At 36.5% G+C, this 45338-nt stretch carries 46 protein-coding genes and 1 riboswitch (1 of these 47 cut by a window edge); of the genes, 16 read left to right on the top strand and 30 right to left on the bottom strand.

Translation table 11 applies throughout. The features are described from left to right. The coding region (locus tag ACERJO_RS09950; protein WP_373647375.1) for an isopeptide-forming domain-containing fimbrial protein at positions 1-1217 on the top strand (1217 nt) is incomplete at its 5' end. 152 nt (positions 1218-1369) lie between these two features. Here the strand turns inward: ACERJO_RS09950 and ACERJO_RS09945 are convergent. Next, positions 1370-1690: an iron-sulfur cluster biosynthesis family protein gene (locus ACERJO_RS09945; RefSeq protein WP_373647374.1), complete on the bottom strand. Its 321-nt coding sequence runs from the start codon at positions 1688-1690 to the stop codon at positions 1370-1372. A gap of 120 nt (positions 1691-1810) precedes the next feature. On the opposite strand from ACERJO_RS09945, the gene ACERJO_RS09940 reads away from it, so the two are divergent. Then, a complete protein-coding gene (locus ACERJO_RS09940; RefSeq protein WP_373647373.1) occupies positions 1811-3325 on the top strand; it encodes a carboxypeptidase M32 in 1515 nt (504 codons plus the stop codon). Between the two features lie 81 nt (positions 3326-3406). Then, positions 3407-3874, top strand: coding sequence for a small multi-drug export protein (locus ACERJO_RS09935; protein WP_373647372.1), 468 nt, complete (start codon positions 3407-3409; stop codon positions 3872-3874). A gap of 51 nt (positions 3875-3925) precedes the next feature. Here the strand turns inward: ACERJO_RS09935 and ACERJO_RS09930 are convergent, their stop codons facing one another. Next, entirely contained in the window at positions 3926-5221 is a 1296-nt protein-coding gene (locus ACERJO_RS09930; RefSeq protein ID WP_247107573.1) for a DUF2254 domain-containing protein, read from the bottom strand. Between the two features lie 88 nt (positions 5222-5309). On the opposite strand from ACERJO_RS09930, the gene ACERJO_RS09925 reads away from it, so the two are divergent. The 3 genes from ACERJO_RS09925 to parC all read left to right on the top strand — a co-directional run bounded on the left by ACERJO_RS09925 (position 5310) and on the right by parC (position 10302). Beyond that, positions 5310-5723: a CoA-binding protein gene (locus ACERJO_RS09925; RefSeq protein WP_373647380.1), complete on the top strand. Its 414-nt coding sequence runs from the start codon at positions 5310-5312 to the stop codon at positions 5721-5723. Positions 5724-5884: 161 nt separating this feature from the next. Further along, positions 5885-7873, top strand: coding sequence for a DNA topoisomerase IV subunit B (parE, locus tag ACERJO_RS09920; RefSeq protein WP_373647371.1), 1989 nt, complete (start codon positions 5885-5887; stop codon positions 7871-7873). 2 nt (positions 7874-7875) lie between these two features. Next, positions 7876-10302, top strand: a complete 2427-nt coding sequence (parC, locus tag ACERJO_RS09915) for a DNA topoisomerase IV subunit A (RefSeq protein WP_373647370.1) — start codon at positions 7876-7878, stop codon at positions 10300-10302. 488 nt (positions 10303-10790) lie between these two features. Here the strand turns inward: parC and ACERJO_RS09910 are convergent, their stop codons facing one another. From ACERJO_RS09910 to ACERJO_RS09805, 22 genes are all read right to left on the bottom strand, one after another. Next, positions 10791-11198 carry a hypothetical protein gene (locus ACERJO_RS09910; protein WP_373647369.1) on the bottom strand — a complete coding sequence of 136 codons (408 nt, stop codon included), beginning with the start codon at positions 11196-11198 and terminating at the stop codon, positions 10791-10793. A 243-nt stretch (positions 11199-11441) separates the two neighbouring features. Beyond that, entirely contained in the window at positions 11442-11660 is a 219-nt protein-coding gene (locus tag ACERJO_RS09905; protein WP_373647368.1) for a superinfection immunity protein, read from the bottom strand. 283 nt (positions 11661-11943) lie between these two features. Beyond that, positions 11944-13347, bottom strand: coding sequence for an ABC transporter substrate-binding protein (locus ACERJO_RS09900; RefSeq protein ID WP_373647367.1), 1404 nt, complete (start codon positions 13345-13347; stop codon positions 11944-11946). Positions 13348-13426: 79 nt separating this feature from the next. After that, positions 13427-14239, bottom strand: coding sequence for a carbohydrate ABC transporter permease (locus ACERJO_RS09895; protein WP_373647379.1), 813 nt, complete (start codon positions 14237-14239; stop codon positions 13427-13429). 2 nt (positions 14240-14241) lie between these two features. Next, positions 14242-15183: a carbohydrate ABC transporter permease gene (locus ACERJO_RS09890; protein ID WP_373647366.1), complete on the bottom strand. Its 942-nt coding sequence runs from the start codon at positions 15181-15183 to the stop codon at positions 14242-14244. Continuing rightward, entirely contained in the window at positions 15180-16298 is a 1119-nt protein-coding gene (locus ACERJO_RS09885) for an ABC transporter ATP-binding protein (protein WP_247106661.1), read from the bottom strand. The genes ACERJO_RS09890 and ACERJO_RS09885 overlap by 4 nt, the downstream gene beginning before the upstream one ends. 203 nt (positions 16299-16501) lie before the next feature. Beyond that, complete coding sequence (locus ACERJO_RS09880; protein ID WP_373647365.1) at positions 16502-17068, bottom strand: FAD-dependent oxidoreductase; 567 nt, start codon at positions 17066-17068, stop codon at positions 16502-16504. 74 nt (positions 17069-17142) lie between these two features. Then, positions 17143-17931: an ABC transporter permease gene (locus ACERJO_RS09875; protein ID WP_373647364.1), complete on the bottom strand. Its 789-nt coding sequence runs from the start codon at positions 17929-17931 to the stop codon at positions 17143-17145. After that, the gene (locus tag ACERJO_RS09870; protein WP_247106664.1) at positions 17928-18821 is read right to left on the bottom strand and encodes an ABC transporter ATP-binding protein; all 894 of its coding nucleotides are present in this window, start codon (positions 18819-18821) and stop codon (positions 17928-17930) included. Before ACERJO_RS09870 ends, ACERJO_RS09875 begins: the two co-directional genes overlap by 4 nt. Positions 18822-18832: 11 nt before the next feature. Then, positions 18833-19033 (bottom strand): PLD nuclease N-terminal domain-containing protein, encoded by a 201-nt coding sequence (locus tag ACERJO_RS09865; RefSeq protein WP_247106665.1) that lies wholly within the window; start codon positions 19031-19033, stop codon positions 18833-18835. A gap of 2 nt (positions 19034-19035) precedes the next feature. Beyond that, entirely contained in the window at positions 19036-19254 is a 219-nt protein-coding gene (locus ACERJO_RS09860; RefSeq protein ID WP_247106666.1) for a transcriptional regulator, read from the bottom strand. Next, positions 19251-19571 carry a DUF5345 family protein gene (locus tag ACERJO_RS09855; protein WP_247106667.1) on the bottom strand — a complete coding sequence of 107 codons (321 nt, stop codon included), beginning with the start codon at positions 19569-19571 and terminating at the stop codon, positions 19251-19253. The genes ACERJO_RS09860 and ACERJO_RS09855 overlap by 4 nt, the downstream gene beginning before the upstream one ends. Then, complete coding sequence (gene sigY, locus ACERJO_RS09850) at positions 19564-20100, bottom strand: RNA polymerase sigma factor SigY (protein WP_247106668.1); 537 nt, start codon at positions 20098-20100, stop codon at positions 19564-19566. The genes ACERJO_RS09855 and sigY overlap by 8 nt, the downstream gene beginning before the upstream one ends. A 188-nt stretch (positions 20101-20288) precedes the next feature. Further along, entirely contained in the window at positions 20289-22007 is a 1719-nt protein-coding gene (cysI, locus tag ACERJO_RS09845; protein WP_373647363.1) for an assimilatory sulfite reductase (NADPH) hemoprotein subunit, read from the bottom strand. Between the two features lie 26 nt (positions 22008-22033). After that, complete coding sequence (locus ACERJO_RS09840; protein WP_247106670.1) at positions 22034-23863, bottom strand: assimilatory sulfite reductase (NADPH) flavoprotein subunit; 1830 nt, start codon at positions 23861-23863, stop codon at positions 22034-22036. A gap of 249 nt (positions 23864-24112) precedes the next feature. Beyond that, complete coding sequence (tenA, locus tag ACERJO_RS09835; RefSeq protein WP_247106671.1) at positions 24113-24778, bottom strand: thiaminase II; 666 nt, start codon at positions 24776-24778, stop codon at positions 24113-24115. A gap of 6 nt (positions 24779-24784) precedes the next feature. Beyond that, positions 24785-25540, bottom strand: a complete 756-nt coding sequence (locus ACERJO_RS09830) for an ABC transporter ATP-binding protein (RefSeq protein ID WP_247106672.1) — start codon at positions 25538-25540, stop codon at positions 24785-24787. Between the two features lie 13 nt (positions 25541-25553). Then, the gene (locus ACERJO_RS09825) at positions 25554-26633 is read right to left on the bottom strand and encodes an ABC transporter substrate-binding protein (RefSeq protein WP_247106673.1); all 1080 of its coding nucleotides are present in this window, start codon (positions 26631-26633) and stop codon (positions 25554-25556) included. Next, positions 26630-27418, bottom strand: coding sequence for an ABC transporter permease (locus tag ACERJO_RS09820; protein ID WP_373647362.1), 789 nt, complete (start codon positions 27416-27418; stop codon positions 26630-26632). Before ACERJO_RS09820 ends, ACERJO_RS09825 begins: the two co-directional genes overlap by 4 nt. 137 nt (positions 27419-27555) lie before the next feature. Continuing rightward, a riboswitch (TPP riboswitch) is annotated at positions 27556-27666 on the bottom strand. A 54-nt stretch (positions 27667-27720) separates the two neighbouring features. Further along, a complete protein-coding gene (locus ACERJO_RS09815) occupies positions 27721-27918 on the bottom strand; it encodes a BshB3 potential contributor to bacillithiol synthesis (protein ID WP_247106675.1) in 198 nt (65 codons plus the stop codon). A gap of 140 nt (positions 27919-28058) precedes the next feature. After that, positions 28059-28865 carry a histidinol-phosphatase gene (locus ACERJO_RS09810; RefSeq protein ID WP_247106772.1) on the bottom strand — a complete coding sequence of 269 codons (807 nt, stop codon included), beginning with the start codon at positions 28863-28865 and terminating at the stop codon, positions 28059-28061. 133 nt (positions 28866-28998) lie between these two features. Then, positions 28999-29757, bottom strand: a complete 759-nt coding sequence (locus ACERJO_RS09805; RefSeq protein WP_247106676.1) for a DeoR/GlpR family DNA-binding transcription regulator — start codon at positions 29755-29757, stop codon at positions 28999-29001. 247 nt (positions 29758-30004) lie between these two features. Between ACERJO_RS09805 and ACERJO_RS09800 the strand changes: the two genes are divergently transcribed. The 6 genes from ACERJO_RS09800 to ACERJO_RS09775 all read left to right on the top strand — a co-directional run bounded on the left by ACERJO_RS09800 (position 30005) and on the right by ACERJO_RS09775 (position 35334). Further along, positions 30005-30697 carry a DUF1538 domain-containing protein gene (locus tag ACERJO_RS09800; protein ID WP_373647361.1) on the top strand — a complete coding sequence of 231 codons (693 nt, stop codon included), beginning with the start codon at positions 30005-30007 and terminating at the stop codon, positions 30695-30697. Beyond that, positions 30694-31422: a DUF1538 domain-containing protein gene (locus ACERJO_RS09795; RefSeq protein WP_247106678.1), complete on the top strand. Its 729-nt coding sequence runs from the start codon at positions 30694-30696 to the stop codon at positions 31420-31422. Before ACERJO_RS09800 ends, ACERJO_RS09795 begins: the two co-directional genes overlap by 4 nt. 1 nt (position 31423) lies before the next feature. Beyond that, positions 31424-32119 carry a P-II family nitrogen regulator gene (locus ACERJO_RS09790; protein WP_247106679.1) on the top strand — a complete coding sequence of 232 codons (696 nt, stop codon included), beginning with the start codon at positions 31424-31426 and terminating at the stop codon, positions 32117-32119. 278 nt (positions 32120-32397) lie between these two features. Further along, a complete protein-coding gene (locus tag ACERJO_RS09785) occupies positions 32398-33159 on the top strand; it encodes a TatD family hydrolase (protein WP_373647360.1) in 762 nt (253 codons plus the stop codon). A gap of 97 nt (positions 33160-33256) precedes the next feature. Next, complete coding sequence (locus ACERJO_RS09780) at positions 33257-34030, top strand: glycerophosphodiester phosphodiesterase (RefSeq protein ID WP_247106681.1); 774 nt, start codon at positions 33257-33259, stop codon at positions 34028-34030. Further along, a complete protein-coding gene (locus ACERJO_RS09775) occupies positions 34030-35334 on the top strand; it encodes an MFS transporter (protein ID WP_373647359.1) in 1305 nt (434 codons plus the stop codon). Before ACERJO_RS09780 ends, ACERJO_RS09775 begins: the two co-directional genes overlap by 1 nt. A gap of 46 nt (positions 35335-35380) precedes the next feature. Here the strand turns inward: ACERJO_RS09775 and ACERJO_RS09770 are convergent, their stop codons facing one another. Continuing rightward, positions 35381-36859, bottom strand: coding sequence for a methyl-accepting chemotaxis protein (locus ACERJO_RS09770; RefSeq protein WP_373647358.1), 1479 nt, complete (start codon positions 36857-36859; stop codon positions 35381-35383). 190 nt (positions 36860-37049) lie between these two features. Between ACERJO_RS09770 and ACERJO_RS09765 the strand changes: the two genes are divergently transcribed. After that, a complete protein-coding gene (locus tag ACERJO_RS09765) occupies positions 37050-38006 on the top strand; it encodes an L-lactate dehydrogenase (RefSeq protein WP_373647357.1) in 957 nt (318 codons plus the stop codon). A 40-nt stretch (positions 38007-38046) separates the two neighbouring features. Here the strand turns inward: ACERJO_RS09765 and ACERJO_RS09760 are convergent, their stop codons facing one another. Then, positions 38047-38511, bottom strand: coding sequence for an RrF2 family transcriptional regulator (locus ACERJO_RS09760; RefSeq protein WP_373647356.1), 465 nt, complete (start codon positions 38509-38511; stop codon positions 38047-38049). Positions 38512-38700: 189 nt separating this feature from the next. Here ACERJO_RS09760 and hmpA point away from each other — a divergent pair, with 189 nt between their 5' ends. Next, positions 38701-39921 carry an NO-inducible flavohemoprotein gene (gene hmpA / locus ACERJO_RS09755; RefSeq protein ID WP_373647355.1) on the top strand — a complete coding sequence of 407 codons (1221 nt, stop codon included), beginning with the start codon at positions 38701-38703 and terminating at the stop codon, positions 39919-39921. 113 nt (positions 39922-40034) lie between these two features. On the opposite strand, the gene ACERJO_RS09750 is transcribed toward hmpA, so the two are convergent. Continuing rightward, on the bottom strand, positions 40035-41204 hold the full coding sequence (locus ACERJO_RS09750; protein ID WP_373647354.1) for an LL-diaminopimelate aminotransferase: 1170 nt from the start codon (positions 41202-41204) through the stop codon (positions 40035-40037). 169 nt (positions 41205-41373) lie between these two features. On the opposite strand from ACERJO_RS09750, the gene ACERJO_RS09745 reads away from it, so the two are divergent. Beyond that, entirely contained in the window at positions 41374-42006 is a 633-nt protein-coding gene (locus ACERJO_RS09745) for a trimeric intracellular cation channel family protein (RefSeq protein WP_247106688.1), read from the top strand. Between the two features lie 72 nt (positions 42007-42078). On the opposite strand, the gene ACERJO_RS09740 is transcribed toward ACERJO_RS09745, so the two are convergent. Continuing rightward, positions 42079-42642: an endolytic transglycosylase MltG gene (locus tag ACERJO_RS09740; protein ID WP_247106689.1), complete on the bottom strand. Its 564-nt coding sequence runs from the start codon at positions 42640-42642 to the stop codon at positions 42079-42081. Next, entirely contained in the window at positions 42632-43009 is a 378-nt protein-coding gene (locus ACERJO_RS09735) for a hypothetical protein (protein ID WP_247106690.1), read from the bottom strand. The genes ACERJO_RS09740 and ACERJO_RS09735 overlap by 11 nt, the downstream gene beginning before the upstream one ends. 129 nt (positions 43010-43138) lie before the next feature. On the opposite strand from ACERJO_RS09735, the gene ACERJO_RS09730 reads away from it, so the two are divergent. Then, entirely contained in the window at positions 43139-44245 is a 1107-nt protein-coding gene (locus tag ACERJO_RS09730; RefSeq protein ID WP_247106691.1) for an AbrB family transcriptional regulator, read from the top strand. Positions 44246-44388: 143 nt separating this feature from the next. On the opposite strand, the gene ACERJO_RS09725 is transcribed toward ACERJO_RS09730, so the two are convergent. Further along, positions 44389-45338: the 3' portion of a Glu/Leu/Phe/Val family dehydrogenase gene (locus ACERJO_RS09725; protein ID WP_373647353.1), read on the bottom strand. It continues 430 nt past the right edge of the window; the window shows 950 of its 1380 coding nt (coding positions 431-1380); the start codon falls outside the window, past its right edge; the stop codon is at positions 44389-44391.

Below are 45338 nucleotides of genomic sequence, written 5' to 3'. Positions count from 1 at the left end.
CTGCGAACTTTGGTGATGTGACGGATACCGAGTGGCGGACGGTGACATTCCACGCGACGATCGACTCCGGCTATGCGGAGCAGACGATTGAAAACATCGCCGTTGTCGATGGGGGCAACCTTAATGAACCAGATGAACCATCAACGGACATCGAAGTGGAGCCGAAAGATCCAGTGCTTGAATCGGAGAAAACGGCAATCTTAATAGAAAAAGGCGAAGGAAACACCGATGAAGAGAATGCAGAAGTAGGCGACACATTACTGTATACGATTCAAGCGCGTAATACAGTAGAGGATAGTTTAGTGAAAAATCTGATTATCCGTGATGAACTGCCAGAAGGCCTAGAATATGTGCCTGGCACATTAATGGTCGATGGGGAAGCCGTCACCGATGAAAACGATGAGGATGCAGGCTATTACGTAGATGGCGAAATCGTCGGACAGTTCGGCGATGTCAGGAATACGAACTGGCATACAGTTGCATTCCAAGTGACAGTTGGTGAAGGGCAAGCAAGTCAAGATATTGAAAACATCGCAACAGTGGATGCAGACAATATCGACGAGCCGGAACAGCCACACGAAGTGGTTCTCATCTATCCACGTGAACCAAAATTGGAATCAGAAAAGACAGCGGAGAACCTAGAAGGGAACGCAGACTTCCATGCAGGGGATACGGTTGTTTATACGATTCAAGCGCGTAATACAGTCGGAGATAGCGTCGTTGAAAACCTTGTCCTTTCCGATGTTCTTCCAGACGGACTACGCTTTGTCGAAGGAAGTCTTGAAGTAAGTAACGGAGGAACAGGAGACTACGAAGATGGTGTCATTACGGCAAGCTTTGGTGATGTGTCAGATACAGACTGGCGTATGATCACGTTCCAAGCAACGATTGAAAGCGATCAATCAGGAAACACGATTGAAAACGTGGCAACCGTTGAGGCTGACAATGTGGAAACACCAGGAACTCCATCTGAGTCGATCACGGTGGAAAAGGAATCATCACCTCCACCACAGGAACCAGAGGAGCATCAGCCAGAACCGAATCCAGAGCCAAAACCAGAAAAGCCGGAAGAAAAAGGTGATGAATCAAAGCAACCAGAAGAGACATTACCAAATACAGCAACGAATAACTTCAATATCTTCCTAATGGGCTTCATATTATTAGTAGCTGGAGCTGGCATATGGTATTGGAGAAGGAAGAAAGTACGTGTAGAATAAGACGAAGAGACCTTTCCCTTATAGTTAGGGAAAGGTCTCTTCGTAAATTGGGATACAGTGTATTCAGAGATTTTAAAGAACCGGGCAAGAAAGGTATAAAATCGAGGACATTTGTTCGGTTTCTCATTTATTAAAACACTTTTGTCCCTGCCTCATTTTGTCATTTTTACTTGTTCTGGATGATCCAAATGGTCAAAACTAGTATGTTCAAACTGAACATAATCAAGATCCTCGTTATAATGGATCTCCATCCCATCAAAATACCAATAATCATCTTCTGTTACAAAAAAAGTAATATTTTCTTTTATTACTTTAAAACACCTAGAAGGTGGTTCTTCTTTTGCCACACCTACTGAAAAACCTCCAGACCCAACTCCACCTACACGTACAAATAAACGTAAGGAATCACCAGCTTGAAGGGGAATTTCTTTTTTATATAAATAAGCAGCTTCTTTAGATATTTTTAAATGCAATGGTTTCTTCCTCCTAACCTGTATCCACCTTACCATACAATACGTAACTTTTCTACATAGATAAGAGGGATTTCATTTCTTACATCGAAAGTAATGTTAGGATAAAAAAGGAGTGATACAATGTCAAACATTGAAGCAGTAGAAAGAGAATTTAGGGAGTACGTTAAGAAAATAGAAGATTTTAATGAAGCTCTTTCAGTACTTGCTTGGGACTCTAGAACCGGGGCTCCCAAAAAAGGAGTGCAACAACGTTCAGAAATTATAGGAACATTGTCAACTGAAGTGTTTCAATTATCAACATCTAATCAAATGGCTGATTTCATTGAGAAGCTAACAGAAAAGGATGTTTACAACCAGCTCTCCATTATTACTCAAAAGACAGTAGATGAATGCAAAAAGAAATATGAGCGAAATGTAAAGATACCAAAGGAAGAGTATAAGCAATACGTGATGTTACAGGCTGAATCAGAATCAATTTGGGAAGAAGCAAAGGATCAAGCTGACTTTGACATGTTCCGACCTTACCTGGAGAAGCTTCTTGAATTCAAAAAGAAGTTTATTCGTTATTGGGGATACAACGAACACCCTTACAATACACTATTAGATGATTATGAACCGGGCATTTTCATTGATACAATTGACCACGTTTTTTCCGAGTTGCGTGATGGACTTATTCCGCTAGTAAAAGGAGTGTCGGAATCTCTTAATCAGCCTCAGACAGATTTTATTTATCGAGCATTTTCAAAAGAACAACAAAAGAATTTAAATATGGATATCTTGAATGAAATGGGTTATGACTTCTCCAAAGGACGGTTAGATGAAGCTGTACACCCTTTTGCAATTGGAATAAATCCTAACGATGTTCGTATTACGACAAAATACAAAGAAGACGATTTTAAGCTTGCTTTGTTTGGCACGATTCATGAAGGTGGTCATGCGTTATATGAACAAAACATTTCTGAAGAGTTAATAGGTACACCTTTATGTGATGGAACTTCAATGGGAATACATGAGTCTCAATCATTATTTTGGGAGAAATTTATTGGTAAGCATTATTCTTTTTGGGAGCGAAATTATCAAGTATTAAAGAAGCATTCAAACGGACAGTTCGATCATGTTTCGTTAGAGCAATTTTACTTTGCCATTAATGAGTCAAAGCCATCCCTTATTCGAATTGAAAGTGATGAATTAACCTATTGCTTACATATTATTCTACGATATGAATTAGAGAAATCGTTAATTGAGGGGAGCTTAGAAGTAAAGGACTTGCCTGAAGCTTGGAATGAGAAAATGAAAGAGTATTTGGGTGTAGTGCCTGCTCATGATGGGGAGGGTGTGCTTCAAGATGTTCATTGGTCCTTCGGTGCATTCGGTTACTTCCCATCCTATGCACTTGGCTACATTTATGCTGCACAAATGAAAGAAGCGATTGTTCGTGACCTTCCTCAATTTGATCAATATATTAGCCAAGGAGATTATACATTGATTCATGAATGGTTAAAAAAGCATATTCATCACCATGGAGCAACGAAAAAGCCAGCTGAAATCATTAAAGGCATAACGGGTAACGGCATTAACGCACAGCCGCTTTTATCGTACTTAAACGAAAAATACCGTCGCTTATACCAATTTTAATCTAAAACAGAGCTTTTAGATTGTCTTATTTTCAATTTGTATGTTATATTCATTTCCACGAATATAAGGAAGTGAATGAACATGTTAGAATTAATTTGGATGTATACACTTGTATTTCTATTATCAGCTATTCCATTATTAGAAGCAGTTATAGTCATACCATTTGCCATCTTTGCAGGTATGCCGGCTGTACAAGTGACGATTATCGCATTAATTGGCAATTTACTAACCGTCTATTTTATTATTATCTTTATTGAGCAAATAAAAAAATGGCGAAAAAATAAAAAAGCTTCCCAAAAGTCAACGGAGCGCCGTTCGCAAAGAGCCGAACGTATTTGGAAAAAGTACGGATTACCTGGGCTTGCTATTATTGGCCCCTTAATCGTAGGTAGTCATATTACAGCTTTAATGAGCTTAAGCTTCGGTGGTACAAAAAGAGGGGTCACCTATTGGTTAACGTTTAGCTTAATCGGATGGTGTGTCTTAGCAGCTATTCTTGCCCATTTAGGCTTTGATTTGTTTAATACACGAGACCGTGAGTTATTCTAAAAGTAAAAAGTGACTATCTTAATGGTGTATAGTGAGATAGTCACTTTTTACTTAGAGTGGTTTAAAATGATTAAATTGATTCGTTTGAATCGCAAGCTTTTTTAATTTTGAATTAATAAATGAACGATCTAAATCGAGTAATGTTTCTGAATGGATCGCTAGTTGAATATACTGTGAGAAGTCCCAAATTAATTGCTTAATCTCTTGATTGTTTTGTGATGCAATTAGTGCTAGTGAGTCGATCATCGCAGCAACGACAGAAATATCCTCAATACCGTAATGCTTAATTTGATAATAGCAACGATATAAGTAATCTGAGAAACTCCTTTGCTTATTAATGACTCTTAAGCTTTTGTAATCGTCATTGTAATACGAACGGTGTAAATTTTTACTTGCTAGCGTTGATAATATTCGAGCTAAAGCTTTAATTCCATTAATAGCTGTATTCGGATCATTAATACCTGGGGAGAGTGCTCTCAACGTAATCTCAACAAGCTTTGTTAATCCAAAATCGATATCCTGAATAGTCGCTCTTTCATCAGCAAGGTGAAATGATTTTCTATATTGCTTATGGTCCACCTTATCTCGATTTCCCCAATAGGAAAGTAAAGACATTCCCTTTTCAATGTAATCACCTAAGCTAACTTCTACCTTCACAATACTATCATCAGCGCTTGCTTGAGCGATTAATTCATCAATTTCAATGACAAGTAAATAACCAGAATGATTAGCTTGAATGTACAACGGATCGGTTAATTTAATTTCTTCACTCTCCCAATCTTTCCACGGTTCATCCCGAGTCGTTAGTTCTTCATCCTCATAATATTGATGAACAGCATGAATGGTTTTGGATGTAATATGGTGCATTAAATTACTTACTTGAATCCACTTACCGACATGGTGTATAAAGAAAACAAAGAATCCGACACAAATCATTGCGTAAAATACAGCAAATATCGGAGAAATAAAATAATCTCCTTTATCGTTTTGAAGCAATAATAATAATATTAAGGAGTATAAAAAGCCACCGATAAATACGCCTAAAATACGCTGTGTGTTGATATCTGTTAAGAAGTCTTGCATCGTTCTCGGTGAAAATTGTGATAAATATGTTGTAAGTACAACCATAATTGTCGAAAATGAAATCGTTGTCATCGTTAATAAAGAAGAGGCTATTGTACTTAATAGCGATTGTGCTAAGCTTTTATTAATGAGAAACAGATGAATGTGAAGAAATTGATCTAATAATGCGGTCGCAATGGCTAATACCACGGAAATTGTTCCATATAAAGCAGGTATAAACCAGAAATGATTTCTTAAGAAAAGGATTGGTTTGATCGCCTTCATGTTTCATTTCCTCCATATTTGAGAGACCGTTTTGTTTAGTATTTGGAAAGAACGGTTAAATAATGATTAAAATATTAACTTAGGAGTGATAAAAGTGAAAAACCCAACCGATATACAAATAAAAGAACTATTGGAAGAAAGTAAAAGGATAGCTGTTGTAGGATTGTCAAACAACCCTGAACGAACATCCTATCAAGTAGCAAAATTTATGCAAAATGCAGGATTTGAGATTATCCCTGTTAATCCGACAATTGAAGAAGCACTAGAGGTAAAAGCGGTCGCCTCATTAAAAGAAATAAGTGGTACAATTGATATTGTGAATGTATTTAGAAGAGAGGAATACTTACCAGAAATCGCCAAACAGGCTATTAATGTCAAAGTAAAATCCTTTTGGGCGCAATTAGGTATTGAAAATGAAGAAGCATATTCATTATTAAAAGATCAAGAAATACTCACAATTATGAATCGCTGTATTAAAGTGGAATATGCTAGACACCAATAGTGAACATGTATTCATTTCAAACAATATTAAGATTTCATGAAATATTTATGCAGGAATTTAAAAAGTGTTTGCGAATAATGAAATAACCGCTACAATAGATAAGGCAACGTAGTGACGGTCATGGAAACATTTGTTCGTGTGTGCTACAATATTTTTGTAGCATGGTGAAAGGAGTACACAATTTGGTAAGGAATCAGATGGAATATAATGATGAATCAATTCAAGTATTAGAAGGATTAGAAGCTGTTCGTAAAAGACCCGGTATGTATATCGGTAGTACGGACGCTAGAGGGCTTCATCATCTCGTTTATGAAATTGTTGATAATTCAGTAGATGAGGCCTTAGCGGGGTTTGGTGATTCAATCGAAGTAACGATCCACCGTGATCAGAGTGTCTCTATTTCTGATCACGGCCGAGGCATGCCTACTGGGATACATAAATCAGGAAAGCCTACACCAGAAGTCATCTTGACAGTCCTTCATGCAGGGGGCAAATTTGGACAAGGCGGTTATGCAACAAGTGGAGGACTTCACGGTGTAGGTGCTTCTGTCGTTAATGCATTATCTGAATGGTTAGTTGTTGAAATTAAACGAGACGGTCATATTTACAAGCAGCGCTTTGAGAATGGGGGAAAACCTGTTACCGGTTTAGAGCGGGTTGGAAACACTAGAAAAACAGGAACAACCATTCATTTCAAACCAGACTCATCTATTTTCAGCACGACTACTTATAACAGTGAAACGTTAACAGAACGTTTACGGGAAGCTGCTTTCTTATTGAAGGGATTACTGATTAAATTAACCGATTTACGTGGGGAAGGATCAGTACAAGAATTCCATTTTGAGAACGGAATTGAAGCATTTGTTGAATATTTAAATGAAGATAAAGAAACGTTAAGTCCAGTTGTCTTTTTTTCTGGTGACCAAAATGATATTGATGTCGAATTTGCTTTTCAATTCAACGATGGCTATACAGAAAATGTCCTATCCTTTGTCAACAATGTACGTACGAAGGATGGAGGGACACATGAGCTAGGGGCTAAAGCAGCGATGACTCGTGCCGTCAATGAGTACGCTCGTAAAGTAAAGCTCCTTAAGGAGAAGGACAAAAATCTTGATGGCTCAGATATACGTGAAGGGTTTACAGCAATTGTTTCAGTTCGAGTACCTGAACAAATGCTTCAGTTTGAAGGACAAACAAAAGGTAAATTAGGTACTCCTGAGGCGCGTTCTGCCGTTGATGGAATCGTATCTGAAAAGCTATCTTATTTCTTTGAAGAAAATCCTGACATTAGTACAATGTTGATCCGAAAAGCGATAAAAGCAGCACAAGCACGTGATGCGGCTCGTAAAGCTCGTGAAGATGCACGTAATGGTAAAAAAAGCAAAAGGAAAGATGTATTGCTAAGTGGTAAATTAACTCCCGCTCAATCAAAGAATCCAAAACGAAATGAACTATACTTAGTTGAGGGGGATTCCGCGGGAGGCTCTGCTAAGCAAGGCCGCGACCGAAAATTTCAGGCTGTTTTGCCGTTGCGAGGTAAAGTAATTAACACGGAAAAAGCAAAGCTTGAAGATATTATGAAAAATGAAGAAATCAGAACGATTATTCATACCATTGGAGCTGGAGTCGGTTCTGATTTTGATCTCACTGATGTCAATTATGACAAAGTCGTTATTATGACAGATGCCGATACAGACGGAGCTCATATTCAGGTGCTTCTATTAACGTTCTTTTATCGTTATATGCGACCACTTTTAGATGCTGGCAAAGTGTATATTGCCTTACCCCCACTATATAAAGTTAGTAAAGGTAGTGGAAGAAAAGAAGTAGTGGAGTACGCATGGGACGAGCGAGAATTAGATACGAAAATTAAAAGTGTTGGTCGTGGTTATATGCTACAGCGTTATAAAGGTCTTGGTGAAATGAACGCAACTCAACTATGGGAAACAACGATGGACCCAACAACTAGAACATTAATACGTGTGAAATTAGAAGATGCGGCTCGTGCTGAAAAACGAGTGACTACGTTAATGGGTGATAAAGTGGAGCCACGCCGTAAGTGGATTGAGTCACATGTCGCATTCGGACTTGAAGAAGAGTCAAATATTTTGGAAAACGAAAATTTAGCTATTATTGAGGAGGAGTAAGCTTGGCACAAACAGAGCGTTACTTAGATCTTCCTTTAGAAGAAGTTATCGGCGATCGTTTTGGCCGATATAGTAAATATATTATTCAGGAGCGTGCATTACCTGATGCCCGTGACGGATTGAAGCCTGTACAGCGTCGGATATTATATGCGATGCATAAGGAAGGGAATTCAGCGGATAAACCGTTCCGAAAGTCCGCGAAAACGGTCGGGAATGTAATCGGTAATTACCACCCTCATGGAGATTCATCTGTGTATGATGCAATGGTTCGGATGAGTCAAGAGTGGAAAGTACGAAACATTTTAATTGATATGCATGGAAACAACGGTTCAGTAGATGGTGATCCTGCAGCTGCTATGCGTTATACAGAAGCGAGATTATCGAAAATCGCTTCCCAATTATTACGTGATATTGACCGAAATACAGTTGATTACATTCCAAATTTTGACGATTCTGAGCAAGAGCCTGTTGTTCTTCCTGCAATGTTTCCAAATTTACTTGTCAATGGATCAACAGGAATTTCAGCAGGATACGCAACTGATATTCCACCTCATCACTTAGGTGAAATCATTGATGGGGTTATCATGCAGATGGAAAATCCGAACGTAACTTTAGAAGATTTACTAACCATTATTAAAGGGCCTGATTTCCCTACTGGTGGGATTGTACAAGGATTAGATGGCATAAGACAAGCGTATCAAACAGGTAAAGGAAAAGTAGTCGTTCGTGCTAAAACAGAGGTTGAGCAATTAAAAGGTGGCAAGGAACAAATTACGATTACGGAAATCCCATATGAAGTAAACAAAGCGAATCTAGTGAAGAAAATGGATGAGCTTCGTTTTGATAAAAAAGTAGACGGGATTGCTGAGGTTCGTGACGATACAGATCGAACGGGTATGAGAATCGTTGTTGAATTAAAAAAAGAAGCGGATGCAAATGCTATTTTGCACTATCTGTTTAAAAATACAGATTTACAAATTACATATAACTTCAACATGGTGGCCATTTCAAGAAAAGCACCTAAACTAATGGGACTTCAAGAGCTGATTCAGGCGTATATTGATCACCAGAAAGAAGTCATCCGACGACGTTCACAATATGACCTTGAAAAAGCGAAAGACCGTCAACACATCGTTGAAGGTCTGATGAAAGCTATCTCGATATTAGATGATGTTATCTCAACAATTCGTGCTTCTAACGATAAAAAAGACGCAAAGAATAATTTAATTGCTCAATACGAATTTACTGAGCTACAAGCTGAAGCAATCGTAAATTTACAGCTTTATCGATTAACAAATACTGATATTACAACACTTGAAGAAGAAGCAGCCGATCTTGAAAGACGTATACATGAATTAGAAGCGATCTTAGCAAGTGAGAAAAAGCTTATTCGAGTTATCAAAAAAGATTTAAATAAAATTAAAAAAGACTTCGCTGATGTCAGAAGAACAGAAATTAAAGAAGAAATCGAAGAAATTAAAATAAATATGGATGTCTTAATTGCTTCAGAGGATGTTATGGTAAGTGTTACACAAGATGGTTATGTTAAACGTGCGAGTATTCGCTCCTATTCTGCCTCAAATGGTGAACTGCCGACTTTGAAGGAAGGTGATCATTTAATTGATTACTTTGAAATGAACACAACCGACACATTGCTCTTATTCACTAAACTAGGGAATTATCTTTATATTCCCGTACATGAGCTTCCAGATGTCCGTTGGAAAGAGATGGGGCAGCATGTCGCAAACATCGTTTCGCTTGACCGAGAAGATAAAATTATTGCTGCAATGCCAATAAAAGAGTTTACTGATGAATTTTCGTTGTTATTTATTACACGTAATGGTATGGCTAAACGTTCAATGCTATCACTATACCAAGCACAGCGTTACTCCAAACCACTTATGGCAATCAAATTGAAAGCTGACGATGAGGTCGTTTCCGTGTTTAAAACAAATGGCGAACAAGAGTTGTTCATCGCTACTCATCAAGGTTACGGATTATGGTTTAGTGAGTCGGAAGTAAATGCAGTTGGTCAACGGGCAGCTGGGGTAAAAGGGATTAGCTTAAAAGAAAATGATTATGTCGTTAATACTGAATTATTTACACTCGATGAAAATGTTGAATTTTTAATTGTCACGCATCGTGGAGCAGCTAAGAAAGTAGCAATAAGTGAATTTGATAAATCAAGCAGAGCGAAAAGGGGCTTAACATTATTAAGAGAATTAAAATCAAACCCTCATAGAGTCGTTTCATGTATTAAGATTTGTCAGGATGATACAGTAGCCTATGCTTTGTTAACAGAAAAAGGAACTAGAGAGGAAATAAATCCAAAGCTGCTTCGTAAGAGCGATCGATACAGCAATGGCTCCTTTTTGATAGATGCTAATGTAACAGGCGACGTCATCGATGTGATCAAATACCGAACATGATCCATTGAAATAAACCGAGGTTTAACGATCTCGGTTTATTTTCTGCAAATTAAATTTCATTCTTAAAACAAAGGAGTGAAAAAATGAGATGTATACTATTATTTTTTGTTTTCGTCTCAATATAATACGTATACTTGATTTTTGATACAAAAAAGAATATCACTTCATTGGTTCCGATAATATATATTATGTAAACTAGATAGAAGTAACGTATAATTTAAAATATTCTCCTTCTTTTCATCGTACAAAATGAAAAATTTAAAAACATTTTATTTAGACAGGATAATTAAGAACTAAATAATAAGAACCCATTATTGACCTGCTTTTATCAATGGGTTCGCATTATATTAATTTAGTATAATTCACATAAGTATTTTAGTTATCATCGTATTAATAGTTTCTTTCTCATACTTTTAGTTATTTTCTCTAACTCTTCTGGTCTATTAATCTCCGATGACCAGAGCTTTCACAGGTATTTCAATAGAAAATTATTCTGTATGAATAATAAACTGTTTTGTTCCCTTATCAACCATAAATTCCTCTTCATATATCATTTCTGCGGTTCCCTCACGTAATTTATACTTATCTATATCAGCATTAGGATCTATTTCAAAAACCATCACTTTATACAAAAGGTCATTTTCAATCACTACTTCCACCTTTTGCCCATCTGTAAGATATAAGAACTTATTAGCCTCAAACTCTTCTTGGTCGTCCCTCCAAATTGGGTGTTCTCCAATATATTGACGTTCTTCCAGTGGTCTAATTTCTAAAATGTACTCTTGCACAATACTATCTCGCACTGAAAATTCAACTTCCGAAACATATTCATCATGACTATTATCAGAATAACAAGATATCAAAAGCAAAAATAGTAACATACTACTATATTTCATTATTTCACATCCTTTTATTGTCATTTTGTAAATAGATGCTAATAACAGTTTTCGAGTAGATAAATACACTAATATCGTTGTATTAATATACACACTTTGCATATTATTGACAGTTATGTATACACTTTTACTTCATTTTTCGTTATGTCATCAGAATTATTTCAACGGACACTTTTTCAATCACAAAATCTATGTATAAATAAGACAAGACAGTTTGTTTAATATTTTGAGATTTAGATAACATCATAACTTATACTTTGCCTTATATAAAGCTTGATTATCATCATTCTTCAAAGCCATGTAAAGCGCAAAAAACCAGCCTATTATGATCCATCCTGATAATAAATTTACAACTGCAATCGTTATTCGATTATGTTTTTTCCTTTTATAGGCAATATAAGTCGGGATAAAATGAATAAACACCACTCCCATAAATGCTACAAGCTTGAAAATAGATTCCATCGTTCTCCTCCTCTGTATTTATAAAAATTTCAAATATAAAATTCAATATATCAATAAAAGTGTTTACTTTATATAATCTAAACGTCCTAATTATTTAAAATATAATTTTGGAAATCGGGTACTAATATCTATTAGTGTTAAATCAAGTAATGTAAAGAGAACGGAGAAGCTGTTCGTGACATGTACTCGTAAACAAAATCAACTTCTTCGCAGATAGTCCTCAAAAAATAAGAGTATTTCAAGATTTCCCTTGAAACACTCTTATCCTTTATGTTAAAAACTATTACTCTCCTCGTGCTCTATTCGCTTGTTCGATCGCTGCATTGATTTGATCTACAACTGATTGGTATGCATCATCGACTGCTCCACCGTTATAAACGGTTTCAAGCGCCGTTTCTGTAATCCGACGTGCTTCCGGAATCATATCCATAATAGCTCCTTGAGTAGCATAATTAGACGTTGTCGCTTGTAGCTGATCGACAGTTACTTTTAATTGTGGCATTGTTTCATATGCCTCTAGGACAACCTCTTCGTCATAAGCTGCTGGGTTAATGGCAAAATATCCCGTTCCAACATGCCACTGTGCTTGAACTTCTGGTGTTTGTAGAAATTTCATAAAATCCCAAGCTGCCATTTGCTCAGCTTCTGGTTTACCATCTACCATCCAAAGGCTCGCCCCACCAATAACAACGCCATTTCTTTCTGTATTTTCAGGATGAGGCAAAAATGCAACTCCTACTTCAAATGGAGCATTTTCTACAACATTTTTCACACTTGCCGATGACTGTAAAAACATTGCAACATCACCTGACATAAATCCAGAAACCATATTATCACTATTTGTCCCATAATTAGCAAACGTATCGTCTTCAATCATACGCTCAACCCATTCAAAAACCGATTTTCCTTCTTCATCTGTAAAGCCTACCTCTGTCGGTGTACTACTTCTTCCGTTATCATTGTTCATAAGCAATGCACCTTGATTCGCTAGCAGTTGTTCATATAACCAACCATAGGCCTGCAAAGCAAAGCCCTTCATATCTGGATTGGATTCAACAATTTGACGTGAGGCTTCTTCTATTTCTTCATAGGTTTCAGGTGGTGAATCAGGATCAAGTCCAGCCTCTTCAAAGGCATCCTTGTTATAATACATAACAGGTGTTGAAGAGTTAAATGGCATTGAATAAAATTGATCGTCTATTTTATAGTAATTAATAATATTGTCTTCAAGGCTACTCATATCATAACCATCTGCATCAACTAACTCTTGAATCGGGGTGATATGTCCACTATGTACCATCGACATTGTTCCAATTTCAAAAACCTGAATCATCGTTGGAGCACTGTCTGTTCCTGCAACACTATGAAATTTTGTTAATGCTTCATCATAAGAGCCCTGGTATTCTGCTTCAACAACCACATCATCTTGAGACTCATTATACATATCAACTAATCCATCAAGTGCTTCTTGTAATGCCCCACCCATTGCATGCCAAAACGTTACTGTAACAGGTCCATCAGTGATTTGCCCTTCATCATTAGTTCCCTGATCTTGATCTGCATTTTCTACCTCATCTGTAGAATTATCCGGTTCATTTCCTTCTTCTCCAGTCACTTCATTGTTGTTACACGCGACTGTAACTAGCATGAAAGCAAGCAATACGATAAAAGCTAATCCTTTTTTCATTATTAACTCTCCACTCCTCATCATCATTTCTTTTTTAATTTATCATCAATGAATAACACATTGGTTATTCAAGAATGCCTTATTTAAGTGCTCCTTCTGCCAATCCTCTTTGTAATTTCTTTTGACCTAGAAATAATAAGATTAATGTTGGTAATACAACAATGATCGCTCCAGCCATAATAATGCCCCATTCATTTAATTGCTCTTGAGACTGTAGCTGCTTCAAACCAATTTGTACGGTTCGGACAGAATCATTTGTCGTTGCTAATAATGGCCATAAGTACATATTCCAAGAAGATAAGAAACTATAAACGGATAAGGTTAACAAGCTTGTGCGCGCAACAGGCAGAACGATTTTAATAAAAAATTTAAAATCACCCATACCGACAATTTCACTAGCTTCTTTTAATTCAATTGGAATTTGCTTAAAGTTTTGTCGTAATAGAAACGTTCCAAAGGCCATCGCAAAAAACGGTAGCGTTAGGCCAATATAGGAGTCTATAAAGCCTAGGTCACGAATCGTATGAAAATTAGGAATAATGGAAGCTTCAAAGGGAACCATCATTGTCGCAATGAATATAAAAAATAGCACATCTCTTCCCTTGAAATGGAGAAACGTAAAAGCATATGCAGCCAAGCTAGCCAAAGTAAGCTGGCCGATCATAATCAAAATGGAAACAACAAAGCTATTAATTAAATAATTCATAAGTGGAAACCGTTGAAAAACGTGAATGTAATTATCAAACGTAATCGATGTAGGAATGATTTTACCTGTCATAATATCTTGTCCTGACATAAAGCTCATACTAAAAGCCATTAAAGCAGGTGCAAAAATAAGAAAGGCTGAAATAATTAGTAAAATGTAGAGGATGATTTTTTGAGATGTGGGCATTCTCATTGATAATGAACCTTCCTTTCACCTAGTTTGAATTGAACAAATGTCAGAACTAGAATAATTGCAAATAAAATGAAAGCTTGTGCGCTTGCCATACCATATTGATAATTCATAAACGCATTTTGGTATATGGAATAAACAATTAAATTCGTTTCATTTTGCGGTCCGCCTCGAGTCAATAAATCAATTTGACCGAATGTTTGAAAGGCGTTAATCAATGTAACGGTTACAACGAAAAACAGTGTCGGTGATAGCATTGGCAGCGTAATACGTCGCAGCTTATAAAAATAACTTGCACCATCAATGTTCGCACTTTCATATAAATACGAATCAATTGATTGTAAGCCACCTAGTAAAATTAAAAACGTAAAGCCAACATTCATCCAAATCGTTGAAATCGACACAGACATGAGTGCCCATTGAGGATCGGTTAACCAACCAACAGCTCCAATACCAAATATACTTATCAATTGATTAAGCCAACCAATGGTAGGATGAAAGAGAAACAACCAAAAAACGGATGCTGCTGCAACTGATATACCCATTGTTGACGAAAAAATGGTTCGAAAAATCCCAACACCTTTTAGTTTTTCGTTCGCAATAATGGCTAAAAATAACCCTAAAAGTACCGTACCTGGAACGATATATAAAACAAACAGAAAAGTAGACATTAAGCTCTTTTGAAATATAGGAGAAGTAAAAATAGCTATAAAATTATCAAGACCAACAAATACAGTAGGACTACCACTATTATCTGTTAAAAAAAAACTTAAATAAATGGTTCTCCCTAGTGGGTAAAATAAAAACAAACCAAACAAAACAATAGAGGGAAGTAGAAATAGCGTGCCTTTAAGAAACTGCATACGTTTTCTTTTTCGTTTTGCTTTTTCAATGGCTGCATCACCAATGATTGAATCTTGATTTACGATCACTTCATTCATATTGCTACGACCTCTTTTGTACCACCAACCGTCGCTGCTTTGACGAGCTGACCTGTTTTTTTATCAAAAAAGCATAATGAATCGATTGATAGCTGGATTGGAACCTTATCTCCCATTCCAATTCGCCATTGTCCAAGCCATTTGGCTGTCCATACCTCTTGTCCAATTTCAAAAGAGAGTAAGGTTTCATTCCCTAATTGTTCAACATTTATGACTTCAATTAAATGAGTGATTTGCTCATGATTACTATGAGCAATATGCTCTGCACGAATTCCGATCATGTATTCTCTGTCCCTCGATAAGCTAGTCATATTTATTGAATTAGTAGGAATCTTCAGCTCTCCTTCAACTAGCAAATTGGCACCACTTTCATCAAATAACGCTCTACCCATGTTCATCTTAGGAGAACCAATAAATGAGGCAACGAACGTATTGGCAGGTTCATTGTATAGTGTGATCGGCTCACCTAGCTGCTGAATATGACCATCATTCAATACCATAATTCGATCTCCCATTGTCATCGCTTCTACTTGATCATGAGTGACATATATCATCGTTAACCCTAGTTTTTTTTGTAAACGTCGAATTTCCATTCTCATATGAGATCGTAACTTTGCATCTAGATTAGACAAAGGCTCATCCATTAAACAAAGAGGAGCTTCACTCACAACGGAGCGAGCCAATGCTACCCGTTGTCGTTGACCACCTGACAATTCTTTCGGTTTTCGTTTTAAGAGTTCCGTTAATCCCATCATTTCAGCCGTTTCATGCAGGCGGCGCTTTTGTTCTTGTTTATGTACTTTTTTTGCATGGAGCCCGAACAATATGTTTTGTTCGACCGTTAAATGAGGATATAATGCATAATTTTGAAATACCATTGATAAATGACGATCTTTTGGAGGTAAATGATTGACGACTTTATTGTTTATTAAAAGCTTTCCATCCGTAATGTCTTCCAAACCAGCTATCATTCGAAGTAACGTACTTTTTCCAGAGCCGGATGGGCCAACTAAGACAAAAAACTCACCCTTTTTAATCGATAAATAAATTTCTTTTAAAACATGAGATTGTTTGTCATATGATTTTGAAATATTTATTAACTCAACTTGATTCATGTAATCGCCTCCTCACTTGTATTAAAACATAGAAAATATCACTAAATAATTGAATTAACAGATTCTATACAAAATATATACAAAACATTAATTGATTTACAATTTATACAATCTATATTGTCATCCTGTTTTGTCTTGTTCACCTCTCGTGCAGTGGAATAAAAAAAGAGTAGAATCCATAGTGGACTCTACTCAATATCAATCTATGCTTTTAATACATCATGGTCTACATAACGCTCACCATTTAGTTCACTAATGACATTAATCGCTACCTTCGCACCATCACCAGCTGTAATAATGGTGTGTACACTTTGATCCGCAACAGTTCCAGCAGCCCAAAGACGTTCTTTATTCGTTTTACCTGAAGAATCAACATCGACAACGTTTTTAATACGAGGCTCAGATCCCTCTTTTGTGGTAATTCCACTCTTTTCAGCTAATTGCGCAATAGCTCCCGTTGCTAGAATCACATGCTTTGTTAAGTATGTACCATTTGCCGTTTCAAGCACATATTCATCAGCCTGTTCAGAAATTGATAGAACTTCCTCTTCCTTCAAGTCAGCACCAAATTTTGTTGCTTGCTCCTTTCCTAATTCTAGAAGTTTAGGACCTTCAATACCATCTACTCCATAATGATTCTCCACCCATGCTCTCGCTGTCATACTTTTACCATGATCTAACAATAATGTTTTCTTACCGGCCTTCGCTGCAAACAGAGCCGCGCTTGCACCAGCGGGACCTGCACCAATAATCGCAATCTCATAAGACATCTAATCACTCCTTTTAAAAAGTTATTTCTATTTTATCTAATGTTGGAGAAATAATAAAAATATATGCTTATCTTTTAAAAATCAGCTTGGTGATAGCTTTCTAATCGATTAAATGTGACGATAGCGGCAATCAACAGGATCGCAATCAACATCACACTACTAAGACTAACTAACCATAAACTGGACGAAGACGTTTCATTTATAAGTAACATCGCTTCATTGCTTATATTTCCAGGGCTCCATGTCATATATTTCGGAAGCAATGTAGTTAATATACTAATTGTGCCTAATAGAATAACACTAACACCGGCAATTCCCCCAGCATGTTTCAATACTGTACTCACAAATGTCGTAGCGGCAATCACTAAAAGTATCCATATACTATACATAATCATACTAGAAATCATTGCTTGAAACGTGATGGTTGAAAATAATAGACTCGTATAATACCAACTCAGAGCATAACCGAAAAAGAGAGAAACAATTAGTAGAAACGCATGAGCGGCAAACTTACTCATAATATATTGAATTGAATAAACAGGTCTAGCCATAATCAATGTTAACGCACCACTTCTTCGTTCATGAGCGATCATTCCCATCGACGCTAAAATAAATAGAAGGGTTCCAATCGTGCTATATTGCGATAATACACCGCTTAATACTTCTTCGCCTGTAGGTGTTGGAAGTTCAATAACAGTGCCTTCTGGTAGATTTCCTGCCATTTCAAGAATTTGTGGCATAAAATAAGTCGTGATCGGTTGTGAAATTCCAAGGATAATCAATGTAATAGGTAGCCATATCCATTTTCCGTTTTTCATGCTTTCAACCATTTCTTTTTTAAACAATATCCAAAATGTTCTCATAGTTCCATCACCTTTAAATATGCGTCTTCTAACGATTCCTTCACTAATTCATAGTGCGTAACAACTGCCCCATTTTTCAAAAGAGCTGATAGGATCTGAGTCCCTTCTGTTTGGTGTTGAATATGAATGAAAGCTGTTGTGTCATCTACAATTCGATAATCGTTGATGGTGCTTAAATGATCTAGGTGTTGCGCTACATTCCTTTCTACTGTAAGTTTAAGATTGATTGAATGCTGCTCTTCCTGCAAATCATCTAATTTACCTTGCCACTTTAACTGTCCTTCTTTTAATATGAAAATATCATCACAAACCTGTTCAGCATCATGGAGAATATGTGTAGAAAAAAGAATCGTCATTTTCCCTTTTAATGATTGAATTAACTGTAAAACATCGCGACGGCCTTGTGGATCTAGTGCTGAAACAGGTTCATCTAAAATTAATAATTTTGGTTCATGAATGATTGCTTGAGCTAATCCAAGCCTCTGTCTCATCCCTCCTGAAAACCCTGCAATTTTCTTTTTTTTAGCAGATGTCAAACCAACAAAGTTTAACACTTCATCGATCTTAGCATGAAGTTCATTTTTGCGAATATGCGCTAATTGCCCTGACAATTGTAAAAACTCACTAGCAGTCATCCAGTTAAAGAAAGAAGGATGCTGAGGTAAGAATCCAATTTCTGAACGCATGTCTCCTTTAGATAAATGAGAGAAATTTATCCTACCTGACGTCGGTGTTAATAATCCTGCAAGCATTTGCAATGTCGTCGTTTTACCAGCTCCATTCGGACCGAGCACAGCCACACAAGAGCCTTTATTAATTGAGAAGGTTAATGGATGAACAGCAGTTTGTTCTTTATATTTCTTTGAGAGCTTCTTTACTTCAATAATCATCTACTCACTCCTTAGTTGTTTTTTCGACCGAGAATAAAATACAATATTGCTCCAATAGGATTCATGCATAATATAAGCAAAGCCCACATCCATTTAGGACCGTTGGTACCTTCTTGACGTATTAAACTAATCATTGCAATTATGAATAAAATCCCTTGTAGAACAAAAATCGGCACTAGTAGCATTAACAAATCTGAATCAATCGTATTCATCTTTATACACTCCTCTTATTTTGTTTTCGGTATTGTGGCCATCTAACAAATAGAAAATAAAACAACGTCGGCATAGGAAATTGAAGTAACCCCCAAATACCCCAAAACCATTTGTAGCTCCCTCTTTTTTGAGCATCTCTAAAAAGAAAGATGCTTTGAACGAGTAAAGTGACAGCTAACAACATGATGATCCTTATATCCCATTGAGTGTTCTCAATCATGAAGTCACCTTCTTTTTTCTTTTGTTTAGTAAGAAAAGAATAAGAGGTGCACCTACTAATGTTACACATTGTATGATTACAAATGCATGAAAGGACTGGAGAATAACGGCTATTGTAGCTATCATGATGAATACGGAAGAAACAAGAAATAAATAAAACTCTTTCTTCATTGCACGTTGTTTTTCTTTTTGAGCTTGCTGTATCTGTCGTTCTAAATAGGCTGCATCGACCCATTCATCTCCAATTTGATTAAGCTTCTCCCAATCTGCCTTTAACGACTGTACCAACTGGCGATGATCTTTATCCTGTTCACTCAATTCTATTCATCTCCTTTCGCACGTTTTTAATGCCATAATGGACCCTAGACTTAACAGTACCAGCTTTTACTTTTAACATTTCGCCAATTTCTTCATACGTATAGCCATAATAATAATGCAACAATATTGGCATTTTAATCGATGTTTCTAGTTGGTTGAACTCCGCAAAGTAATCACTCCATTCCATTTGTAGTTGATCACTTTTCCACTTTAATTGCCTCGACAGGATCACCTTCATTTGTTTCATTAAATTGATATCACGCTTTTCCTTCCTCTTTTTGTCAACGTACACACGTGAGGCAATTGAAATAAGCCAAGTCGAAAATTTACTATCTCCACGAAATGTATGTAAACGTAAATACGCTTTTAACATCGTATCCTGACTTATATCAGCACTAATTTGCTCATCTAATGTTAATTTAAGTAAATAATTAAACAAAAATGAATAATAACGTTTATATAACATCGAAAAGGCCTCTTCTTCTCCTTGCATTGCACGTTCAATGAGTATCCAATCATCTTCCTCCATTTAAAGCCTCCTTATTATGTGGACATTATTGTGACGTTTGGAGATATATAATCGTTCATTTAATCTAAAAAAATTAATAAAATTTTTTTAGAGCGTCGTCTTTAGTTGCTACAATTACTATTTTCAACCTGAAAAAGGTGCTTGATAAGGTTAAATGTAACCTTATCAAGCACCTTTATCAAATACAGTTATTCATGGAAATTCGTTCCGTCTGTTGTTGCTTTAATCACACCTGTACGAACAACGAAATCACCAAAATGCTCGCCATCTTCTCTCTCTTTCGCATATCGTGTAAGCAGTTGCTTCAATTCAGATAAAATGTCTTCTTCACCAATATTTTCACGATATAGTTTACTTAAGCGACTCCCGTCATGGGCCGCACCTATATACATATTGTATTTACCTGGTGCTTTTCCGATGAACCCAATTTCAGCAAGTGTTGGCCTGGCACAGCTGTTAGGGCAGCCAGTCATTCTAATCGTAATTTCCTTATCACGTAAACCAGCCTCATCTACAATCACATCCACTTTATCAATAAGTGTTGGTAAATAGCGCTCCGCTTCAGCCATTGCAAGGCCACAGGTTGGTAACGATACACAGGCAAGTGAACTACGGCGTAATGCTGAATAAGGAGAACCATCCGTTAAACGATACTTTTCAATAATTTCAGTAATTTGCTTTTTCTTCTGACTCGTGACATTAGCAATGACAAGATTTTGATTAGCTGTTAACCTGAAATCACCTGTGTGGACCTTCGCAATCTCTCTTAATGCTGTCATAAGCTTATAATCATCCGTATCAACTATACGACCACCTTGTACAAATAAGGTGTAGTGCCATCTACGTTGCACACCTTTTTCCCAACCATAACGATCACCATTATGGTCAAAATGAAAGTCGCGCGCGTCCTCAAGCTTCCAACCGAGACGGTTTTCTAGCTCTTCGACGACATTCTCTAATCCTAAACGATCAACCGTATACTTAAACCGAGCATTTTTACGAACAGAACGGTTACCGTAATCGCGCTGTATCGTAATAATTTTCTCAGCGACATCTACCATTTGCTCTGGCTTACAAAAGCCAATAACCTTTCCAAGCTGAGGATAAGTGGCCGTGTCACCATGTGTCATACCCATACCGCCACCAATGGCTACATTAAATCCAACGAGTTTGTTGTTTTCAATAATCGCAATATAACCAATATCTTGAGAGAAAACATCAATATCATTAGATGGTGGAACGGCGATACCAATTTTAAATTTTCGCGGTAAGTATAATGGACCGTACATGGGTTCAACTTCCTCAACCTCAGGTGTACTTGCTACTTTCTCCTCATCTAACCAAAGCTCATGATAGGCTTTTGTACGTGGCAATAAATCATCACTTAGCTTTTTAGACCATTCGAATACTTCAGCATGAACAGCAGATTGATATGGGTTTGGATTACACATCACATTACGGTTTACATCGCCACAGGCTGCAATCGTATCAAGCATCGAAGCATGAATCTCTTGAATCGTTTTCTTCATGTTCCACTTTAAAATTCCATGCATTTGAAATGCTTGACGAGTCGTTAGCTTTAACGTGCTATTTCCATACTTTTGTGCTAATTCATCCATTACGAGCCATTGTTCAGGTGTCGATACTCCACCAGGTGTACGAACTCTAAGCATAAATTGATAAGCTGGTTCTAGTTTTTGTTTTTGCCTTTCATTACGTAAATCACGGTCATCTTGAAGATAACTTCCATGAAACTTCATAAGACGATTATCATCATCAGGAATTCCTGAAGTGATTTGATCTAGCATCGATTCCTCTAATGATCCACGTAGGTAATTACTTTCTTCTTTTATTCGTTCAACATCACTAGGTGAACCTTCAGGTGCTGTTAACTTTTGATTAGCCATGTTGCATTACTCCTTCCATTCTTAAATCAATAAACATCTCGTTGGTAACGTTTTTGTTGCTGCATTTCTGAAAGGTATTGTTCTGCTTGTTCACGGTTCATCTGTCCTTCATGTTCAATAATAGTGATCAACGTTTCGTGAACATCATGTGCCATATGCTTCTCATCACCACAAATGTAAATAACAGCACCTTCTTGAATCCATGAGTATAGCTCCTTACCTTGTTCACGCATACGATGCTGGACATACACCTTTTCATCAGAATCACGCGAAAAAGCAACATCCATCTTCGTTAAGACTCCATCCTTTAACCATTGTTGCCATTCCGTTTGATATAAGAAATCTGTCATGAAATGTTGATCACCAAAGAAGAGCCAAGACTTCCCTTCAGCTTCTGTTTCTTCACGCTCCTGCATGAATGCTCTAAATGGTGCAATTCCTGTTCCTGGACCAACCATAATAATCGGTGTATCTGAATGATCAGGAAGTTTGAAGTTAGGATTCTTTTGAATATAGACCGGAATCGTATCACCTGATTCTAGACGTTCAGCACAAAGAGTAGAGCAAACACCTTTGCGATTACGACCATGAGACTCGTAACGCACAGTTCCAATTGTTAAATGCACTTCTTCTTCATTTGCCGTATAACTACTTGCGATCGAATACAAGCGACCAGGCATTTTCCGGAGAATTGAAATAAACTCCTGAGCGGATACACCCCAAGGTCCAAAATCTTGAACTAAATCTAATACATCACGTCCGTTTATATACTCCTTTAATTCCGCTTCTTTTCCAGCAGAGAGTAGTTCACGTAAAGCATCATGATTAGATAGCTTTAATGCTTGCTCTAATAAAGGCTTAGTCAAAACAGTAATTTCGAAATGCTTCGTAAGTGCTTCTTTTAATGACAGGACATCACCTTGTTTGTTAACTGTCACTATTTCTTCTGAATCCCAGTTTAACTCGTTCAAAAGTAAATGAACTAACTCTGGATCGTTTTCAGGATAAATCCCTAACGCATCACCCGGTTCATATGTAAGACCTGAACCTTCTAATGATAATTCAAGATGGCGCGTCTCTTTATTTGAACCACGACCATTCAAATTTAAATTTTCTAACACTTCTGCTTGAAACGGATTGGTTCGTGAGAATTCACTTTCAACAGATGAAGCTGTCGCTGTTTCTGCTAACACTTCTGTTGACTGTGTTACTCCTTCATTTAATCCATTAAGAACGCCTTCAATCCATTCTGCCGCAGGCTCATCAAAGTCTAAGTCACAGTCTACACGAGGATGTAAACGTGTACCTCCCAGCTCTTCTAATCGTTGATCGAATTCCTTGCCTGTTTGACAGAAAAATTCATATGAGCTATCGCCAAGTGATAAGACTGAGTAGCGAAGTGAGTCTAATTTAGGTGCGCGCTTCCCATGAAGAAACTCATGAAACGTTAATGCATTATCCGGTGGATCACCCTCACCATGAGTACTCACAAGAATGAGTAGGTTTTCAACCTTTTTTAAATTTTTTGGTTTAAAGTCACTCATAGAAAGAACCGTACAGTTAAAACCTTTTGTATCTAACATCTTTCCTGCTTGTTCAGCAAGACCTTGCGCATTGCCGGTTTGTGATCCAAATAAGATCGTTACATCCTTAGAAATCACTTGTTCCACGACTGGTGTAACATTAGTAGCTGTAGTATTTCCACTAGATTGATTTCCAGTTACTGAAGCAGCTTGTGTAGCTGCTAAATATCCTGTTAACCAAATTTTCTGTGATTCTGTTAATGTTGGTAAGAGCTTATTTAATTGCTCTACCTGTGCTTCATTAAACGGACTGTTCAAAACATGAAGTTGCAACAAATTCCACCTCACAATTAAATATAAACTAATCTTACTTGATTTTATGTAATAGGACTAGTTTTGACATAAAAATCATTCATTATTTCGGGTATAATTAAAAAATGATTACTATAATGATAGCTTCACTATTCCTATAAGTCAAGTTGGTTTTACTGCTAAATGCTTTATTTTTCACGTTTCATCATTTTTAAACAAAGGAGAAGTCCGCCTTATAAAAAGGTGGACTTCAATGCACATGGAATATAATTAAACTGGCCACTCTTCTAATGTATAGGCCATCTCCCAGAACATATATTCATACTTACTACTCGTAACAAAAATGTCCTCCATTCTTTTCTTCTCATCCTCAGAAGCTTTACTCGCCCAATCATCTAAGCGGTTAATTTGCTCTTGAACAAGATCTCCAAACCACTCATCACCATACGTATCAATCCATTTTTGATAAATGGCTACCCCCGGTTTAGCTCCCTTAAATTTCTCACCGATTTCCCAATAAAGCCAATAACACGGTAAAATAGCAGCAATCACATCTCCCAGTGTTCCTTTATAAGCCGATGCAAATAGGTGATTCGTATAGGCAACTGCCGTAGGTGCAGGGTTTTCAACAATTATGTGCCCTTCTTCTGATAACCCCAGCTCCTTCGCAAATCCTTCATGTAGCATATGCTCAGCATCAAAGGTCGACTTGGCATGAAACGCCATTCGACTCGTTGTGTAGAAGTCCATTGCTTTAGCAGCACCAATCGATTGAACCTGTGCAAATTTTGATAAATAATATGAATCTTGTTTCACATAATGCTTGAACGCTTCAAGAGATAAAGAACCATCAGCTACCCCTTTTACAAATGGATGTTCAAAGCTTGCATTCCAAATTGAATCAACCTGCTTTCTTAAATGTTCCGAAAATTTCATTAAAAGTCATCCCTTCCATTCCTCTTTTTGTAAAGATTGCATTAATTGTTTTTTTAACGATAAATACTCTTCTGTTACGATCATTTCTTTCGTTCTTGGTCTTGGTAGCTTTACGCTATATTCAACTAATACGTTTGTAGGTTTTGGAGCCATGACACAGATTCTATCTGATAAAAAAATAGCTTCATCAATACTATGTGTAATAAACAATACTGAACGTCGTAATTTGCTCCAAATTGATAGAAGCCATTCATGCATGTGTTCTCTTGTTAATGCGTCAAGCGCTCCGAAAGGCTCATCTAACAACAAAAGTTCTTTTTGATGGAGAAATGTCCTTAATAGGGCAGCGCGTTGTTTCATTCCACCTGAAAGAACATGCGGATAATAATGCTCATAGCCATCAAGTCCGAATAAAGGTAAGAGTTCAAACGCCTTTTTCTTAGATTCTGCTATATTCTGCTTACTAATTTCTGCTCCTAATAGAGCATTTTCTAATACTGTTTTCCACGGTAAAAGTAAATCTTTTTGCATCATATAACTTGCATGATTCCGTTGACCGACAATCGAATGGCCATTAAGAAGAATTTCACCAGCGCTTGGTATCTCTAAACCAGATATTAAATTGAATAATGTACTTTTTCCACATCCACTAGGTCCAATAAGGGAGACAAATTCCCCTTTTTCAATATAGAGATGCAAATCATTAATGACGTTAGTTTGATCAGAGAATGTATAGTGAATATTCGATAATTGTAAATGCATCATATCTCCTTTTCTAAGGAAGAAACTGATTCGTCATCGCTTCTTCAATTGGTACATCTACTTCAATCAATTCATTATCTAGCATCCATTCGGTATAAGTACTCCAAACATCTGTGCTTTGATACCCCCACTTCTCCGCCTCTCCTTGGTAACGTTCACTTAACCACTCCTGAGAAGCACGTATTAACTCAGCATCTGTTTCGGGAGTTGCCTCGATTAAGATGTCTGCCGCTTCATCGACATGATCAATGGCAAATTCATACCCACGACTGATGGCATGCATAAATTTCTCAACAAGCTCCGGCTGTTCTTCAACAACAGAATCACTACTAATAATAACTGGAGAATAATATGAAAAAACTGGATCGATATCCGTTAAATAAATCATGTTTATATCTTCACCACGTACCTCTGCCTCAACACCTGTCCATCCATAGAAAATCCATTGAAAATCAATTTCCCTTGATGTATTAACGAAGAAGTCAGACGTTCCCACCGTGACATTTTCAACTGTTGAAGAATCAGCATCTACTGTACTCATTACTTCTGATATCATCACATCTTCCTGTGGAGATCCCCAGCCACCATACGTCTTTCCTTCAAAATCAGAAGGAGAAGTGATATCTTTTTCAACTGGTGAAGCAAATCCCGACGTATGCTCTTGAATAATCGCAGCTAATGAGATAACCGGAATATCACTTGAGCGGGCTACCGTTACATTATCCTGTGAACTTATTCCAAAGTGAGCTTGACCAGAAGCGACGATTTGATCCGCTCCTTCTAACGCTGGTTCGATGATTGTAATGTCTAAGCCTTCTTCCTCGAAATACCCATTTGCTTTAGCCACATAAATACCAGTATGGTTCGTGTTAGGAACCCAGTCCAGTACAATTGTCGCTTCTAGTCGTTCATTTTTTTCCTCTATTGTCTCTCCCATTTGTTCATCTTTTTCATCTGTTGATTCTCCCAATTGTTCATTATCTGCTTCATTTAGTTCAGTCGAATCGTCATTGCTCACATCCTCTGAACCACATCCTATTAAAGCAAAGCTAGTCATAACACTCATGATGATGATTGATAAACCTTTTTTCAACTTTGTCCACTTCCTTTTTTCATATGCTTATATTTCCAAGGCATCGTCCATCTACTAATAAGGACGATGATTAAAAATAGGAAACAACTTAATAATGATATAATCACAATCGAAACAAACACTTTATCGGTTGCAAAAGAATTTTGAGCTCGAACTAAATAAATACCTAGACCTTTGCTTGCTCCGACCCACTCAGAGATTACTGCAGCTAACACACTGTAGGTTGCACCAATTTTCAAACCAGTAAATAAGTATGGGAGTGCATGTGGAAATCGAACATAACGCATTGTTTGCCAACGTGAGCTACCCATTGATTGTAATAACCTCATCATATCCCGATCACTCGATTGCAAGCCTTCGATCATGTTCACAACTACAGGAAAAAATGTTACTAAAGCGACGACTAACACCTTTGGTAGAATGCCATATCCAAACCAAATAATGAGTAAAGGTGCAATCGCTATAATCGGAATCGTTTGGGAAAAGAGAAGCAATGGATACACACTCTTTCGTAATATTGCTGATGCATCAAGTGATAAAGCAATGACCAATGCAACGATAATCCCCAAACTAAAACCAAGTAATGCTTCAATAGCAGTAATCCAAATATGTTCTGGCAATAATGTCCACGACTCACCAAATGCCAGAAAAATCTCAGATGGAGCTGGTAGAATATAAGGTTCTATGTCGGTGACCCGAACGATAAGCTCCCATATGAGTACAAACATAGCGACAGTGACAATGGCTGGTAATCCAGCTTTTGTCGCACCCTTCAAATCTTTCATGAATACCCCCTCTTACTATATAAAACTACAACAACACCTTTCCGTAGAATTGATCTTCCTCTTCCCCGATTGGACTTCCAAGCAGCAAAAAACGTCTACATGCATGGAGGCATGTAGACGTTCATTTAATACACGTATACAAATTAGTCATACATCCCTCCGCTGGAATTACCCAGATCAGGTTAAAGGGTCGATGTCTTCAACGGGACATCCTCTCAGCCAACCTCATAGCTCCCCGAGTACTATTCAATTTCTAGTAAATGATACCACACTATCGATTATTAGCCAAATGATTTATTCAACTAACTCATTAACTCCGCAATCCACCATAAAAGTAAAACAACGACTAGAATAATAGGAAACACGAGAAAGTAAATCCATGACATATGTTTCATACTTTTTTTACTATCATATTCTTCATCATTAGCTGCTGTTAATTTTAAAGTGATGACAAGTGCAACGACACAAACGACAAATGAAAGCAAAACAGGAAATAGCATATGTGACTCCTTTAGAAACATTAAGTTCTCCACATTGTAACATGACAGTTTTATAAAAACGAACTTTAATAAAAATTACTATAATAATATTATGTAAACCCATTAAATAGTAGCTCAAAAACAGAGCTATTATTCATCCTTTACAAAGAAACATTCACTGCCTTTTTATTAATAAAATAAGTCCATTCCTTATAACCGATTTCTTTTAACCTTTTCCTGACTAGGTCAAAATCATCCGCTATTCGCTCAGGTGTATGAGCATCTGAACCAAAAGTAACTGGAACACTGTAAAATAATGCTCGTTCTAGAATTTCATTTGCTGGATACCATCCCCCAACATCCTTTGTTTTACCAGATGTATTTATTTCAATTGCGACCTGTTCTTCTCCTATTATTTTTAACGTTTTGTCAACAACCTCCGTTTTTAAGTCTGAAAATGGAGGATAATACCCTTTCATCGCATCAATATGCCCTAATATTTGAAAAAATCCACTTTTAGCTGATAAAGCAATTTGTTCATAATAGCTTTCTTTAACTTGAACTCGTTCTGATTGAGTTAATGAATCAAATCGACCACGTTGAAAAATATTTATGTCGTGAATAAAATGGACAGAGCCAATAATATAATCAAATGGATACAATTCGAATTGCTTATGGTAATGAATCATATGATCAATGAAGAAATCACTTTCAATCCCTAAAAGCACATGGATCCTACTTGCATACTTCTCTTTAAGCTGTAATACTTCCTCCACATAACTTTTAAATTCACTTTTCTTCATCGTAATCCCTGGATAGAGATGATCCTCCTCACTGTAGAAATGCGGAGTATGATCCGAGATACCAATATAATCTAAGTTTAATTGAATCGCTTGTCTAATATAATCTTCAATTGTACCGATTGCATGTCCACAACGTTCGTGATGAGTATGTAAATCAAATTTAATCGTCATCGTTTCACCCTTTACAATAAGTCCTTCAATCAAATCGAACTTATTTTACCATACTTCACTAAGTTATGGTGCTAATCTTTGCTACATACACTAAAAAGGATCGCTCTCTTTTTCGAACAAGCTGAAACTATGATTTTATAATTGACAATGGCAAATCTTTAAATCGTGTAAGCTGGTCATCCGATGTATTGTGATCTGTAATGATCATTTGAACACTTTCTAACGAACCGATGCGTGCAAATGCTTGAACACCAAATTTCGAATAATCAGCGAGCAAAAATGTTTCATCAGAAATTTCCATCATTTTTTTCTTAACAATAGCTTGAAGTTCATTTGAATCACTAATTCCTCTATCATGGTGAATACCTTGACAGGAAAGAAATGCTTTGTTGACATGATAATGTTCAAGAGAATCAGTTGATACTGGACCTACAAATGATAACGAGCGAGGCAGTAACGTACCGCCAAGAGAAATTACCGTTACTTTATCATGTTGTGCTAATTCCATAGTTACCTTAAGAGAATTTGTTACTACCGTTAAAGCCATATTAGGCAAGAGCTTTGCCATATACCAAGCAGTCGTACTTGCATCTAAAATAATTCGATCATGCTCATTGACATATTCAAGTGCAGCCTTGGCAACATTTGTTTTCTCTTTTACATTTCGAATTTCACGCTCAAAATAAGGAGCTTCTATTTGATTTGTCTTCATACTAATTGCTCCACCGTGACTTCTTCTTAGCTTCCCTTCATTTTCTAGCCGTTCCAAGTCACGTCGAATCGTTTCTTCTGTGACATTGAACAGTTGACTGAGCTCTGTTACTCGAATACTACCACGTTCGTTTACAAGTGCTGTTATCTTTTCGTGTCTTTCTGCTACAAGCATTTAGTCACCCCACACTAACCTTTGTTTATTTTTGTTTGTTTTTATTTTATCATGTTTGATTGGTTTATCATAGTGAATCTTGTTTATTTTATATGAAAGGCAATGTGTAATGAAAGGCTGCATCATAAAGGTTTAACTACTCAACATACGGGAATAGAATGAATGTGTTTTCTCCTTTCTATAAGTAAGAAAAACACAGGTTCCACATGAGATTAGAATAAAGCTGAATAAATGAAAGGAGAATGAAATGAACGATATAAAGGATCAAGCTAAAGAAGTTATTTTTGCCATATTACCAATAACGTTTGTCATCATCATTTTACAGTACACGATCATTTGGTTGCCCGCAGATGTTTTTATTCAATTTTTAATAGGTGTATTCATGGTAAGTTTAGGTCTTTTTCTGTTTTTACTCGGTGTACATATTGGATTGCTCCCTATAGGAGAAATGATCGGATCTACTTTACCAAAAACCAAAAAAATCAGCTTAATTCTATTTTTCGGCTTTTTACTAGGGTTTGTAGTTACCGTTGCTGAACCAGATGTTCGTGTATTATCAAGTCAAATTGATGACGTATCTGGTGGAGACATCTCACAAATGGTGCTTATCTATTCTGTAGCAATTGGCCTAGGCATTTTCGCTGCCTTGTCCTTATTACGAATGGTATACAATATCCCTTTAAAATGGTTATTACTAGGCGGTTATGCAGTTGTTTTTGTTCTAGCTGCATTTACACCTGAATCTTTTATTCCGATATCATTTGATGCAGGTGGTGTTACGACAGGACCGATGGCTGTACCTTTTATTTTAGCTTTAGGCGTGGGGGTAGCTTCTGTCATTCGTGGTAAAACTTCATCAAGTGATAGCTTTGGATTAGTCGCTCTTGCATCGATTGGTCCAATCATTGCTGTATTGATTTTAGGGGTGATTTACGGATGATGTCTCGAATATTCGCAGGCTTTGAAGAAACCATTTTTGAAGTAACGTTTGCCCTGATTCCACTACTTATTTTCTTTTTAGTTTTTCAGTTTATCTTTTTAAAACTAAATAAAAAAAAGTTGTTTCGTATATTTATTGGAATCGTATTATCATTTACGGGACTTACGTTGTTTTTGCAAGGAGTACATGTTGGTTTCTTTCCCGCTGGTGAGCTTATGGGGGAAAAGTTAGGCGAACTCAGCTACAATTGGGTTGTGATCCCCGTTGGTTTCTTATTAGGATTTGTAGCAACTTTTGCTGAACCTGCTGTGAGGATCCTTAATAATCAAGTAGAAAAAGTATCTAGTGGCTATATTTCAGAGAGAATGATGTTGTACACGTTGTCCATTGGTGTTGCATGCTCAATCGCTTTATCAATGTTTCGTATTTTAAGCGGCTTTCCCTTATGGTATGTCATTATACCAGGTTATCTACTTGTCATGATTTTAATGTTCTTCTCGTCAAATACGTTTATTGCGATTGCTTTTGATTCTGGTGGAGTCGCAACAGGTCCGATGACCGTCACATTTATACTAGCGATTGCCGTAGGCATCGCTTCAGTTATTGAAGGGCGCGACCCATTAATGGATGGGTTTGGTATGATTGCACTAGTGGCATTGGCTCCTATTTTATCTGTTCTTATATTAGGTTTAATTTTTGAAAGAAAGCGAGCTGAATCTAATTAAAATGGATCTTAACTTAAACTATTCACTTATTATAACAATTGTAAAAAAAGGTGACGCCAAGCATATTGTCAAGTCGACGAAAAAAGCAGGTGCTGATGGGGGAACGATTCTTTTAGGTCGTGGTGTAGGGATACATGAGAAAAAGCATTTTCTTGGTATACCTATTGAGCCCGAAAAAAATATTATTTTAACAGCTGTCCCCTCAAAAATGGTTCACAACGTCATTGAGCAAATAAATGTAGACTATTCCATCGACAAACCGGGAAAAGGCTTAGGAATCGTCTTACACATTAAATCTATTCTAGGTTTATGCCATGTTCAAAACATTGTAGACGAGAAGGAGAATGAGCAACCAATGTCAAAAGAAGCTATGCATTTTGAGTTAATTGTCACAATCGTCAATAAAGGTGACTCTGAAAAAGTCGTCAATGCAACAAAGAAAGCAGGCGCTGAAGGGGGTACAATTATTTCTGGACGTGGAACAGGTATACATGAAAGAGCCAAGTTGTTAAATTTATCCATTGAACCTGAAAAAGAGATTATACTAACATTAATTTCAAAAGAGAAAACGAAACAAGTACTGGCACAAATTGAAGAGGATGTACAAATTAATCAACCTGGCAAAGGAATTGGATTTATTTTAGACGTTGAACGAACAATTGGGATTCATCATCTTCAAGACGAATTAAATAAATAGAAAGAACAGTTTATCATTTCACATTAAATACAGAGGCTGGGACAAAAAGGTTTTAATCAATGAGAATCCGAACAACTGCATAGCTGCAAACAAACCTTTCTTAAAACGGAAAACTGGTTGGCCTAATGCTATGCACTGTGGGTTCTTAGCTTTGCTTCTTAAGTCTACGTATATACTCTTTACTCGTTACGTTCATACATTGTTCAGTTTCTCAGCTAAACACTTTCGTTATGTCTCATCCTCATGCATGTGAAATATAATATAAAGGAGACATGAACATGATTGATGCACATATACATTTAGATCAATATGATTATTTAACTTTACCCGAAAAAATAGATCAATGGCAGCAAGCAGGAGTAAAGCAAGTAATAGCAGTATCTACAGATCTCCATTCTTCCTATAAAACCCTTGAATTACAGCTTCGTTTCCCGTATTTTGTCAATGCTTGTATTGGGTTTCATCCAGAGTTTTCTTATCCAACAAACCATGATTTAATAGAATTTAAACAGCTTCTCAAAGAAGAACGATCAAGAATTACTGCAATTGGTGAAATTGGTCTACCCCATTATGAGCCCCAGCAAGTTGACAAACTCCCCTTTTTCACAGAATTACTAGATGAATTGTTATTATATGCTTATCAATATGAACTTCCTGTTTCCTTACATGCCGTTCACGATAAAGCAGCAAGCGTACTTTCTCTATTAAAGAAACATAAAATTAAACAAGCTCATTTTCATTGGTTCAAAGGACCTCAAGATGTATTAACTAACATCTTGAATGCCCAGTATTATATTTCCGTCACACCAGAGTTATGCTACCGTAAACGGGACCAGCTCCTGCTCCAAAACGTCCCACTTACTCAATTACTTATTGAAACAGATGGTCCGTGGCAATACAACGATTCATTTCAAAATCAAGAAACGACGCCTCTTATGTTAAAGAATGTTGTCCATAGTATAGAACAACAGGTACACGACACTAAATTAAACATTGCCGAGCAAATAGAATTTAATACAAAGCAATGCTACCTATTGTAAAGAAGTTAAACGTTTTGTAAAACATAAATGAGCGGCAGGATTATTTCCACTTTTCCCGAAAGAATATAGAGTCAACAATGAAGGAGAGTGAAATGAGTTGAAGCATAGAACAATGATTTTTGCACATAGAGGTTTTTCTGCAAGATATCCAGAAAATACGATGGTTGCATTTCAAGCAGCTTATGATAGTGGAGCCGACGGAATTGAGTTAGACGTACAATTAACAAAAGACCGCATTCCAGTCATTATTCATGATGAAACCATTAATCGAACAACAGATGGAGCTGGTTTTGTAAAGGATTTCACCTTTAATGAGCTAAGGAAATGGGACGCTGGAACCATCAAAAATAATCACGAACAGAAATGTTTAATCCCTTCGTTAGACGAATACTTCCAGTGGGTAAAGCAAACGGATTTGATAACCAATATTGAATTAAAAAATGGCATGATTTCATATGAAGGGCTTGAGGAAATTATCCTTGAAATGATTACTACATATGAATTAGAAGATCAAATCATTCTATCATCATTTAACCATTATAGCCTCGCAAAAATTGCGGAATTAAATCCTAATATTGAAACCGCCATTTTGTTTATGGAGGGCTTATATAAGCCATGGGATTATGCACGAACAGTCGGAGCACGTGGGTTACATTGCTTTTACCCTGTTGCTCAAAAGCCAATAATAGATCAAGCTGCTACAGAACAAATAGCCGTTAGACCTTTCACGGTAAATGAGGAAGAGGATTTAAAGCGACTTATCTTTTATCAATGCCCAGCCGTTATTACCGATCACGTTGATCAAGCTTTATTGATTCGACAAAAGTATGACGAACATTCTAAAATGAGTGAATTTGAGGAGAGAACGTAATGAATACTCAGAGTGCTCCTACCTTTTCCTATAAAAAAATTGCTGCTATCGGTAGTGGTTTTTTTGCCCTAACGATGATTTGGACTTTCTACAATGCTTATATGCCGTTAATTTTAGGTAATTTCATTGAATCAAGAGCGATTCGCGGGGCCATTATGGGACTAGATAATTTGCTTGCTGTCTTATTAATCCCTTTAATTGGTTCTTGGTCAGATCGGCTACAATCTCCACTTGGGAATAGATTACCGTTTATCATAGTAGGAATGCCTATCGCAGCAATCTTTTTCATTCTCATCCCATACAGCGCTACCGTCACACTTTGGCTATTACTTATCATTGATATTATTTTTTTATTAGCAATGACGATATATAGAGCACCTGTAATTGCCCTTATGCCCGATCATACCCACCCTTCCAAACGGTCCACTGCTAATGGTGTTATCAATCTGATGGGAGGAATCGGAGCCATTATTGCATTGTTTGTACTATCTAACTTATTTGTCATAAATCGAGCCTTCCCATTTATTGTTGCCGGTATTTTTCTAATTTTATCATTTATCCTACTTTATTATATTGTCGATCGAAAACCAGCTTACTCTAACCGTTCAAACGATAGCTTAGAAGAAACACAAGCTTCATTATCCTTTACACATTCTTTACTCAAATTAAAAGAAAAACAATATCGTGGTCAGCTTCTCATTCTCATTGCCATTTTTCTTTACTTTATTGGTTATTCAGGTATGGAAGCACAATTCACTGTTTATGCTGTCGAATATTTACAGCTAGATGAAAATGTTGCAGGAATGACACTTGGATTTTTTAGTCTCTCATTTGTATTGTTTGCTATCCCGGCCGGTATTCTCGGCTCTAAACTAGGAAAAGCCCCTACGATGTTTATTGGACTTATTGCGTTACCTTTACTCTTTATTCTTATTCCATTACTTCCTCTGTTTGTTAGCGATAATAGTAGTCATTCATTTATACTCATACTCCAAGCTGTCCTATTTTTAAGTGGAATTGCCTGGGCTTTCATTAATGTTCAAGCATACCCATTAGTTGCTGACTTAGGAGGTGTCCATCGCATCGGCTTTTTTACTGGGTTATACTACTTATTTTCTATGGCCTCTTCTATTATTGCACCAGGTTTGCTAGGTCTTTTCATGGATTTAATTGGACACTCCAGTTTATTCTATTGTGCAGCATTTACTTTCATCATCGCTTTCTATTTCTTAAGGAAAGGACACATCATTATTTCATCACAACACGATAATCAACCGATGACCAACACCGATTTACAAGGATAAAAAAGCTAGCCTTAAAGTTCTTCTCTTTAAGGCTAGCTATTATCGCTTATTGTTGCTTCTCAATAATGTCTTGAGCACGTTCTGTTGTCGCAGTAATTAATGACGCAATCTCCTCATTATCTTGCTTTAATGTTTCGATTGTTGCTGTTAGCTCCTCTAAACTAGCTGACGTTTCATATATAATATTAGCTAATGAACGTGTTGAAGAATCCACGTTTGTTGATTGTTCTTTTACTGTATCCGATAACGTATCAAACTCATCAAACTGCTGTACTAATTGTTGAATCGTACTCGTAATACCATCAAAGTTATTTTTCACAGTATGTGTTGACTGTAAAATCGTCTCAAACTGACTACTACTCAGCGATAGCTTATCAACCGTTAATCGATTTTGATCATTCACCTCATGTAAATTACTAGTAATTTTCTCCGTTGTCTGATGTGTAATATGAGCTAATTTCTTAATTTCATTCGCAACAACCGAGAAGCCTTTTCCAGCTTCTCCCGCTCTAGCTGCTTCAATGGAAGCATTTAAAGCTAGTAAATTAGTCTGCTCAGTTATTTCGCGAATATCGCTCGTAAAAGTTGTCGTTTCCTCAATTTTCTCAGTTAATATTTGAAAGGTCTGATTTAACTGACCAACAAACGTTTGTAACTCATTCATTGAAGATTGTAATCCAAGAATTAGCTTTTGACCTTCGTTCGCTTGGTCTGCTGTTGAATTCGTTTCACCTTTTAATTCTGTCGATTTTTCATTTAATTGATTCATCATTGTCAATATTTCCTGCGCATTCATTGATATTCCAATGACTTGTTCGCTTTGCGTTTGACTCCCTACAGCAATTTGGTTAATAGCTGTAGCCATTTCACTTTGTGATTCATTATTTGTTCTCAGCTTCTCATTAGCCTCCTTAACATTGCTCGTAATATCCTTTAGATCCGTTACGAGCAACTCTTTTTGAGATGATTCTTTACGGCTGGCCTCTTCTTCCTTCGTAAGCATTTCTTGTAATGTCAAAGATTGTTGATGATTAATTCGAATCATTCCATAGAGTACTAATCCCATTAGTATATAAATTAATAGGACAAAAGGTTGTAAAGAAGCATATATTTCATGTTGAGATTCCCCTATTGAAAATTCAATAAGAATCATCGCAAAACCTAGAACTAATCCAAAGATAAAAATCCGATGACGATAGTGGAAAGCAGAAAATAGTAAATAGAAAAAAGCGATGAATATAATTCCAAATCCCCCACCCAAAAAAAGCGAATATGATATCGTATATCCAGCAACAATGAGTATAAAGCTATATGGAAAAACAGCTGCTTTTTTAAATATGTATGAAACGACGAGAAAGGCTATTAATAATAAGAGCGCTTGACTTAAATAATAGATTCCTTTTCCCGTTTCTCCTTGCACAAAGGATAAAATAGCACCTGCTAAAATACTCATGGAAAAAATAATAAGCATCATTTTGTTCTTCACTTTGAAATCACGATTGATCATCTCTTGTACACGATTCATCTCTATTCTCCTTTGCGACTGGTATATGTGTATTAAATCATGCTACTATTTTACCACTCATTAATCTATTTGTCTTTTTTTTAAAAGATGTGGATAGTTTGTGAAAAATTGAGCAAACTTAACTTAAATCATTGGAAAAGTGATATACTCCATATATAGTACGTTCACAATGAATGAAGGATGTGATGAAATGGCATACATTAAACTAAATCGAGTTGCTCTAATTGGAACAGGGTTTGTAGGGTCTAGTTATGCATTTTCACTTATTAATCAAGGCATAGTTGATGAGCTTATATTAATTGATTTAAATGAAGAAAAGGCAATCGGTGATGTCATGGATCTTAATCATGGAAAAGTCTTCGCACCTCAGCCTACACATGTGCGATTCGGAACATATGAGGATTGTTATAACGTAGACATCGTTGTCATATGTGCTGGAGCTAACCAAAAGCCTGGAGAAACAAGACTAGATCTTGTCGAGAAAAATGTAAATATATTCAAAAGCATTGTTGAACAAGTGATGGATAGTGGATTTGATGGTATTTTCTTAGTAGCAACAAACCCTGTTGACATTTTAACTTATGCCACTTGGAAGTTTAGCGGCTTACCTAAAGAGCGTGTTATTGGTTCTGGGACAACACTTGATACGGCTCGGCTCCGCTTTATGCTTGGTGAATATTTTAATGTGTCACCTACAAATGTACATGCTTATATTATTGGCGAGCATGGTGATAGTGAACTGCCTGTCTACAGTCTCGCTGATATTGGTGGAGTCCCTATTATGAAGATGATTAAACGTCACGAACAGTACAATATCGAGGATTTACTGCAGTTATTTGAGAATGTTAGAGATGCTGCTTATCACATTATTAGAGGAAAAGGCGCTACCTATTATGGCATTGCTATGGCATTAGTTCGTATTACGAAAGCGATTTTAAACAACGAAAATGCCATTCTGACTGTATCTGCCCACCTTGATGGACAATACAATGAAAAAGATGTCTATATTGGTGTTCCTACTATTATTAACCGCGAAGGAATTAGGGAAATCGTTGAGCTTGATTTAAATGAGGAAGAATCCATTGCTTTTCATAAAAGTGCTCACATTTTAAAAGATATACTTGCCCCCCACTTTAAAATAAACTAAAAAAGCATTCCATGAAAGTCGCTTCTAAAACAACGGGAGCTTAACCCTCCTGTTGTTTTTTTTCTGAAGAATTCGATGATAGGTATTGCGATAACATTTGTTTATTTTGTAAAATATCCTTCAATGTATACTGATCTAACACGTTTAAATAGGCTACCAACGCTTCATTTAAAACATGCTTCAAACCACATACCGGTGAAATGATACAATCATTTCGAGAAGCATCGAAACATTCCACTAAATGAAAATCATCCTCTGTTTTTCGCACAACTTTCCCGATATTCACTTCTTCCGGATCAATTGATAATCTGATTCCACCGTTTCTCCCTCTAATCGTTTCAATTATTCCCCACTTCCCTAGTTCATATGTGACTTTCATTAAATGATTTTTAGATATTTGATAGAAATCAGCAATCTCTTTTATATTAGAAAGCTCCTCTTTATCTTTTAATGCCAAATAAGTGAGTACTCGTAATGAGTAATCTGTATAATTCGTTAATCTCATAGTAAGCCCCTTATATACTACAATGTTTTTTGTAAGTGAAATTATCATAACATAGATCATTTTAAATTTATAATAACAACACTCGAAATGTGAACACTTTTTAAACATGTATATTAAATATTGCTTTTAATATTATTCCCTTTTACAATTAAAGATGTATTTAAAATATATGTTTAATGGAGGTTTATCATGTTATCGACAAAAACGATTAAAATTATTAAATCTACTGCGCAGATTTTAGCAAATAAAGGAGTTGATATTACAAGTCATTTTTATGAATCTATGTTTAATGAACACCCAGAGCTATTACATATTTTCAATCATGCAAATCAAAAAAAAGGACGACAACAAATCTCTTTGGCCAACACTGTCTATGCTGCAGCACAAAACATCGATCAGTTGGAAGTATTATTGCCAAAAGTAAAACAAATCGCTCATAAGCACCGAAGTTTACAAATAAAAGCTGAACATTATCCTATAGTAGGTAAATATTTATTAAAAGCTATTAAAGAAGTATTAGGTGATGCCGCTACTGAAGACATATTAGACGCATGGGAAGAAGCATATGGCGTTATTGCTCAAGTATTTATTGATGTGGAAAATGAAATGTATGAAGAAGCGGCTCAGCAAATAGGTGGATGGGATGGCTACAGAGCATTTAAAGTGATACGTAAACAAGTAGAAAGTAAATGTATTACTTCGTTTTACTTACAGCCAGTAGACCAGGGTGCTATCCCACACTTTAAACCGGGTCAATACGTTACAATTCGTGTACAACTACCTGGGGAGAATTATTTATCCAATCGACAATATAGTTTATCAGATGTACCTGGGAAACCGTACTTGCGTATATCTGTAAAGCGAGAAAACGAACACCAACCAGAAGGAAAAGTCTCGAATTATCTTCACGATCAAATTAACGTTGGGCACGAATTAGAATTAACAGCTCCTGCAGGTGAATTCACACTTAGCGAAGCAAATGAGAATCCCATTTATTTTCTAAGTGGTGGTGTTGGTATTACTCCCCTGTTAAGTATGGCTAAATATGTTGCTTTGCATAACCCTAATCGAAAGCTTACATTTATCCACGCTGCAAAAGATGGTAAGACTCGTGCTTTCCAAGAGGAAATTAAACAACTCATGACTACGTTAAAAAATGGCAAGAGTATAACGTTTTTTAGCGAACCGCAAAAGGCTGATCGTTTACATGAGGATTATGATTTTAAAGGATTTATTAAGAAGGAACATTTAACAGAAATGATTACAGATCAAGGGATTTTCTATATTTGTGGCCCTGTCCCTTTCATGAAACTAATGATTTCTTATTTAAATGAATTAGGATTACATCAAAGTGAGGTACGTTATGAATTTTTTGGACCTGCGATGGCGATAGAACCTGCGACATCATAAAATTAAGACATATAGAAAGAGGCTGGGATATAAAAGAAAGTGCTCAACTGAAAATCGTTTTATTTGCTCGGTTTCTCATTTATTCAAACACTTTTGCCCCAGTCTCGATCAACTCAACGATTATTAAAAAAAGAACTTGTTTTTAATTGGTTGACAGCGGTTTGTAACACTACCTCGTCCTGTACAAAAGCCATTCTCATATAACCCTCACCTTCTGAACCAAATGCTATCCCTGGTATCATGACAACCCCTGTTTCATCAATAAATCGGTATGCAAGTTCTAAGGAGCTAATCTCGAATGGTATTTTTGCCCAAACAAACATCGAAGCTTGAGGTTGATCTACATGCCACCCTATTGAATGTAAACCAGATACTAACGTATTTCTTCTTTTTCTGTAAACGTCTCTTAAATTCCCACTAAAGCTTGAGCGATCATTTAAAGCACGAGCTGCAGCTTTCTGAATAGGAATAAACACTCCGAAATCAAGGTTCGATTTTAACCGTTTTAATGCCTGTATGACAGTAGCGTTACCCACAACGTACCCAATTCGGCAACCAGCCATATTAAAGCTTTTAGATAAGGAGTTAAATTCAATAGCAACCTCTTTTGCCCCCTCTATCGCCAACAAACTTATTGGCTTTTTCTCATAATAAAGCTCGGAGTAAGCAAAGTCATGCAAAATGAAAATGTCATGCTTTTTTGCAAAATGAATGAGCTTCTCAAAGTAGTCTGTATCAGCCATGTTGGGGATTGGATTTCCAGGTACGTTAATAATCATTAATTTCGCTTTTTCTCTAATATCGCTTGGAATAGCCTCTAAATTAGGTAAAAATTGATTTTCTTCGCTAAGGGGCATTGAATAAGGAATAGCTCCTGCTAGGCTAATACCTGCTGCATAAGCTGTATAACCAGGATTGGGTACTAAAATAACTTCTCCTTCATTTGCCAACACGCTCGGAAGGTGAACAAGTCCATCCTGTGATCCCATTAAGCTTAATATTTCATGTTGTGCATGCACTTCTACATCATAATGACGAATATAATAAGAGTGAATCGCTTCATGCAATTCCGTTATTCCATCTAATGCATACTTATATTGACTCACATCTTGTACTTGAGACACTAATTCCTCAACAATAAAAGATGGAGGAGGTAAATCTGGACTTCCAATGCTTAAATCAATTAGACTTCTACCTTCCTTTTTTTTCTTTGCTTTATATACGGATAATTCAGTAAAAATACTTGTTTGAAACTGCTCCATTTTCTTAGATAAGAACACCATAAAAACTCCTCATTTCTTCAAATTCTATTGCTTATTATAACATTTCCTCCATTCACACGAGTATATCCGAACAAATTAGATGAAATTTACGAAAAAGTTCACTATTTTCAGTGTTTTTGCTTTATAATGTTTGTTAGACATCTGTGAAAGGTAAGGAGTGTGCTGCGCTGTGGTGTGGGATGTATTAAATATTATCGGAACGATCGCCTTTGCTTTAAGTGGAGCCATGGTCGCACTAGATAAAGAATGTGATTATGATTTATTAGGTGTTTTTGCTTTAGGCTTTTGTTGTGCCTTCGGTGGAGGTGCCATTCGAAATTTACTGATCGGTGTCCCTGTATCTGCCTTATGGGAACAAGGGACGCTGTTTATCGTTGCTTTTATTTCTATCACCCTTTTATTTATTTTTCCTAGTATTTTTATGAAGCATTGGCATAAATGGGGACATACAGTGGATGCTTTTGGGCTTGCCGCATTTGCGATTCAAGGAGCTATGTTTGCTAAAGAAGCACAACTACCTCTTATTGCTGTTATTACAGCCGCCGCATTAACGGGTTGTGGTGGTGGTGTCGTCCGTGATTTACTAGCAAAGCGTCAGCCGATGATTTTTAGAAAGGAAATTTATGCTCTATGGGCAATGTTAGCTGGATTATTAATCGGTTTGAATATATTCCCAACCGGTATGAGTTTATATATTTTACTTTGCCTCATTGTCGTATTACGACTATTGTCCGTCCATTTTGACTGGCAACTTCCAAAATTTCAATTCAAGCAGTCCAACTCCCCAACATATAGTAAATAGAGCACACTAAAAAAGGATGAACTTAGCTTCTCGCTAGGTTCATCCTTTTTTTAATAAGAAATGACGTTCCTATTAAAAAATTTCACTAATCACTTCAGACAATGACATTTCACTATCTACTTCATACGTTCCAGGTTTCAAGCTATTTGCCAATCCTTGATCTTCTACTTCATCAAAGAAATCCATCGCCCGGTCAATAATATTAGCTCTCTCAAGAGCTTGTCCTACATCAATACTCGTCATACCAGGTGTAACCGTTAATATCGTTCGATATATAACAGACGCTCCATCACTATTTTCATCGTGATCTTCTAACTCACTAATCCTATCACGTAATTCATTTAACTCTTCCTCATGACTTTCATCTAATTCATCAAGAATCGTTTGCCATTCATCTTCTGATCTGACAATGTAACCTTCATTTATCAATTCAGATGTCATATCCTCTAACGAATAATCATCTTCAGACAATTGATCATTAATTTGTTCATCATTAGAGTCTGAGTGTACATTTTCATCAGTAGCCTCATTTTCTAACTCTTCTGCGGAGCCTGTATCAACAGCATAGGCGATTCCACAGATAGCGCCTGCCATTAGGAGGCCTGAAGCAAATGCTCTGACCGTCTTAACCGTCATTTGCTGCTTGTCTCCTTTCTTGCTTAGCTTCAATATATGGAGTTAATAGCAAAATAACCTCATTTTCTGATAACCCTTTTTCATGAGCAATTCCTTCCATAGAATATCCTCTTCTATGAAGGTCTAATAATTCACGCAGTACTTTACGTTCTTGAGATGTTTTCGACGGTATATTTGCCTCTTGCGCAATAATATCCTGATCAAGTTCTAAATCTCTTATTTGCTGTTGCAAATGATCAACCTCTTGCATAACGGAAACCGAAAATTGTTCCATTTGTTTCTTCTCTGTTGATTGTTCCTTAGAAAAGAGCGACCAACAAAGCAAAATAATAGCTACTATAAAAATGAGAAGTAAAGCCCATCCCATCTGTTATACATCCTCCCTCAACCTTACGATTTTCAACCATTCTTATTATACATTGAAAGTGAAGCAATTACGATTTAAAATAAGAAAATATGAAAATAGTCAGTAGTTCGACAAATGGTGTTATATTTTATGAAAATAGTATTAGTAGCTTGTAAAAGTTGGAGTGATGCTGTTATGAATGTTTTACGCATTAGTGAAGTTCTATTCATTAGTCTTTTAGGTGGAGTAATTGCTATGTCTATATCACTACCACTACCATGGGTCTTAGGTCCATTACTTTTTGTTGTGATCTGGAAAACGATAAGTAAAAGAGATATGATTTGGCCCGATTACCTAAAAAATAGTGGGTTAACGATTTTGGGCATTTATTTTGGTCTTTATTTTACATTATCTTCTGTTCAAATGATTTTTCCATTCTTCATTCCATATGTATTACTTACTATTATTCTCATTATAATATGTATAATGATTGGAACTCTTATTTCAAAATCAATTCAAATCGATCAAGTAACGAGTGTTTTAAGTACGATCCCTGGAGGGTTGACTGAGATGGTCATTGCAAGTGAAGATTTGAAAGCTAATTCTTCATTTGTTCTGATCTTCCAAACAATCCGACTTGTTACGGTTCTTTTCACGGTACCATCTGTTATTATTATTTTATTTCACACATCAAATCCAGATCGTGAATTCGTTTCTCAAACAAATGAATCATTTTTACATATTGAATTATCACTACTTTGGTTCATCATACCAATTACTATTGGATTTCTCCTAAAAGAGAAAATCCCAGCAGGAATCGTTCTAATCCCGATGCTTTTGACAGCATTTCTTAACATGTCAATCATTGATTTACCGACTGTTCCCTCTTTGTTCGTCGTGCTTGCTCAATTATCAGTTGGAATCGGATTAGGCATATCAATATCCATCAAAGATTTACAAAAAGGCGGTGCTTACTGTATTCATTTTCTCATTACGACACTGATCATCATTTCTATTTCATTTGGATTAGGTACGATATTAGCATTTCTTACTTCAATGGATTATGCTACAGCTATATTGAGTCTTGCACCAGGCGGACTTATTGAAATGGCATTAACCGCTTCTTCTGTTGGTGCGGATCCAGCCATCGTTAGCTCTTTGCAAATGATCCGAATCTTACTCATTATCACTGTAGTTCCTATAACTTTACAATGGTATTTTTCACGTAAAAGAAAACGATTAAAGAAATGCTCATAGCTAAAACCGCTTATCTATTTCGCGATAAGCAGTTCTAGCTTAGATTGTGGATGGCATGAGGCGAAGAAGATTGTAAATCGTTTCTCTATAAAGAAATTCTGTAGCCTTTCAACCCTGAAATGAGTGCAAACGATAGCAGCTTCTTAATATAACTTTCCTTGCTTAAATAATACAGTTGAAAGCCTCATAACAGAATGGATATAACAATTTTGTCTGAGTGGGAACGGATCTCCAAAGAACCTTGGTAGAATCATTTCCATCGTTGTTTTCATCTTATTATAGAGCATATGAATAATCTCATCTTCTGTATGAAATTGTGTCTCTCTCCCTTGTAGCCATTCAAAATATGAGACAATAACTCCACCTGCATTAGCTAAAATATCTGGAATGATTATTTTCCCTTGCTGATTAATGATCTCATCAGCTTCTGCTGTTACAGGAGCATTTGCTCCTTCGACAATGATTTGAGCTTTCACATCATTTACGTTTTCACTATGAATTTGATCTTCAAGCGCTGCCAAAATTAATACATCTACATTTAAGGACAGAATCTCATAGTTAGAATGAATCGTTGCTTTAATCCCGTGCTCATTTAATTCTGCTTCGTTTATTGGTAAATCACCATTGTGAGCCATCGTATATTTGACTAATGTTGGAATATCTAGTCCTTCTGAATTATATAGCATGACATTTCGATCACTCACGCTTACTACTTTATTTTGTAAATACGAACAATGATAGGCTTCGAGTGCTGCTACTGAACCAACATTTCCAAAGCCTTGAATCGCTATTTGTAATGGTTTCTTTTCAAAAGCTAACACCGTTTTAGCAAACCTGTTATTCGTACTCGTTAACAATGATTTATGATCATTCAAAAATTGATGTAACATATATCGTAATGAAAAATAAACCCCTTTTCCGGTCGCTTCCCTTCTCCCTAAAGAACCACCATTTTCAATACTTTTCCCGGTGAAGCTTCCAAAATACGCTTGTCCAGGTCTAATGCTTTTGTATTCTGCCATCATCCAATCCATTTCTCTTTCACTTGTTCCGACATCCGGTGCAGGAATGTCCTTATCTGGTCCAAGACTAT

It is taken from the genome of Halalkalibacter sp. AB-rgal2 (assembly GCF_041821005.1).
GTDB lineage: Bacteria > Bacillota > Bacilli > Bacillales > Bacillaceae_D > Halalkalibacter.
The sequence above is the reverse complement of the archived record's forward strand: the minus strand, read 5'-3'. Positions and strand labels throughout refer to the sequence as shown.

Excerpts from the sequence above, each read along its gene's own strand:
- ACERJO_RS09750 (WP_373647354.1), bottom strand. The coding sequence starts at position 41,204 with ATGGTGTTCTTATCTAAGAAAATGGAGCAGTTTCAAACAAGTATTTTT.
- parE (WP_373647371.1), top strand. The coding sequence starts at position 5,885 with ATGGTGAAAGGAGTACACAATTTGGTAAGGAATCAGATGGAATATAAT.
- ACERJO_RS09790 (WP_247106679.1), top strand. The coding sequence starts at position 31,424 with ATGGATCTTAACTTAAACTATTCACTTATTATAACAATTGTAAAAAAA.
- ACERJO_RS09775 (WP_373647359.1), top strand. The coding sequence starts at position 34,030 with ATGAATACTCAGAGTGCTCCTACCTTTTCCTATAAAAAAATTGCTGCT.
- ACERJO_RS09740 (WP_247106689.1), bottom strand. The coding sequence starts at position 42,642 with ATGACGGTTAAGACGGTCAGAGCATTTGCTTCAGGCCTCCTAATGGCA.
- ACERJO_RS09815 (WP_247106675.1), bottom strand. The coding sequence starts at position 27,918 with ATGCTATTTCCTGTTTTGCTTTCATTTGTCGTTTGTGTCGTTGCACTT.
- cysI (WP_373647363.1), bottom strand. The coding sequence starts at position 22,007 with ATGGCTAATCAAAAGTTAACAGCACCTGAAGGTTCACCTAGTGATGTT.
- ACERJO_RS09870 (WP_247106664.1), bottom strand. The coding sequence starts at position 18,821 with ATGATTATTGAAGTAAAGAAGCTCTCAAAGAAATATAAAGAACAAACT.
- ACERJO_RS09765 (WP_373647357.1), top strand. The coding sequence starts at position 37,050 with ATGGCATACATTAAACTAAATCGAGTTGCTCTAATTGGAACAGGGTTT.
- ACERJO_RS09890 (WP_373647366.1), bottom strand. The coding sequence starts at position 15,183 with ATGAATGAAGTGATCGTAAATCAAGATTCAATCATTGGTGATGCAGCC.
- hmpA (WP_373647355.1), top strand. The coding sequence starts at position 38,701 with ATGTTATCGACAAAAACGATTAAAATTATTAAATCTACTGCGCAGATT.
- ACERJO_RS09795 (WP_247106678.1), top strand. The coding sequence starts at position 30,694 with ATGATGTCTCGAATATTCGCAGGCTTTGAAGAAACCATTTTTGAAGTA.
- ACERJO_RS09820 (WP_373647362.1), bottom strand. The coding sequence starts at position 27,418 with ATGAAAGATTTGAAGGGTGCGACAAAAGCTGGATTACCAGCCATTGTC.
- ACERJO_RS09865 (WP_247106665.1), bottom strand. The coding sequence starts at position 19,033 with ATGAATACGATTGATTCAGATTTGTTAATGCTACTAGTGCCGATTTTT.
- ACERJO_RS09940 (WP_373647373.1), top strand. The coding sequence starts at position 1,811 with ATGTCAAACATTGAAGCAGTAGAAAGAGAATTTAGGGAGTACGTTAAG.
- ACERJO_RS09830 (WP_247106672.1), bottom strand. The coding sequence starts at position 25,540 with ATGCATTTACAATTATCGAATATTCACTATACATTCTCTGATCAAACT.
- ACERJO_RS09760 (WP_373647356.1), bottom strand. The coding sequence starts at position 38,511 with ATGAGATTAACGAATTATACAGATTACTCATTACGAGTACTCACTTAT.
- ACERJO_RS09785 (WP_373647360.1), top strand. The coding sequence starts at position 32,398 with ATGATTGATGCACATATACATTTAGATCAATATGATTATTTAACTTTA.
- sigY (WP_247106668.1), bottom strand. The coding sequence starts at position 20,100 with ATGGAGGAAGATGATTGGATACTCATTGAACGTGCAATGCAAGGAGAA.
- ACERJO_RS09885 (WP_247106661.1), bottom strand. The coding sequence starts at position 16,298 with ATGAATCAAGTTGAGTTAATAAATATTTCAAAATCATATGACAAACAA.
- ACERJO_RS09860 (WP_247106666.1), bottom strand. The coding sequence starts at position 19,254 with ATGATTGAGAACACTCAATGGGATATAAGGATCATCATGTTGTTAGCT.
- ACERJO_RS09800 (WP_373647361.1), top strand. The coding sequence starts at position 30,005 with ATGAACGATATAAAGGATCAAGCTAAAGAAGTTATTTTTGCCATATTA.
- ACERJO_RS09935 (WP_373647372.1), top strand. The coding sequence starts at position 3,407 with ATGTTAGAATTAATTTGGATGTATACACTTGTATTTCTATTATCAGCT.
- ACERJO_RS09895 (WP_373647379.1), bottom strand. The coding sequence starts at position 14,239 with ATGCCCACATCTCAAAAAATCATCCTCTACATTTTACTAATTATTTCA.
- ACERJO_RS09910 (WP_373647369.1), bottom strand. The coding sequence starts at position 11,198 with ATGAAATATAGTAGTATGTTACTATTTTTGCTTTTGATATCTTGTTAT.
- ACERJO_RS09770 (WP_373647358.1), bottom strand. The coding sequence starts at position 36,859 with ATGAATCGTGTACAAGAGATGATCAATCGTGATTTCAAAGTGAAGAAC.
- ACERJO_RS09735 (WP_247106690.1), bottom strand. The coding sequence starts at position 43,009 with ATGGGATGGGCTTTACTTCTCATTTTTATAGTAGCTATTATTTTGCTT.
- ACERJO_RS09880 (WP_373647365.1), bottom strand. The coding sequence starts at position 17,068 with ATGTCTTATGAGATTGCGATTATTGGTGCAGGTCCCGCTGGTGCAAGC.
- ACERJO_RS09930 (WP_247107573.1), bottom strand. The coding sequence starts at position 5,221 with ATGAAGGCGATCAAACCAATCCTTTTCTTAAGAAATCATTTCTGGTTT.
- ACERJO_RS09900 (WP_373647367.1), bottom strand. The coding sequence starts at position 13,347 with ATGAAAAAAGGATTAGCTTTTATCGTATTGCTTGCTTTCATGCTAGTT.
- ACERJO_RS09875 (WP_373647364.1), bottom strand. The coding sequence starts at position 17,931 with ATGAGAACATTTTGGATATTGTTTAAAAAAGAAATGGTTGAAAGCATG.
- tenA (WP_247106671.1), bottom strand. The coding sequence starts at position 24,778 with ATGAAATTTTCGGAACATTTAAGAAAGCAGGTTGATTCAATTTGGAAT.
- ACERJO_RS09805 (WP_247106676.1), bottom strand. The coding sequence starts at position 29,757 with ATGCTTGTAGCAGAAAGACACGAAAAGATAACAGCACTTGTAAACGAA.
- ACERJO_RS09905 (WP_373647368.1), bottom strand. The coding sequence starts at position 11,660 with ATGGAATCTATTTTCAAGCTTGTAGCATTTATGGGAGTGGTGTTTATT.
- ACERJO_RS09730 (WP_247106691.1), top strand. The coding sequence starts at position 43,139 with ATGAAAATAGTATTAGTAGCTTGTAAAAGTTGGAGTGATGCTGTTATG.